General features: G+C 65.2%; 53 protein-coding genes and 4 tRNA genes (2 of these 57 running past the window's edge). 23 read left to right on the plus strand and 34 right to left on the minus strand.

The genetic code is table 11. The features are described from left to right. The 3 genes from AC3FNH_RS18970 to AC3FNH_RS18980 all read left to right on the plus strand — a co-directional run. Nucleotides 1–1,379: the 3' portion of a M3 family metallopeptidase gene (locus AC3FNH_RS18970; protein WP_488721176.1), read on the plus strand. It extends 700 nt beyond the left edge of the window; only the last 1,379 of its 2,079 coding nucleotides appear in the window; the start codon falls outside the window, past its left edge; it ends in the stop codon at nt 1,377–1,379. Beyond that, nucleotides 1,376–2,203, plus strand: coding sequence for an exodeoxyribonuclease III (gene xth / locus AC3FNH_RS18975; protein WP_488721177.1), 828 nt, complete (start codon nt 1,376–1,378; stop codon nt 2,201–2,203). Before AC3FNH_RS18970 ends, xth begins: the two co-directional genes overlap by 4 nt. 182 nt (nt 2,204–2,385) lie before the next feature. After that, nucleotides 2,386–4,185, plus strand: coding sequence for a SulP family inorganic anion transporter (locus AC3FNH_RS18980; protein ID WP_488721178.1), 1,800 nt, complete (start codon nt 2,386–2,388; stop codon nt 4,183–4,185). A 176-nt stretch (nt 4,186–4,361) separates the two neighbouring features. On the opposite strand, the gene AC3FNH_RS18985 is transcribed toward AC3FNH_RS18980, so the two are convergent. Beyond that, nucleotides 4,362–4,625, minus strand: a complete 264-nt coding sequence (locus AC3FNH_RS18985) for a DUF1488 family protein (RefSeq protein WP_224079910.1) — start codon at nt 4,623–4,625, stop codon at nt 4,362–4,364. A 236-nt stretch (nt 4,626–4,861) separates the two neighbouring features. On the opposite strand from AC3FNH_RS18985, the gene AC3FNH_RS18990 reads away from it, so the two are divergent. Next, nucleotides 4,862–4,937: transfer RNA gene (locus tag AC3FNH_RS18990), tRNA-Lys, on the plus strand. 101 nt (nt 4,938–5,038) lie between these two features. Here AC3FNH_RS18990 and AC3FNH_RS18995 read toward each other — a convergent pair. After that, nucleotides 5,039–6,430 (minus strand): 8-oxoguanine deaminase, encoded by a 1,392-nt coding sequence (locus tag AC3FNH_RS18995; RefSeq protein WP_488721179.1) that lies wholly within the window; start codon nt 6,428–6,430, stop codon nt 5,039–5,041. Nucleotides 6,431–6,558: 128 nt separating this feature from the next. Beyond that, a complete protein-coding gene (locus tag AC3FNH_RS19000) occupies nt 6,559–7,467 on the minus strand; it encodes a LysR family transcriptional regulator (protein ID WP_276097650.1) in 909 nt (302 codons plus the stop codon). Nucleotides 7,468–7,607: 140 nt separating this feature from the next. Here AC3FNH_RS19000 and AC3FNH_RS19005 point away from each other — a divergent pair. Beyond that, a tRNA-Lys gene (locus AC3FNH_RS19005) sits at nt 7,608–7,683 on the plus strand. On the opposite strand, the gene AC3FNH_RS19010 is transcribed toward AC3FNH_RS19005, so the two are convergent. Beyond that, on the minus strand, nt 7,671–7,991 hold the full coding sequence (locus tag AC3FNH_RS19010; RefSeq protein WP_488721180.1) for a hypothetical protein: 321 nt from the start codon (nt 7,989–7,991) through the stop codon (nt 7,671–7,673). The genes AC3FNH_RS19005 and AC3FNH_RS19010 overlap by 13 nt on opposite strands. A 60-nt stretch (nt 7,992–8,051) precedes the next feature. Between AC3FNH_RS19010 and AC3FNH_RS19015 the strand changes: the two genes are divergently transcribed. Next, nucleotides 8,052–9,029 (plus strand): tripartite tricarboxylate transporter substrate binding protein BugE, encoded by a 978-nt coding sequence (locus AC3FNH_RS19015; RefSeq protein WP_276097651.1) that lies wholly within the window; start codon nt 8,052–8,054, stop codon nt 9,027–9,029. 710 nt (nt 9,030–9,739) lie between these two features. Further along, complete coding sequence (locus AC3FNH_RS19020) at nt 9,740–10,126, plus strand: hypothetical protein (RefSeq protein WP_276097652.1); 387 nt, start codon at nt 9,740–9,742, stop codon at nt 10,124–10,126. 83 nt (nt 10,127–10,209) lie between these two features. Here AC3FNH_RS19020 and scpC read toward each other — a convergent pair whose 3' ends face one another. Next, entirely contained in the window at nt 10,210–11,727 is a 1,518-nt protein-coding gene (gene scpC, locus AC3FNH_RS19025) for a succinyl-CoA:acetate CoA-transferase ScpC (RefSeq protein WP_276097653.1), read from the minus strand. Nucleotides 11,728–12,101: 374 nt separating this feature from the next. On the opposite strand from scpC, the gene AC3FNH_RS19030 reads away from it, so the two are divergent. Both AC3FNH_RS19030 and AC3FNH_RS19035 read left to right on the plus strand, forming a co-directional pair. Further along, a complete protein-coding gene (locus AC3FNH_RS19030) occupies nt 12,102–12,647 on the plus strand; it encodes a MarR family winged helix-turn-helix transcriptional regulator (protein WP_488721181.1) in 546 nt (181 codons plus the stop codon). 179 nt (nt 12,648–12,826) lie between these two features. Further along, nucleotides 12,827–17,668, plus strand: coding sequence for an NAD-glutamate dehydrogenase (locus AC3FNH_RS19035; RefSeq protein WP_488721182.1), 4,842 nt, complete (start codon nt 12,827–12,829; stop codon nt 17,666–17,668). A gap of 20 nt (nt 17,669–17,688) precedes the next feature. Here AC3FNH_RS19035 and AC3FNH_RS19040 read toward each other — a convergent pair whose 3' ends face one another. Both AC3FNH_RS19040 and AC3FNH_RS19045 read right to left on the minus strand, forming a co-directional pair. Then, nucleotides 17,689–18,009, minus strand: a complete 321-nt coding sequence (locus AC3FNH_RS19040; protein WP_276097656.1) for a hypothetical protein — start codon at nt 18,007–18,009, stop codon at nt 17,689–17,691. Nucleotides 18,010–18,093: 84 nt separating this feature from the next. After that, nucleotides 18,094–18,447 (minus strand): hypothetical protein, encoded by a 354-nt coding sequence (locus tag AC3FNH_RS19045; RefSeq protein ID WP_276097657.1) that lies wholly within the window; start codon nt 18,445–18,447, stop codon nt 18,094–18,096. Between the two features lie 231 nt (nt 18,448–18,678). Here AC3FNH_RS19045 and AC3FNH_RS19050 point away from each other — a divergent pair, with 231 nt between their 5' ends. The 3 genes from AC3FNH_RS19050 (at nt 18,679) to AC3FNH_RS19060 (ending at nt 19,826) form a co-directional block, all read left to right on the plus strand. After that, nucleotides 18,679–18,939 carry a hypothetical protein gene (locus AC3FNH_RS19050; RefSeq protein WP_276097658.1) on the plus strand — a complete coding sequence of 87 codons (261 nt, stop codon included), beginning with the start codon at nt 18,679–18,681 and terminating at the stop codon, nt 18,937–18,939. Between the two features lie 41 nt (nt 18,940–18,980). Beyond that, nucleotides 18,981–19,493: a cupin domain-containing protein gene (locus tag AC3FNH_RS19055; protein ID WP_276097659.1), complete on the plus strand. Its 513-nt coding sequence runs from the start codon at nt 18,981–18,983 to the stop codon at nt 19,491–19,493. A 72-nt stretch (nt 19,494–19,565) separates the two neighbouring features. Beyond that, a complete protein-coding gene (locus AC3FNH_RS19060) occupies nt 19,566–19,826 on the plus strand; it encodes a hypothetical protein (protein ID WP_488721183.1) in 261 nt (86 codons plus the stop codon). Nucleotides 19,827–20,026: 200 nt separating this feature from the next. Here the strand turns inward: AC3FNH_RS19060 and AC3FNH_RS19065 are convergent. The 13 genes from AC3FNH_RS19065 to AC3FNH_RS19125 form a co-directional block, all read right to left on the minus strand. Then, nucleotides 20,027–20,103: transfer RNA gene (locus AC3FNH_RS19065), tRNA-Pro, on the minus strand. Between the two features lie 55 nt (nt 20,104–20,158). Then, nucleotides 20,159–20,590 carry a MerR family transcriptional regulator gene (locus AC3FNH_RS19070; protein WP_276097661.1) on the minus strand — a complete coding sequence of 144 codons (432 nt, stop codon included), beginning with the start codon at nt 20,588–20,590 and terminating at the stop codon, nt 20,159–20,161. 122 nt (nt 20,591–20,712) lie between these two features. Next, on the minus strand, nt 20,713–21,132 hold the full coding sequence (locus tag AC3FNH_RS19075; protein WP_276097662.1) for an integration host factor subunit alpha: 420 nt from the start codon (nt 21,130–21,132) through the stop codon (nt 20,713–20,715). An 87-nt stretch (nt 21,133–21,219) separates the two neighbouring features. Next, a complete protein-coding gene (gene pheT, locus AC3FNH_RS19080) occupies nt 21,220–23,667 on the minus strand; it encodes a phenylalanine--tRNA ligase subunit beta (protein WP_488721184.1) in 2,448 nt (815 codons plus the stop codon). Between the two features lie 63 nt (nt 23,668–23,730). Then, nucleotides 23,731–24,762, minus strand: coding sequence for a phenylalanine--tRNA ligase subunit alpha (gene pheS / locus AC3FNH_RS19085; RefSeq protein ID WP_276097664.1), 1,032 nt, complete (start codon nt 24,760–24,762; stop codon nt 23,731–23,733). Nucleotides 24,763–24,980: 218 nt separating this feature from the next. Further along, nucleotides 24,981–25,337 (minus strand): 50S ribosomal protein L20, encoded by a 357-nt coding sequence (rplT, locus tag AC3FNH_RS19090; protein WP_008650487.1) that lies wholly within the window; start codon nt 25,335–25,337, stop codon nt 24,981–24,983. A 28-nt stretch (nt 25,338–25,365) separates the two neighbouring features. Further along, a complete protein-coding gene (gene rpmI, locus AC3FNH_RS19095; protein ID WP_011297448.1) occupies nt 25,366–25,563 on the minus strand; it encodes a 50S ribosomal protein L35 in 198 nt (65 codons plus the stop codon). A 167-nt stretch (nt 25,564–25,730) separates the two neighbouring features. After that, entirely contained in the window at nt 25,731–26,252 is a 522-nt protein-coding gene (gene infC, locus AC3FNH_RS19100) for a translation initiation factor IF-3 (RefSeq protein ID WP_276100741.1), read from the minus strand. A 48-nt stretch (nt 26,253–26,300) separates the two neighbouring features. Further along, the gene (thrS, locus tag AC3FNH_RS19105) at nt 26,301–28,208 is read right to left on the minus strand and encodes a threonine--tRNA ligase (protein ID WP_488721185.1); all 1,908 of its coding nucleotides are present in this window, start codon (nt 28,206–28,208) and stop codon (nt 26,301–26,303) included. 369 nt (nt 28,209–28,577) lie between these two features. Continuing rightward, nucleotides 28,578–28,654: transfer RNA gene (locus AC3FNH_RS19110), tRNA-Val, on the minus strand. A gap of 21 nt (nt 28,655–28,675) precedes the next feature. Beyond that, nucleotides 28,676–30,895 (minus strand): RelA/SpoT family protein, encoded by a 2,220-nt coding sequence (locus AC3FNH_RS19115; protein WP_488721186.1) that lies wholly within the window; start codon nt 30,893–30,895, stop codon nt 28,676–28,678. A gap of 26 nt (nt 30,896–30,921) precedes the next feature. Further along, nucleotides 30,922–31,284, minus strand: coding sequence for a RidA family protein (locus AC3FNH_RS19120; RefSeq protein ID WP_488721187.1), 363 nt, complete (start codon nt 31,282–31,284; stop codon nt 30,922–30,924). A gap of 50 nt (nt 31,285–31,334) precedes the next feature. Further along, entirely contained in the window at nt 31,335–32,219 is an 885-nt protein-coding gene (locus AC3FNH_RS19125) for an alpha/beta fold hydrolase (RefSeq protein ID WP_488721188.1), read from the minus strand. Nucleotides 32,220–32,415: 196 nt separating this feature from the next. Between AC3FNH_RS19125 and AC3FNH_RS19130 the strand changes: the two genes are divergently transcribed. Then, on the plus strand, nt 32,416–33,192 hold the full coding sequence (locus tag AC3FNH_RS19130; protein ID WP_276097669.1) for a 3-hydroxybutyrate dehydrogenase: 777 nt from the start codon (nt 32,416–32,418) through the stop codon (nt 33,190–33,192). 65 nt (nt 33,193–33,257) lie between these two features. Here the strand turns inward: AC3FNH_RS19130 and AC3FNH_RS19135 are convergent, their stop codons facing one another. Further along, complete coding sequence (locus AC3FNH_RS19135; protein ID WP_276097670.1) at nt 33,258–33,896, minus strand: CoA transferase subunit B; 639 nt, start codon at nt 33,894–33,896, stop codon at nt 33,258–33,260. A 14-nt stretch (nt 33,897–33,910) separates the two neighbouring features. Beyond that, nucleotides 33,911–34,612, minus strand: a complete 702-nt coding sequence (locus tag AC3FNH_RS19140) for a CoA transferase subunit A (protein ID WP_276097671.1) — start codon at nt 34,610–34,612, stop codon at nt 33,911–33,913. Between the two features lie 172 nt (nt 34,613–34,784). Between AC3FNH_RS19140 and AC3FNH_RS19145 the strand changes: the two genes are divergently transcribed. Beyond that, on the plus strand, nt 34,785–35,330 hold the full coding sequence (locus AC3FNH_RS19145) for a PAS and helix-turn-helix domain-containing protein (RefSeq protein WP_211950260.1): 546 nt from the start codon (nt 34,785–34,787) through the stop codon (nt 35,328–35,330). A gap of 43 nt (nt 35,331–35,373) precedes the next feature. Here the strand turns inward: AC3FNH_RS19145 and AC3FNH_RS19150 are convergent, their stop codons facing one another. The 5 genes from AC3FNH_RS19150 to AC3FNH_RS19170 form a co-directional block, all read right to left on the minus strand. Further along, nucleotides 35,374–35,775 carry an acyl-CoA thioesterase gene (locus AC3FNH_RS19150; RefSeq protein ID WP_488721189.1) on the minus strand — a complete coding sequence of 134 codons (402 nt, stop codon included), beginning with the start codon at nt 35,773–35,775 and terminating at the stop codon, nt 35,374–35,376. Between the two features lie 52 nt (nt 35,776–35,827). Then, entirely contained in the window at nt 35,828–36,856 is a 1,029-nt protein-coding gene (locus tag AC3FNH_RS19155; RefSeq protein WP_488721190.1) for a DctP family TRAP transporter solute-binding subunit, read from the minus strand. Nucleotides 36,857–36,916: 60 nt separating this feature from the next. Beyond that, nucleotides 36,917–38,221 carry a TRAP transporter large permease gene (locus AC3FNH_RS19160; RefSeq protein ID WP_276097674.1) on the minus strand — a complete coding sequence of 435 codons (1,305 nt, stop codon included), beginning with the start codon at nt 38,219–38,221 and terminating at the stop codon, nt 36,917–36,919. Continuing rightward, on the minus strand, nt 38,218–38,820 hold the full coding sequence (locus tag AC3FNH_RS19165) for a TRAP transporter small permease (RefSeq protein WP_276097675.1): 603 nt from the start codon (nt 38,818–38,820) through the stop codon (nt 38,218–38,220). Before AC3FNH_RS19165 ends, AC3FNH_RS19160 begins: the two co-directional genes overlap by 4 nt. A 268-nt stretch (nt 38,821–39,088) precedes the next feature. Then, on the minus strand, nt 39,089–39,874 hold the full coding sequence (locus tag AC3FNH_RS19170; RefSeq protein ID WP_276097676.1) for an SDR family oxidoreductase: 786 nt from the start codon (nt 39,872–39,874) through the stop codon (nt 39,089–39,091). 301 nt (nt 39,875–40,175) lie between these two features. On the opposite strand from AC3FNH_RS19170, the gene AC3FNH_RS19175 reads away from it, so the two are divergent. Beyond that, nucleotides 40,176–41,864 carry an electron transfer flavoprotein-ubiquinone oxidoreductase gene (locus AC3FNH_RS19175; protein WP_276097678.1) on the plus strand — a complete coding sequence of 563 codons (1,689 nt, stop codon included), beginning with the start codon at nt 40,176–40,178 and terminating at the stop codon, nt 41,862–41,864. A 93-nt stretch (nt 41,865–41,957) separates the two neighbouring features. Here the strand turns inward: AC3FNH_RS19175 and AC3FNH_RS19180 are convergent, their stop codons facing one another. Further along, nucleotides 41,958–42,830, minus strand: a complete 873-nt coding sequence (locus AC3FNH_RS19180) for a flagellar brake protein (protein ID WP_488721191.1) — start codon at nt 42,828–42,830, stop codon at nt 41,958–41,960. 199 nt (nt 42,831–43,029) lie between these two features. On the opposite strand from AC3FNH_RS19180, the gene AC3FNH_RS19185 reads away from it, so the two are divergent. After that, nucleotides 43,030–43,737 (plus strand): FadR/GntR family transcriptional regulator, encoded by a 708-nt coding sequence (locus AC3FNH_RS19185; RefSeq protein ID WP_488721207.1) that lies wholly within the window; start codon nt 43,030–43,032, stop codon nt 43,735–43,737. A gap of 52 nt (nt 43,738–43,789) precedes the next feature. Continuing rightward, on the plus strand, nt 43,790–44,896 hold the full coding sequence (locus AC3FNH_RS19190; protein ID WP_276097681.1) for an NAD(P)/FAD-dependent oxidoreductase: 1,107 nt from the start codon (nt 43,790–43,792) through the stop codon (nt 44,894–44,896). Here the strand turns inward: AC3FNH_RS19190 and AC3FNH_RS19195 are convergent. From AC3FNH_RS19195 to AC3FNH_RS19215, 5 genes are all read right to left on the minus strand, one after another. After that, the gene (locus AC3FNH_RS19195; protein ID WP_488721192.1) at nt 44,818–46,095 is read right to left on the minus strand and encodes an MFS transporter; all 1,278 of its coding nucleotides are present in this window, start codon (nt 46,093–46,095) and stop codon (nt 44,818–44,820) included. The genes AC3FNH_RS19190 and AC3FNH_RS19195 overlap by 79 nt on opposite strands. Nucleotide 46,096: 1 nt before the next feature. Beyond that, nucleotides 46,097–47,209 (minus strand): chorismate synthase, encoded by a 1,113-nt coding sequence (gene aroC, locus AC3FNH_RS19200; RefSeq protein WP_488721193.1) that lies wholly within the window; start codon nt 47,207–47,209, stop codon nt 46,097–46,099. Nucleotides 47,210–47,285: 76 nt separating this feature from the next. Beyond that, a complete protein-coding gene (locus AC3FNH_RS19205; RefSeq protein ID WP_276097684.1) occupies nt 47,286–48,026 on the minus strand; it encodes a glutathione S-transferase C-terminal domain-containing protein in 741 nt (246 codons plus the stop codon). Nucleotides 48,027–48,056: 30 nt separating this feature from the next. After that, nucleotides 48,057–49,955 (minus strand): MFS transporter, encoded by a 1,899-nt coding sequence (locus AC3FNH_RS19210; protein ID WP_276097685.1) that lies wholly within the window; start codon nt 49,953–49,955, stop codon nt 48,057–48,059. Nucleotides 49,956–50,082: 127 nt separating this feature from the next. Beyond that, nucleotides 50,083–50,529 carry a CBS domain-containing protein gene (locus AC3FNH_RS19215; protein ID WP_276097686.1) on the minus strand — a complete coding sequence of 149 codons (447 nt, stop codon included), beginning with the start codon at nt 50,527–50,529 and terminating at the stop codon, nt 50,083–50,085. A gap of 223 nt (nt 50,530–50,752) precedes the next feature. On the opposite strand from AC3FNH_RS19215, the gene AC3FNH_RS19220 reads away from it, so the two are divergent. The 3 genes from AC3FNH_RS19220 to AC3FNH_RS19230 all read left to right on the plus strand — a co-directional run bounded on the left by AC3FNH_RS19220 (nt 50,753) and on the right by AC3FNH_RS19230 (nt 53,305). Then, entirely contained in the window at nt 50,753–52,063 is a 1,311-nt protein-coding gene (locus AC3FNH_RS19220; RefSeq protein WP_488721194.1) for an O-acetylhomoserine aminocarboxypropyltransferase, read from the plus strand. Then, nucleotides 52,063–52,887, plus strand: coding sequence for an alpha/beta fold hydrolase (locus tag AC3FNH_RS19225; RefSeq protein WP_488721195.1), 825 nt, complete (start codon nt 52,063–52,065; stop codon nt 52,885–52,887). The genes AC3FNH_RS19220 and AC3FNH_RS19225 overlap by 1 nt, the downstream gene beginning before the upstream one ends. 100 nt (nt 52,888–52,987) lie before the next feature. Further along, on the plus strand, nt 52,988–53,305 hold the full coding sequence (locus tag AC3FNH_RS19230) for an Mpo1-like protein (protein WP_276097689.1): 318 nt from the start codon (nt 52,988–52,990) through the stop codon (nt 53,303–53,305). 39 nt (nt 53,306–53,344) lie between these two features. On the opposite strand, the gene AC3FNH_RS19235 is transcribed toward AC3FNH_RS19230, so the two are convergent. Beyond that, nucleotides 53,345–54,679, minus strand: coding sequence for a YihY family inner membrane protein (locus tag AC3FNH_RS19235; RefSeq protein ID WP_276097690.1), 1,335 nt, complete (start codon nt 54,677–54,679; stop codon nt 53,345–53,347). Between the two features lie 145 nt (nt 54,680–54,824). Here AC3FNH_RS19235 and wrbA point away from each other — a divergent pair, with 145 nt between their 5' ends. The 3 genes in view from wrbA to AC3FNH_RS19250 are tightly spaced (at most 19 nt apart) and all read left to right on the plus strand, a layout consistent with a single transcriptional unit that may run on beyond the window. Then, on the plus strand, nt 54,825–55,427 hold the full coding sequence (gene wrbA / locus AC3FNH_RS19240) for an NAD(P)H:quinone oxidoreductase (RefSeq protein WP_276097691.1): 603 nt from the start codon (nt 54,825–54,827) through the stop codon (nt 55,425–55,427). Beyond that, nucleotides 55,424–55,849: a DUF2069 domain-containing protein gene (locus AC3FNH_RS19245; RefSeq protein WP_488721196.1), complete on the plus strand. Its 426-nt coding sequence runs from the start codon at nt 55,424–55,426 to the stop codon at nt 55,847–55,849. The genes wrbA and AC3FNH_RS19245 overlap by 4 nt, the downstream gene beginning before the upstream one ends. Nucleotides 55,850–55,868: 19 nt before the next feature. Next, nucleotides 55,869–56,140, plus strand: the start of a protein-coding gene (locus AC3FNH_RS19250) for an FAD-binding oxidoreductase (protein WP_276097693.1). The gene runs 1,147 nt beyond the window's last position; 272 of the gene's 1,419 nt are visible here — the first part of the coding sequence; it begins with the start codon at nt 55,869–55,871; the stop codon falls past the right edge of the window.

Here is a 56,140-nt window from a genome sequence, read left to right on the forward strand (position 1 = left end):
CGCTGCGCCAGACCCTGTACGAGGCCAACGTGACCCGTGCATCGGAACATGGCGCCCAGTACGGCAGCGGCCAGGCCGACTGGGACAACACGGCCAATATGCGTGAACAGCTCGCACTGCGCCGCGAGGAAGCGCAGATGCTCGGCTACCAGTGCTACGGCGAAGTGTCGCTGGTGCCGAAGATGGCCGAGTCGCCAGCCGAGGTGCTGAAGTTCCTCGACGAACTCGCGGTCAAGGCACGTCCGTATGCCGAGCAGGACTGGGCTGAACTCAAGGCCTATGCCGCGGCCGAGCTGGGGCTGGCCGAACTGGCGCCGTGGGACGTTGCCTATGCCTCCGAAAAGCTGCGGGAGCAACGCTATGCGTTCTCGGAGAACGAGGTGAAGCAATACTTCCCCGAGCCCAAGGTGCTGCAGGGTCTGTTCGGGGCCGTCGAGCGGCTGTTCTCGGTGAAGATCCAGTCCGATACATCGCAGACCTGGCACAAGGACGTGCGCTTCTTCCGCGTGAATGCGGCCGACGGCACGCTGCTGGCCCAGTTCTACATCGACCTCTATGCGCGCGAAGGCAAGCGCGGCGGCGCGTGGATGGATGATGCGCGCGGCCGCAAGATCCTGGCCAATGGCAAGGTGCAGACGCCGGTGGCCTACCTCACCTGCAATTTCTCGGCACCGGTCGGCGACAAGCCGGCACTGTTCACGCACGACGAAGTCATCACGCTGTTCCATGAATTCGGCCACGGCCTGCACCACATGCTGACGCAGGTGGGCGAGCTGGGCGTGTCCGGCATCAACGGCGTGGAATGGGATGCGGTGGAACTGCCGTCCCAGTTCATGGAGAACTTCTGCTGGGAATATGAGGTGCTGACCGGCATGACCCAGCACGTCGACAGCGGCGAGCCGCTGCCGCGCCCGCTGTTCGACCGCATGCTGGCGGCCAAGAATTTCCAGAACGGCATGATGACGCTGCGCCAGATCGTGTTCTCGTCGTTCGACATGCACCTGCACACCGACTTCGACCCGCAGGGCGCGAAGAGCGTGCTGGACCTGTCGCGCGAGATCAACGACCGCGTGCACGTGGTACCGCAGTACCCGCTGTCGCGCTGGCCCAATACCTTCAGCCACATCTTCGCGGGCGGCTATGCCGCGGGCTACTACAGCTACAAGTGGGCCGAAGTGCTGTCGGCCGACGTGTACGCCGCCTTCGAGGAAGCCGCGCAGTTGTCGGGCACCGTGCTCGACAGCGAAACCGGCGCGCGCTACCAGCGCGAGATCCTGTCGGTCGGCGGCAGCCGCCCCGCCATGGATTCCTTCGTCGCGTTCCGCGGCCGCGCGCCGCAGATCGACGCGCTGCTGCGTCACGGAGGCATGGCAGCATGAGCGCGGCGCTGCCTGTCTCCGGCCCGCTGCGCATCGCAAGCTGGAACGTCAACTCGCTCAAGGTGCGCCTGCCGCAGGTGCTGCAATGGCTGGCGGAACAGGAGCAGGCCGGCGCGCCGATCGACGCGCTGTGCCTGCAGGAACTGAAGCTGCCTGACGACAAGTACCCGCTCGCGGAACTGGAAAACGCCGGTTTCCACAGCGTCTACACGGGCCAGAAGACCTACAACGGCGTTGCCATCCTCGCGCGCGATGCCAGCATGCCGGGCCCGACCGATGTGGTGCGCAATATCCCGGGCTTTGAAGATGCGCAGCAACGCGTCGTGGCCGCGACCTATGGCGACGTCCGGCTGGTCTGCGCCTATTTCCCGAACGGGCAGGCGCTGGACTCGGACAAGTTCGTCTACAAGCTGAAGTGGCTCGAAGCCATGACGGCGTGGCTGCGCGAAGAGCTGGTGAAGTATCCGCGGCTCGCGCTGCTCGGCGACTTCAACATCGCGCCGGAAGACCGCGACGTGCACGACCCCGCCAAATGGGAAGGCCAGAACCTGGTCTCGCCCCAGGAGCGCGCGGCCTTTGCCGCGCTGGTCGAACTGGGACTGGCCGATGTCTTCCGCAAGTTCGAGCAGCCAGAGAAGGCCTTCTCCTGGTGGGATTACCGCATGTTCGCGTTCCGGCGCAATGCGGGCTTGCGCATCGACCACATCCTGCTGTCGCCAGCCCTGGCCAGCAATTGCTCCGCCTGTGTGATTGACCGCGTGCCGCGCACCTGGGAGCAGCCGTCCGACCACACGCCGGTCGTCGCCACGCTCAACTGCGGCTGACCCGCTCGCCACGCGCACGCAAGTCCGGGCAAGCCCGGCTCGCGGCGCATGGCGGGGGGCGGATACACTGCCGCCATGAACCTGGCACGCCCCCGCCATCCTCACCTTCCCTTCATGCCCTGGCCGACCAGCTCACGGCGCCGCACGCCCCCGCCGCCAGCAGGCAAACCCCAACCTGACCAATGACTGCCACCGCAACCAGCCCAGCCGACCGGCTGCAGCGCCTGCTTCCCTGGACTCAACGCGTGTCCCGTGCCACCTTGCGCGCGGACGTGGTCGCGGGACTGCTCGGCGCCGTGCTGGTGTTGCCGCAGGGCGTGGCCTTTGCCACGCTGGCGGGGCTGCCGCCGGAGTACGGCATCTACACGGCCGTGGTGCCATGCATCATCGCCGCGCTGTTCGGGTCGAGCTGGCACGTAATGTCCGGTCCGACCAATGCCAATTCGCTGGCGCTGTTCGCCATGCTGAGTCCCGTGGCCTTCGCGGGCAGCCCGGCTTATATCGGCCTGGCGCTGTCGGTCACCATCCTGGTCGGCTTGATGCAGTTTGCGGTCGGCACGCTGCGGCTGGGCACGCTGGCCAACTTCATCTCCCCTTCCGTGCTGCTCGGCTTCACCTGCGGCGCAGCCACGCTGATCGGCCTCTATGCGCTCAAGGACCTGCTCGGCCTGGCGGTGCCCACGGGCACCAGCGCATTCGGCGTGCTGCGCTTCCTGTTCGACAACCTGGACGCCATCAACTGGGGCGCAGCCACCGTGGGCGCTGTCACGCTCGGCGCGACGCTGGTGTTCAAGCGCCTGGGCAAGCGGCTGCCGTTCATGCTGCTTGGTCTCATGGCCGGCTACGGCGTGGCTTTGGTGCTGAACCGGACCGGATGGGGGGGCGAACACCATGTCAATGTGGTCGGACCGATCTCCTCGGCAATTCCGAGCTTCCGTGTGCCGGATGTTTCCTGGCGCAGCGTGCCGGACCTGTTCGGCATCGCCTCGGCGCTGACCATCGTCGCACTGGGCCAGTCGATCTCGATTGCCAAGGCGGTAGCGTTGCGTTCCGGCCAGCATATCGATGCCAACCGCGAATTCATTGGCCAGGGGCTGTCGAATATTGCCGGCGGCCTGTTCTCCGGCTACATCTCGTGCGGTTCGCTCAACCGCTCGGTGCCGAATTTGGAGGCCGGTGCGAAGACGCCGCTGGCCAGCGTGTTCTCGGCCCTGTGGCTAGTCCTGCTGGTGGCCGTCAGCGCGCCGCTGCTCGCGCAGATTCCGCTGGCCGCGATCGCGGCCATGCTGCTGCTCGTCGCCTGGGGCTTGTTCGACTTTGCCCGCCTGCGCCGCATTGCCGCCCTGAGCCGCACCGAGTTCGCTATCGCCGTGGGCACCTTCGCCGCCACCCTGGTGATCCGGCTGGAGATGGCGGTGCTGCTCGGTACCATTCTTTCGCTGGTCGCCTACCTGTACCGCACATCACGACCGGCGGTGCGCAGCCTCGTGCCCGACGCCGACGACCCGGGCCGCCGCTTCACGCCGCTGGACGAATTGCAGCGGCCGCAGCCGGAGTGCCCCCAACTCAAGCTGCTGCGCATGGAAGGCGCCATCTATTTCGGCGCCGTGCAGTACGTGACGGATCGGCTGCACTGGCTGCGCACGGTCAATGCCAGCCAGAAGCATCTGCTGGCCATGACCAAGAGCATGAACTTCATCGACCTGGCCGGCGCGGAGATGTGGGAAGCCGAACTGACCGAACGGCGCGCCGTCGGCGGCGACCTGTACTTCCACCGTCCGCGCACGCAAGTGCTGCAGACCTGGGAACAAACGGGGTTCACCACCAAGCTCCGCACGGACCACATCTTTTCCACCAAGCGTCAGGCGCTGCACACGATCATCGGGCAACTCTCTCCCGATATCTGCGCGCAGTGCCAAGTGCGCATCTTCGAAGAGTGCGCGCAGCGCCCCGGCGCGCAAACGCACGCGGAAGCGCTGTGACAGCCGCGTCAGAATGACAGGTCCGAATGATTGAAGCGGGAGACTGGCATCGGAGATAACCGGATGCCGCACGGTAAGACGGATTGGCAGCGGCGGAGTATTGCGCTACCGGAAAGAGGCTGATGCGAGATGGGCGCCCGCGGCTTGCCTGCGGCTGGCCGGGGCATCCATCCGGATCAGACCGGCGCCACGTGTGCGCGCTTGACGACGACCGGTTGCGGGACGCCTTGTTCAATCAGCACCACCGCTGCGCGCTCGATCGTGTCGCGCCCGGCGCGGAAGGCTTCTTCCAGCGACAGGACCTGGTCCGCGCTGAATCCTTCCCATAGTGCTTCGCGTGTCACGACGCACGTTACCTTTTCGCCATTGACGATGGCGTGGAACAGCAAGCCTTCGTTATTGATGTCGTAGCGCTCTTGCTCTTGGAACTTGATATCCATCGGTGCAGCCCTCCATATGCAAGTGGAGAAACATCCTAACATGGCCGGAGCAATATCGTATGCGCGGACCTTCGTTGATCCACTCAATCGAATGACCTCCGGACAGGCGCGCCGGTTCCCTCCACATTCGGAGCGATGCCAACGCCGCAGGCGCTGCGCGAGTTCGGCCCGAACTCGTTTGATGTACGCGGGTGTTTGACAAACTCCGAAATCATGTTAGAATCTTGTTCTTCGTTGGGGCGTTAGCTCAGTTGGTAGAGCAGCGGACTCTTAATCCGTAGGTCGAGTGTTCGAGTCACTCACGCCCCACCATCGAATACAAGGCAAAAGGCCGGAAGCATCTGCTTCCGGCTTTTTGCTTTTTGCTTTTTGCTTTTGGGCTGCGCCTGCAGGCGGCAGGCGCAGCAACACACTCAGGCGCCGCTGTCGCGTGCGCGCTCGAACAGCGTGCGCGCGAGCTGGCGGTGCCGCGACAACACGACCGGCAAGTCGGCCGTCAGCAGTTCACCGTCACGAACCACCACGCGTCCGTTGATCACGCTGGTGACCACATTGGCGGGCGCGCAGAACACCAGCGCGGCAACCGGGTCATGCCCGCCCCCGGCAAAGCCGACAGCCGACATATCGAAGGCCACGAAGTCGGCAGACATGCCGGGGGCCAACGCACCGATGTCATCCCGATTGAGCACGCGCGCACCGCCGAGCGTGGCAATCTCCAGTGCCTCGCGCGCGCTCATCGCCGCCGGCCCAAACCCGACGCGCTGCAGCAGCATGGCCTGGCGCGCCTCGCCAAGCATATGCGCGCCATCGTTCGAGGCACTGCCGTCCACGCCGAGGCCAACTTTGACGCCGGCATCGCGCATGGCGCGCACCGGGGCGATGCCTGACGCCAGCCGCATATTGGAGCACGGGCAATGCGCAACACCCGTACCCGTACGCGCAAACAGGGCGATCCCCTCCTCGTCGAGCTTCACGCAGTGGGCATGCCAGACATCGCGGCCGACCCAGCCGAGATCCTCGGCGTACTGTGCAGGCGTCAGCCCGAACTTCTCGCGCGAATAGGCGATGTCGTTGTCGTTCTCGGCCAGGTGCGTATGCAGCGACACGCCATAGTGGCGAGCCATGAGCGCCGATTCGCGCATCAGGTCGCGCGACACTGAAAACGGCGAACAGGGCGCCAGCACCATGCGCAGCATCGCGTGACGAGAACTATCGTGATACTGCTCGACCAGGCGCTGGCTGTCGCGCAGGATGGCGGCCTCCTCTTCCACCACTACATCCGGCGGCAGGCCACCCTTGCTGCGGCCGACGCTCATCGAGCCGCGCGCCGCGTGGAAGCGCATGCCCATTTCCTGCGCGGCGGCAATGGAGTCGTCGAGGCGCGATCCGTTTGGATAGAGATAGAGGTGATCGCTCGTGGTCGTGCAGCCCGACAGCATCAACTCGGCCATCGCGGTCTTCGTCGAGATGCCGATCATCTCCGGTGTCAGGTGCGACCACAGCATGTAGAGATTGGTCAGCCACGCAAACAGCTCGGCATCCTGTGCCGCGGGCACGGCGCGGGTCAGGCTCTGGTACATGTGATGGTGCGTATTGACCAGGCCGGGAATCACTACACGGCCGCGCATGTCGATGACCTGCGCCGTGCCATCGTCGATCATGCGGCGATACTGCGGCGGCAAATCCGCCGTCGCCCCGACCCATTGCACCGCGGGGCCGTCGGCAACCAGTGCGCCATCGGGTATTTCTCGCCGTTGCGCATCCATGGTGACAAGCACATCGGCGTTCAGGGCAATCAGGGTCATATCGGCAAGTCTCTGGCGGTTGGCATGACGCGAGTCTAAGACCCGCTCCGTCAATCCCAAAGCACAGAATTTCGCCAACCATGTCCACAAAATGTGGACACACAATAACGCCCGCAAAAACGCAGGCGTTAGCGCCCTTGCGCGAACAGCGCCGCCAGCGTTGCGCCGATACTCCCGGCCATCAGCTCAGCCGCCGGGCTTAGCGTGCCGTGCGCACGCGCCACCAGGGCGAGGGTCTGGCGCCGCAGGTAGCGGTCGCGCAGCGGCACCAGCACCAGCGCGCCGCGCGCGCGTTCCTCCATGATGTCGAGCGGATTGAGCAAGGCGACGCCGCTGCCCAGCATGACCAGGCGCTGGATCAGCGCCATCGAGGTCGACTCGGCGGCCGGCGTCACGTCGATGGCATTGCGCGCAAAGGCGTCATCGAGGATGGCTCGGATCGACAGCGATGGCGCCGGCAGGACCAGCGGATAGCCGACGCACTCGCTGAGCAGCACGGAGGGTTGCTCAGCGAGTGCGTGGTCTGGCGGCACCACGGCGCCAATCTGCCAGTCGCTGGTCGCGAGCACGCGCAGCGCTGGCGCGGCGGGCAGGTCGTAGCCGAGACCGAGGTCGGCCTCGCCCTGCTCCACGGCGGTGGCAATCTCCGCCACAGGCAGATCCACCACGCGCAGGATGATGCCCGGATACCGCTGGCGGAAATCATGCACCAGCGATGGCAGCAACGACCCCGCGAGCCCGGCGGTTGCAGCCACCGTGACCTCACCGCGCCGGGCGCCCTTGAAGTCCTCGATCCGCTCGCGCAATGCCTCGTGCTCGCGCAAGGTCTGCCGGACGTGAGCGAGGACCATCTCGCCAAGCGGTGTCAGGCGCAGGCGCCGGTTGATGCGCTCGAATACAGGAGCGCCGAGCTCGGCTTCCAGGTCCAGAATCTGCCGGTTGATCGCAGTCGGCGCCACATGGAGATGCTCCGCGGCCTTGCGGATCGAACCGCGGCGTACCACCTCGTCTAGATAGCGCAGGATCCGGGCATGCATGGAGTTGTCTGGTCGTCACGGCTTTCGGCGTGACTGACCGCATCAGGAAGCTCGGCATTGTAGCCGCGAGTGCCGGAAAAGAAAGTTCGCCTCACCTATTGCGTCTTACTAGATACCTTGCTACAATCTTTTTCTTCGTTGGGGCGTTAGCTCAGTTGGTAGAGCAGCGGACTCTTAATCCGTAGGTCGAGTGTTCGAGTCACTCACGCCCCACCAGCGAATTCCCAGAAAAGGCCAGCCGCAAGGTTGGCCTTTTTGCTTTGATGCGCTTCTGCTGTCTTTGCTGGGATGCCCTCTTGCCCGCGCACGGCAGCACCTGCCATTTCTTGATACGCGGGTTCTCCCTGATACCACTCACCGACCTTTCCCTGTTGAATGGCCACCGGCGCACAACGCGGAACGTAGTTCCGTATCGCGGAACCAAATTTCTGTGGGTTGTTGGCTGGTTTCGCACAACGAGGACCAGCCTGCCGAGTCAGGACCGGACGATTCACCGACAAGCGCAGGCGACCCAGAATCGCCATGAAGAACGCCCCAGGTATCCGGCCCGGCGACAATCAGTGAATGAAGAACGGAGGCACTCCTTGAAAGCAGTTCTCAAAGCAGGCGCTGCAGCCTGCATCGCGGCCCTCGGCCTGTTCCACGGCGGCGCCCAGGCGCAAAGCTACCCGACCAAGCCGATCCGCCTGATCGTGCCGTTCGCGGCCGGCGGCACCACCGACATCGTGGCACGCGCCGTTTCCGACGCGCTCGGCCGCGAACTGGGCCAGCCCGTCGTGGTGGAAAACCGCGGCGGCGGCGGCGGCGCCATCGGTGCCGATGCCCTGGCCAAGTCCACTCCGGACGGCTATACGCTGGGCATCGCTACCGTAAGCACGATGGCCACCAACCCGGCCACCAATGCCCGCAATCCGTATGACCCGATCAAGGATTTCGCGCCCATCACCAACCTGGTGAACGTGCCGAACGTGCTGACGGTCAACCCGAAGGTCCCGGCCAAGACGCTGAAGGAATTCGTCGCGCTGCTCAAGTCCAACCCGGGCAAGTACAGCTACGCGTCGGCTGGCAAGGGCAGCATTTCCCATCTGGATGGCGAGCTGTTCAAGGACATCACCAAGACCGATATGGTCCATATCCCGTACCGCGGATCGGGCCCGGCGCTGAATGACACGCTGGCCGGCCAGGTCAATGTCCAGTTCGACAACCTGCCGTCCTCGATGCCGTTCATCCAGGCCGGCAAGCTGCGCGCGCTGGCCGTGGCCGCGCCCAAGCGCGTGGAAGGTTTGCCCGACGTGCCGACCTTCGCCGAAGCCGGCATGAAGGATATGAACAACATGGCATGGTATGGCCTGGTCGCCCCGGCCAACACGCCGGCCGCCATCGTCGCGCGCGTGCACGATGCCGCCGTCAAGGCCCTGCAGGACCCGGCCGTGAAGCGCCGCCTGGCGGATAGCGGCGCCTACCCCGACGGCAATACGTCGGCCCAGTACGCGGCCCAGATCAAGCGTGAACTGGACCTGCGCAAGAAGATTGCGCACGACCAGAACATCACGCTCGAATAAGGGCATCTGCCCTGCAAGAAGAAAGCCGGCTGCATACCAGCCGGCTTTTTTTTGGCTCTTCGCCGGATTGCGGGGAATGGGCGAATAGGCGAAAAGGGAGAAGCACCGCGCCAGCGCCGTTGATGCCCTGCGCATACCGAATTGGACGCGCGCGCTGCGCAGCCATAGGCGTCCTACCACTGACGCTATTGGAACGCTGTACCCGAGCCCTACATGGGGATCGTACAAGAGCCGGTTATCGCAGGCACTGGTTCTGAATCACTATGCGTAGCAGGCTCGAACGGGCACCCAAGCATCGCGAGACCAAAGCCGCTTGAACACAAAAAGCGCATCGTTGATGGCCAGCCGCCAGGCGACGCGCTTTTCTGCTTACTCTTTTGTCGCTCGGACAAAAAGTGGCTCGCCGGCTACGCCGGCGAAACAGCGGCGCCTGCAAAGCACGACAACCCATCCCCGCATCCGGCGAAGAACCCTTTTTTGTGCCTGATCGCACACTATTGCGCACCACCAGGAGATGTCGATCCTTATTCTGCATCAACTTTGACTTTGCACAGGTCGTTGCCGGACAAGAAAGCGTTCAATGCAACTAGAAGAAAGTTTCACTATGCGGACCAGCGCCGACCTCGGTACAGTAGCCGGGGATGATCCGCCAAACTCGGCCCCAACCGGATCGCGCAGGCGCTGCGCGACCGCCACTCGCGAGGATGAAGATGCTCAAGAAGACCGTTCCGACCCTGATCGTTGCCGCACTGGCGGCCTTCGGTGCAACGCAGCTTGCGTATGCGCAGAAGAACTACACGGAGGGCGGCGACCTGTACGGCGGCAGCCACGCCAAGAAGAAGGCGAGTCCGAACCAGAACGCAGCCAAGTCGGGCAAATTCGATCCATACACGGACGGCGCAAAGCAGTCGACCAAGGCCGACCTCGCTGGCAAGAAGACCGATCCATACACCGACGGCGCCAAGGCCGGCAAGCCCGACCCGTACACCGACGGTGCCAAGGCCGGCAAGTTCGATCCGTACACCGACGGCGCCAAGTCCGGCAAGTACGACCCGTACACCGATGGCGCCAAGGCACCCGCGGCGAAGTCGCAGTAAGACTTCTGCGTCGCCTGCTCTGCGGAGCAGGCTGCAAACAAAACAGCCCGCATCTGCGGGCTGTTTGCTTTCGATGCCAGCGATCAGGCAGCCATCGCGTGCTGCGGCACGGAGGCGCGCATGGTGCCTAGGTCGCGGTAGCGCACATGCCAGGACAACGCTTCCTCCAGCAGGTGTGGCGTCTGCCCGCCAAGCCGGCTGGCGCGGCGGAAATAGTCGTTCAGCACGTCGCGATAGGCCGGATCCGCGCAGTTGTCGATGACCTGCCTGGCGCGTTCGCGTGGCGCCAGGCCGCGCAGGTCGGCCAGACCGTGCTCGGTCACGATGATGTCGACATCGTGCTCGGTGTGGTCCACATGCGCCACCATCGGCACGATGCTGGAAATATCGCCGCCCTTTGCCACGGACTTGGTCACGAATACCGACAGATGCGCATTGCGTGCGAAATCGCCCGAGCCGCCGATGCCGTTCATCATGTGCGTGCCTCCGACATGCGTCGAATTGACATTGCCGTAGATGTCGCACTCCAGCGCGGTATTGATGGTGATGAGCCCGAGCCGGCGCAGGATCTCCGGATGGTTGCTGATCTCCTGCGGCCGCAGCACCAGCCGCGACCGGTACCGCTCCAGGTTCGCGATGAAGTGCTGGTAGACCGGGCGCGACAGCGTCACCGACGACGCCGAGGCAAACGCGAGCCGCCCCGAGTCGAGCAACTCGATCGTGCTGTCCTGCAGGACCTCGGAGTACATCTTGAGATCGTGGAACGGCGAGTCGATCAGCCCATGCAGCACGGCATTTGAAATCGTGCCGATGCCGGCCTGCAGCGGCTGCAGCGACGGCGACAGCCGCCCGGCGCGGACTTCGCGCCCGAGAAACTCGCTCAAGTGCCCCGCGATCTGGCGCGTGCCTTCATCGGGCGGCAGCGCGTTGGATGGACTGTCGTCCTTGCCAGTGATGACAATCGCGGCAATCTTTTCCGGATCGATCGGGATATACGGCAAGCCGATGCGCTGCTCGGCGGAAATCAGGGGGATCGGCTGCCGGTATGGGCGCTGCACCGGGAAGTAAATGTCGTGGAAGCCCTCGAGCGCCAGCGGCATGTTCATGTTGATCTCGACGATCACCTTGCGCGCAAGCATGGCAAAGCTGGCCGAGTTGCCGACCGAAGTGCTCGGCACGATGCCGCCCTGCTCCGTGATCGCGACCGCTTCCACCACGGCCACGTCCACCGGCGCAATCTGGCCGGAGCGCAACTGCTCAACCGTCTCGGACAGATGCTGGTCGATGAACATGACTTCGCCGGCGTTGATCTTGCGCCGCAGGGTCTCATCGGACTGGAAAGGCAGGCGGCGCGCGATCACGTCGGCCTGCGCCAGCACCTTGTCGATATCGTTGCCGAGCGACGCGCCGGTCATCAGCGTGATGCGCAGCGGCTCAGTAGCGGCGCGGCGCGCCAGTGCGAATGGCACTTCCTTGCAGTCGCCCGCACGGGTAAAGCCGCTCATGCCCACCGTCATGCCGTCGCGGATGAGCTCGGCTGCCGTATCGGCCGAGACCACCTTGTCCAGCAGCCTCGGCAGGCGAATGCGTTCCTTGTACATCTTCATCTCCGGTTGCCGGGCGGTTCCGGTCCACCCGTGCGCCCCCGGAAGTCATGGCGTCGGGGGTTGGAAAGGCAGTGTAGTCACGTCGCCGCATTCCAACATGGATTTAAATTCATAAAAACAAGTCGCTTTTTTCATAAGCCTAAAACAAGGGCGAAGTGCCGGCCATGCCCCCTCCATTTGGGCAGAAAAGGGCCTTCCGGCGACGGCGGGACAAACCCTAGGAAACATACAAAAAGCCTTGGCTTCTGGTAGTGTCTGCCGCATCAGGAAAGACCGCCCCGATTTGACCCTGGAGTCGAGGCGCGGCGCCTGTGCCGCCCGGGCCGGCCAAGCTCCGGCCCAAGAGCGTTGCAATGTCGGCGACAGACATGAGGAGACGCCAAAACATGCATAGCAAACCACTCGAACCCAACGAGCCGGTTGTCCTTGCCCTGATGGACGCGGTCACCGCCTGGCAAGGTGCTTTGGAACAGACCCTTTCGGCCTCCGGGCTCAACTATGGCAAATGGCTCTTGCTGCGAGCCATCATGCAGAACGCATTCGTGCGCCACGAGCCGCTTGCGGGCGTCATGCCGATCGACGCCGCACGCGCCGAACACATGCTGGGTGAGTTACAGCGCGACGGCTGGATCGAGTATTCAGACTCCGGCGCACCGCGGATCAGCGCTGCGGCTGAGGGCCGCGTCGAACGCGTGTGGCAGGCGGTCAAAGCCCTGCACTCGGTCTCGGTATCGCCATTCAGTTCGCACGAGCGCGTGGCACTCGGCGCGCTGTTGCAGCGCATGAAGCTGACTTTGAGCGATCACTCCGCGCGCCGTAGCCGCAACCCGGCTAACGAGCCGGTGACGCTGCACACCGCGGCAGGGCGTGTGGCGGCTGGTGGCGCCGGCGCAGCGCAGCCGATGTCCGCCTGATTTACCCCCTCGAAGGCGCTGTCCGGCGCCGTGCTGGCGGGCAAGTTCGCCCCCCACGACTTTCCCCTCGCAACGTGCTGTTTTTTCCTAAAGTATGAGCATGCGCCGGCACATGCATCGTCTGAGTCCAGACGCGCTGCATGGGCCGCCCCCCGCGCCCCATACCGCAAGGAGGCACCATGCCGCAGGAGAACGAAGAAAAAGTCGCACACCTGCAGGAAGAAATGCTGGCGTTCGCGCGGGAGCGACTGCCCGCGGCGGGGTTCGAGCTGCTCGGACCGATTCTGCGGCATTACTACGACCAGACCGACGCCGATGACCTGATCCACCGGGACGTCGCGGACATGTATGGCGCCGTGATGGCGCATTGGCAGACGGCGCAGAAGTTCGTGCCTGGCACCGCGCGCATCCGCGTGTACAACCCGAACCTGGAAGAGCACGGCTGGCACTCCGACCATACCGTGGTCGAGATCGTCAACGACGACATGCCCTTCCTGGTCGACTCCGTGACCATGGAGATCAACCGCCTGGGACTGGTGCTGCACTCGGCGATTCACCCGGTATTCCGCGTATGGCGCGGTGTCAAAGGCAGCATCGAGAAGATCGAACTCGGCGGCGCCGGCAGCGACGCCGAATCGCACCTGGAATCCTTCATCCACTTCGAGGTGGACCGCACCGGAGAGCCGGCGCGGCTGGAGGCGCTGCGCAGCGGCATTGCACGCGTGCTCGGCGACTTGCGCGCCGCGGTCGAAGACTGGCAACGCATGCGCGAGATCACCGAGACCACCATTGGCACGATGGCGCAGGCCCCGGACGCCGCCAGCGCCGACAGCACGGAAGGCCGGGCCGTCCTGCAATGGATGCTCGACGACCACTTCACTTTCCTCGGCCAGCGCGACTATGAGCTCATCTCGCAGGACCAGCGCTATTTCCTGCGCGGCGTTCCGGGCACCGGGCTTGGCATCCTGCGCGAAAGCCTGCGTGCGCCCGAAGCCGAAGACCTGACGCCGCTGCCCGCCGCAGCCACGTCCATCATCCAGGGCAGTTCGCCGATTTTCCTGACCAAGGCCAATTCGCGCTCCACCGTGCACCGCCCCGGCTACCTGGATTACATCGGCGTCAAGCTGCTCGATGCCAACGGCAAGCTGTTCGGCGAACGCCGCTTCGTGGGCCTGTACACGTCCACGGCGTACACCTCGCCGATTGCCGAGATACCGCTGGTACGGCGCAAGTGCGCGAATATCCTGGCCCGTGCCGGGTTCCTGGCCAAGGGTCACCTGTACAAGTCGCTGGTGACCATCCTCGAGCAGTATCCGCGCGACGAACTGTTCCAGATCGACGAAGACGAGTTGTTCGACATTGCGATCGGCATCCTGCGGCTGCAGGAACACCAGCGCACGCGGCTGTTCGTGCGGCGCGACCGCTTCGACCGCTTCGTGTCCTGCCTGGTGTTCGTGCCACGCGACAAGTACAACACCGACCTGCGCCAGAAGATCCAGAAGATCCTGATGAGTGCCTTCCACGGCAACGCGTGCGAGTTCACGCCGCTGCTGTCGGAATCGCCGCTGGCGCGCATCCAGCTGACTGTGCGCGGCGAGCCCGGCAGCATGCCGCAAGTCGACACGCAGGAACTGGAAGCGCGCATCGTCCAGGCCAGCCGCCGCTGGCAGGACGACCTGGCCGAAGCGCTGCACGAGAGCCGCGGCGAGGAACAGGGCAACCGCATGCTGCGCCAGTACGGCGGCTCCTTCCCGGCCGGCTATCGCGAAGACTACCCGGCTCGCACCGCCGTGCGCGACATCGAACTGATGGAACATGCGCTGCGGGGCAACGGCATCGCCATGAACCTGTACCGCCCGATCGAGGCGGTACCGGGCGCTTTCCGCTTCAAGGTCTATCGTGCCGGCGAGCCGATCGCGCTGTCGCACAGCCTGCCGATGCTCGAACACCTTGGCGTGCGCGTCGACGAAGAGCGGCCCTACCTGATCGAGCCGGACAGCGGCGCGCCGTTCTGGATCCATGACTTCGGGCTGGAGATCGCGGACAGCGCCGGCGGTGCCGATTTCGATATCGAACGCATCAAGGCGCTGTTCGAAGACGCCTTCGCGCGCGCGTGGAACGGGGAGATCGAGAACGACGACCTCAACCGGCTGGTTTTGCGCGCCGAGCTGGCGGCGCGCGATGTGACGATCCTGCGCGCGTACGCGAAGTACCTGCGCCAGGTCGGCTCGACCTTCAGCGATGCGTACATCGAACGCGCACTAACCGGCAATCCCGCCATTGCAGCCAGGCTGGTGGCGCTGTTCGTCGCACGCTTCGACCCGGCCGCGGCCGCCACGCGCGATGCGCGTTGCCAGCAATTGCTGGCCGACATCGAGACCGCGCTGGACCAGGTTCCGAACCTCGATGAGGACCGCATCCTGCGCCTGTTCCTCGGGGTGGTCAACGCGACTGTACGCACCAACTACTTCCACCGCGATACCGGCGGACAGCCGCGCCCCTACGTTTCGTTCAAGTTCAATCCCTCCCAGGTTCCCGGCCTGCCCGAGCCGCGCCCGATGTTCGAGATCTGGGTCTACTCCCCGCGCGTGGAAGGCGTGCACCTGCGGGGCGGGCGCGTGGCCCGGGGCGGCCTGCGCTGGTCGGACCGGCGCGAAGATTTCCGTACGGAGGTGCTGGGCCTGATGAAGGCGCAGATGGTGAAGAACACCGTGATCGTGCCGGTCGGCTCCAAGGGCGGCTTCGTCGTCAAGCGGCCACCGCCGCCCACCGACCGCGATGCCTTCCTGCAGGAAGGCATCGCCTGCTACCAGACGTTCCTGCGCGGCCTGCTCGACCTGACCGACAACCTGGTTGCCGGTGCCCTCGTGCCCCCGCCGGACGTGGTCCGCCTCGATGACAACGATCCTTACCTCGTGGTTGCTGCCGACAAGGGCACCGCCACCTTCTCCGATTTTGCCAACGCGATCTCGGGCGAGTACGGGTTTTGGCTCGGCGATGCCTTCGCCTCGGGCGGCTCGGTCGGCTATGACCACAAGAAGATGGGCATCACCGCGCGTGGCGCATGGGAATCGGTCAAGCGGCATTTCCGCGAAATGGGCATCGACACGCAGACCACCGACTTCACCGTGGCCGGCGTCGGCGATATGTCGGGCGACGTGTTCGGCAACGGCATGCTGCTGTCACCCCATATCCGGCTGGTGGCTGCGTTCGACCACCGCCATATCTTCCTGGATCCGGATCCGGACCCCGTGTCCAGCCTGCAGGAACGCGTGCGCATGTTCGCGCTGCCACGCTCGAGCTGGGCCGACTACGACAGCAAGCTCATCTCCGCGGGGGGCGGCGTGTTCCCGCGCACGGCCAAGACCATCGCGCTGTCGCCGCAGGTGCAGGCCGTGCTCGGCGTCACCGCGAGCACGCTGTCGCCTGCCGAGCTGATCCACGCGATCCTGATGGCGCCTGTGGACCTGCTCTACAACGGCGGCATCGGCACCTATGTCAAGTCCAGCCAGGAAACCCACCAGCAGGCCGGCGACCGCACCAACGACGCCGTGCGCGTCAACGGCGCCGAGCTGCGCTGCAAGGTCGTCGGCGAAGGCGGCAATCTCGGCTTCACGCAGCTTGGCCGCATCGAGTTCGCGCGCCGTGGCGGACGCATCAATACCGATGCCATCGACAATTCGGCCGGCGTCGATTGCTCGGACCATGAGGTCAACATCAAGATCCTGCTCGGCCAGGTCGTGGCCGAAGGCGAGATGACCGAGAAACAGCGCAACAAGCTGCTGGCCGAGATGACCGATGAAGTCGGCCTGCTGGTGCTGCAGGACAACTACTACCAGACCCAGGCCTTGTCGGTGGCAGGCCGCAACAGCGCCGCACTGCTCGATGGCGAAGCGCGCCAGATCCGCTGGCTTGAACGCGCCGGCCGCCTCAACCGCGCGCTGGAATTCCTGCCCGGCGATGAAGAGATTGTCGAACGCAAGGCCGCCGGCGAAGGCCTGACTTCGCCCGAGCGCGCCGTATTGCTCGCGTACAGCAAGATGTGGCTCTACGACGAACTGCTCGCCTCGGATGTGCCCGAAGACAAGCTGGTGGCCGACCTGCTGGTCGACTACTTCCCGGTGCCGCTGCGCCAGCGCTATGGCGATGCCATGCAGCGGCACCCGCTGCGCCGCGAGATCCTGGCCACGCACCTGACCAACCTGCTCGTGAACCGGATCGGCGCGACGTTCGTGCATCGCATGATGGAGGAAACGGATGCCGGGCCTGCCGAAATCGTGCGCGCCTGCCTGCTCGCACGCGATGTATTCGGGCTGACGGCGCTGTGGCAGGAGATCGATGCACTGGACAACCGCTTGGCCGATGCCGAGCAGGCACGCATGTTCAGCGCCGTCGGCCAGTTGCTGGAGCGGGCCTGCCTCTGGTTCATCCGCTACCTGCGCACCGGTGGCACCGCCGAAGCGGGTATGGCGCGCTTCGCGCAATCGGCCCAGTGGCTTACGCCGCAGTTGCCGGCCCTGCTGCCGCAGGCCGATGCGGCGGCACTGGCCGAGCGTGCGCAGGCCCTGACGGAGGCTGGCGTAGAGCCCGCGCTGGCCCAGAAGGTCGCCAGCCGCGACATCGCCGCGGCTGCGCTCGATATCGCGGAAGTGGCAGCTTCCTGCAACCGTCCGCTGGAGCTGGTGGCGGGGGTCTACTTCGCACTCGATACGCAGCTCAGCTTCAACTGGCTGCGGGAGCGTGCGCAGGCGCTGCCCGCCGATACGCATTGGGACTTGCTGGCGCGCACCACCACGCTCGACGACCTCGGGCGCCTCAAGCGCGCCCTGATGACCAGCGTGCTGGCGCAGTCCGGCGACTATGACACGGCCGAAGCACTGATCGACGCCTGGCGCGCCAACCGGCAAGCCGCGCTCGAACGATTCACGCGCATGCTGACCGACCAGCGTGCATCGGGCGCCACGGGACTGTCGATGCTGTCGGTGGCCATCCGCGAGATCGGCATGCTGGAACGCAGCTGAGGCGCGCCGGGCCGGTCCGCTCAGTCCTCTTCCGCGTCCGGCTCGCGGGGGCGGAACTCGAGCCCGAGCAGGACCAGCAGCTCGAAGGCATCCGCGAGCAGGTGCGTCTGCCTTGGTAGCAGGCTGGCATACGGCATGTCATAGATCGACTGATGCGCCGCACGCTGGCCCTTCAGGCCACGGTCCCGGGCGATATCCGACAGCAGCGCCGCAAAGCCGGACAGATCCTGGGCGGACAACGCAGAATTCAGCACCCTGGCAATCACCTGGGGCGACGCGCCTGCCCAGCCGATCAGTTCGGCGTTTGAGGCTGAATTGGGAGGGAGATGGGAAATTTCCATGCGCTGTCTAACGGTCTGTACCGCAGCTCCTTAAGCCGGAAGTAACGTAGCAATTACCCTACATGCGAGGGGGTTCAACCCACATCAGCCATTGCGTTGCACCCACTGGCGCGCCCACGCGATGGCCGCCACGCGTGCTTCATCCGGGGTGGGATAAGTGGCCGGCGGCCCACCACCCTCCAGCACGACGGCTCCGGCCTCCCAGATATCGCACACGGCCTTGAAGCGATCGATACTCAGCGCGTGGCAGAACACGTGGACCATAAAGCCACGGTATTCGACGATGTCGGTGGCCGCTTCGGGCAATGGCTTCGGGTCTACCGCCTGCTCCGGTGCGGCGGGCATGGATTCGGTGGCGCCCGCCTCCGCATGCCGGCGCGCGCTTTTCGCCGCCCACGCGCAGAGGCACGCCAGCGCGACGCCGGTCAGCAAGCCCATCCCAAACCAGCACGCCCTGCTTTGACAATGCGCCATGGCAGCCCCCTCGGACACGTAGAGCGAAGCGCAGCGGCATTCCTGCCGGTATCTGGTTCAGGTTATACCAAGGGCGGTCATGCCGGCGGCGCGACTGCAGGGTCAGTCGCACCGGCACATGCCGTCTCGACAGATGACGCGGGCACGCCAGGCATTTATACTGTACATTCATACAGTACTTATACGCGCACTGCCATGCCGCTCTATCTGTCTGACTCCATCTTGCTGGAAGCACACTATTTCGGTGACGATGCGGAGTACGTGCGCCTGCCCTGCGCGCAGGTCAGCGTCGGCAGCGGCGCCATCGTCGTGCAGGGCATCGAGCTGCGGCACCTCCAAGCTCTACGCTGGACACCCGATTTCCTCTCTTTTGACGCCAGCGGCGATCATCACCGGTACCCCGTCGGCCGACCGGCCTTCATCGGCCCCGACCGCGCGCAGTTTGCCCTGCTCTGACCGCCCCTGACCGTCCCGACAAGCGCCAGCCACGCCAAGCCATGCAAGCCGACACCACCGCCGACCGACTGATTCACGAACTGGGCCTGCAGCCTCATCCCGAAGGCGGCCATTTCCGCGAGACCTACCGGAGCACCGAGAGCGTCCGATGCAGCGATGGCCGGATTCGCAGCGCATCGACCGCCATCTACTACCTGCTGCGCGGCGGGGATTACTCCGCCTGGCACCGCATTCGCTCGGACGAGCTGTGGCACTTCCATGCCGGCACGCCGCTCGATGTGCATGTACTGACTGATGACGGCAAGCTCGTCACGCATCGGCTTGGCAATCCGCTCGAATATCCGGACGCGGTATTCCAGGCCATGGTGCCCGCCAACCATTGGTTTGCCGCCGAACGCGTATCGTCAGGACCCGAGGCTTTCTCCCTGCTTGGCTGCACGGTTGCGCCCGGGTTCGAGTTCAGCGAATTCGAACTCGCGCAGGCCTCCGACCTTGCCAGCGCGTTTCCAGCGCATGCCGCGAAGATCCTGGGGTTCGCGCGCCGACCCGCATGAGCGCTCGCTGTGCGCTGGCTGGAAACCCCGTGCCCGCATGCTAGGATGGCTCAAAGAGTCCGGGAGACATCCATGGTCCAGAAGCGCTACCACGAACTGCCCACCGGGGAACGCGACGCATTCGAAGCCGCCTGTGCCCGGCACGGCTTTGTCCCCGAGGACTTCGAAGTCAGCGTGCAAGAGCATGCTGCCAATGCGCAAAGGACCATCAGCATCGGACGCGTCGTCGGTAGCCAGTTCGAGCAGTATGCGACAGCGGATGGAATCGACTGGGTGGCCTTGTTCGAGCGGGATCTGGCCGGCGACGTATTTGGGTTTCCCTTGGCGGATTGAGGCAAGCCCCGGGTGTCGAGCGCTTTAGATACCTTATCGATTTGCGAGGGTGCTGAGGAGCCTTGGCCCGCTGCGCTCTCCGACAAGGATTGCAGTGGCCGGCCGCGTGATATTGGAAGACTTCCAATATGAACCGCGCACGCGCTACCGTACGCTACAAATAAAAAACCCGCTTGGCCTTATACCAAGCGGGTTCTGTCTGGTCGGGGCGAGAGGATTTGAACCTCCGACCACCTGCACCCCATGCAGGTACGCTACCAGGCTGCGCTACGCCCCGAAGAAGAAGATTATAGCAGAGGCATTTCCCAGATGACCAGCGGTTCTACTGAAATTTATGCCCGCCGCGCGATCTGCTGAAGCTGGGCAAGCAGGTGCTGCACCTCCACGAGTTCGCCACGCAGATTGGCGATATCCACCGATGGTACCGAGGTTTCGGCCGCAGCTTGCGCAGGCGATTCTTCCGGCTCAGCCATCGCCTGGTGATGAGCCTGCCGACCTTCGTCGAGACGATTGCGCGCACCGTTGATAGTGAAGCCCTGCTCGTACAGCAACTCGCGAATACGCCGGATCAGCAGGACTTCGTGGTGCTGGTAATAGCGCCGGTTGCCCCGGCGCTTGACCGGCTTGAGCTGGGTGAATTCCTGCTCCCAGTAGCGCAGCACGTGCGGTTTCACCGCGCACAGTTCGCTGACTTCGCCAATGGTGAAGTAACGCTTGGCAGGAATGGGCGGCAGCGCAACGCGCTCGCTGGATTTGTCCGACATGAGAGGTGTAGACAGGCGTCAGGCCATGCCGGCCGGTTTGGGTTGGCGCTTCGATCAGCGCGCCCTGAAGCATACAGACGCCCGCTGCGGCAAGCAATCCGCCGTTCGGGTGGTCTCTGCGGTCAACCGGGAACACTCAGGCCGGCGCGCTCTTCCACCTGGCTCTTGAGCTTCTGGCTGGCATGGAACGTCACCACGCGGCGCGCGGTGATCGGAATCACCTCGCCGGTCTTCGGATTACGGCCCGGCCGCTGGGGCTTGTCACGCAACTGGAAGTTGCCGAAGCCGGACAGCTTGACACTGTCACCCTGCTCCAGGGCCTCACGAATAACGTCGAAGAAGGCTTCGACCATGTCCTTCGATTCGCGCTTGTTCAGGCCCACCTGGTCGAACAGCATCTCGGCAAGTTCCGCCTTGGTCAGTGTCGGCACTTCCGTGCCACGGATGTCCGGCATGGAGTCGTCGTCGCGGGAGGAAGCCTGCCGGTCGCTCATCTCGCCCAAAGCTGCTGCGGTCATGGAGTTCGCGTCTCGATCATTCATTTCGATCGCTCAAGGAATTCTGTCTGGCGATCCGCCCGGGTGCACTGCCCGGGCGCCCTGTCTAGTGTGCGTGCTGGGGGCTGGTGGTCAGCCGCGCAGGCGGGCCTGGAAGGCTTCGCCCAATGCGTCGACCATGCAGCGCACCGCGCTGTCGACGGTCTCGTCCTGCAGGGTCGACCCAGTATCTTGCAAGGTCACCCGGAACGCAAGGCTTTTCTCGTCGGCCCCAATGGAGGCCGATGCAGCCTTCGGACGGAACTCGTCGAACAGCACCAGGCTCTGGCAATAGCGGCCATAACCCTGCTTGTCGAGCGCTGCGTGCATGGCATCCAGCATGTCCTGCACGCGCACCGACTGCTTCACCACCACGGCCAGGTCGCGCACGGCGGCCGGGAACTTCGAGATCTCGGTGTAGGCCGGCAGACCCGTTTCACGCAGCGCATCGAGTTGCAGCTCGAACAGCACCGGAGCTTGCGTCAACTCATACTCCTGCAGCCAACGCGGATGCAGTTCGCCGACCACGCCGACCAGCTTGCCATCGACCAGCACGCGCGCAGCGCGGCCCGGATGCAAGGCCGGATGCGCAACCGGCTCGAAGCGCGCCACGCGCGGGTGGAACAGCGCTTCCACGTCGCCCTTGACATCGAAGAAATCGACATTGCGCGTGGCGATGCCCCACTGCTCTTCAAATGCGGGACCGTAGGCGATGCCGGCAGCCACCATGGGCTGATGATAGCCGGCCACGGTCAGGCCGCCGTCCTTCACATCGGCGTCTCGATGGAACACGCGGCCGACCTCGAACAGGCGCACGCGTGCGGCCTTGCGGTTCAGGTTGTAGCGAACCTTGTCGAGCAGACCGCCGATCAGCGAGGAACGCATCACCGCGAGCTGGCTGGCGATGGGATTGAGCAGTCGGATCGGATTGTCATTGGCGGCGAAGTCGCGCTCCCACTTCTCTTCGACGAAGGCGAAGTTGATGACTTCCTGGTAGTCGCGCGCAGCGAGCGCGTGGCGCACGACGTGCGTCGAGCGGCGGCCTTCGTTGGTCGGGCGCATTTCGCTTTCCGCGATGGGCGGGCGCGCAGGAATGCGCTCGAAGCCGTAGATGCGCGCGACTTCCTCGATCAGGTCTTCTTCGATCTCGATGTCGAATCGGTAGCTCGGCGGCGTCACCTCGAAGACTTCGCCCTCGGCGCCTTGCGTACGCGTGAACGGCAATTGCAGGCGCTGGAACACGTCGGCTACCACAGCCGACGACAGTTCGATGCCAAGCACGCGCTCGGCGCGCGCCAGGCGCAGGCTCACGGGCTTGCGCTGCGGCAGGTTGACGACGTGGTCGTCGACCGGACCGGCCTGTCCGCCGCAGATCTCGAGGATCAGCGCCGTGATGCGCTCGATATGCTCGACCGTCGTGGCATAGTCCACGCCGCGCTCGAAGCGGTGCGCGGCATCGGTCGAGAAGTTATAGCGGCGCGCACGGCCCTGGATGGCCGACGGCCACCAGAACGCGGCTTCCAGGTAGATATTGGTCGTGTCCAGCGTCACGGCGGTGCTGTCGCCACCCATGATGCCGGCCAGGCTCTCGATCTCCTTGTCGTCCGCGATCACGCCGACCTGCTCGTCGACCTCGACGGTGTTGCCGTTCAGCAGCTTGATCTGTTCGCCCTTGCGGCCCCAGCGCACGTCGAGCCCACCGTGGATCTTGTCCAGGTCGAACACGTGCGACGGGCGACCCAGCTCGAGCATGACGAAGTTGGAGATGTCCACCAGCGCCGAGATGCTGCGCTGGCCCGAGCGCTCCAGGCGCTGCACCATCCAGGCCGGCGTGGCGGCGTGGGCGTTCACGCCGCGGATCACGCGGCCCGAGAAGCGGCCACACAGGTCGGGCGCCGACACCTTCACCGGCAGCTTGTCATCGATGGTCACCGCGACCGGCTTCATGTCCGGCAGCGTCAGCGCGGCGCCCGTCAGCGCCGCGACTTCGCGCGCCACGCCGTGGATCGACAGGCAGTCGGCCTTGTTCGGGGTCAGCTTGATGACGAAGACCTGGTCGTCGAGGTCCAGGTATTCGCGGATGCTCTGGCCGACCGGTGCGTCTTCCGGCAGCACCAGCAGGCCGCCGTGTTCTTCCGACAGCTTCAGCTCGCGCGCCGAGCACAGCATGCCGTAGCTTTCCACACCACGCAGCTTGCCAACCTTGATTTCGAACGGCTTGCCGTCGGGCTCCGACGGCGGCAGGACGGCGCCGACCAGCGCGCACGGCACCTTGATGCCGGGCTTGACGTTGGGCGCGCCGCAGACGATCTGCAGCGTCTCGCCGGTGCCGGCGTCGACCTGGCACACGTTGAGGCGGTCTGCGTTGGGATGGCGCTCGGTCGACAGCACGTGCGCAACCACCACCTTGTCAAACGGCGGCGCGACCGGGCCGACCTCTTCCACTTCGAGCCCGGCCATGGTCAGGCTGTGCGACAGCGCGTCGGTGGAAATCTTTTCAGGGTTGGCGAAGGTGCGAAGCCAGGATTCCGAGAATTGCATGGCGCTTCTGATCCGGTAAGTATTCTGTGATGTCTGGGATGGGCTGGGCGCGGCCGCGCCGCATCAGGCGAACTGGCGCAGGAAGCGCACGTCGCCTTCGAAGAACAGGCGCAGGTCGTTGATGCCATAGCGCAGCATCGTCAGGCGCTCCAGGCCAGAGCCGAACGCGAAGCCGATGTAGCGCTCCGGATCCAGGCCCATATTGCGCAGCACGTTCGGGTGCACCTGGCCGGAGCCGGAGATCTCCAGCCACTTGCCATTGCCGAACGCCATGTCGATCTCGGCCGACGGCTCGGTGAACGGGAAGTACGACGGGCGGAAACGCACCTGGATATCGTCGCGCTCGAAGAACTTGCGCAGGAAGTCGGTGTACACGCCCTTCAGGTCCGCAAAGCTCACGTCCTCGCCGATCCACAGGCCCTCGACCTGGTTGAACATCGGCGAGTGCGTGGCATCGCTGTCGACGCGGTAGGTGCGGCCCGGGCAGATCACCTTGATTGGCGGCATCGGCTTGCCGGCATACTTCTCCACGTGCATCTTGGCGTAGCGCACCTGCATCGGGCTGGTGTGCGTGCGCAGCAGCAGGAGCTTGTCGTCGCTGTCGCGGCCGTCGATATAGAACGTGTCCTGCATCGAGCGCGCCGGATGGTTGTCCGGGTTGTTCAGCGCCGTGAAGTTCATCCAGTCGGTTTCGATCTCGGGGCCGTCGGCCACATCGAAGCCGATCGAGCCGAAGATCTGTTCCACGCGCTCCCACGTGCGCATGACCGGGTGCAGGCTGCCGCGGCTGACCGCACGGCCCGGCAAGGTCACGTCGATGGCTTCGGCGGACAGGCGCGCGTTCATCAGCGCATCGGCCAGCGCCTGGCGGCGCGCCGTCAGCGCGGCCTCGACCTGCTGCTTGACCTGGTTGATACGCGCGCCTTCGCTCTTGCGCGTTTCCGGGTCGAGCTTGCCGAGGCCCTTGAGCAGCTCGGTCAGCGCACCGGTCTTGCCGAGGAACCTGGCTTTCTCGTTTTCGAGCGTGGCGTTGTCGTTGGCGGCGGCGAAAGCGGCCTGGGCTTCGGCGACGATTTGATCCAGATCCTGGGACATGGCGGTCGTGGAAATAGCTTGGCGCCGTGACACGACATCTGCCGCGGCGAGGGTTGGGGTTCGTTTCGAATGGCGTTTCGGCACTGCCCGTGCGTAGTGGCGGGACAATCGCCGAAACGGCATTCGAAAATGAAAACGGGGCCCCGTGAGAGCCCCGTTTCAGCAGACCTTGCGGTCGGTGCTTGCCCGGCAACCTTTACAGGTTGCCGCAGCCGGCATCAGGCAACGGTGGCTTTCACCTGGTTGACGATGGCGGCAAAGGCAGGCTTGTCGTGAATAGCCATGTCCGACAGCACCTTGCGGTCCAGTTCAATCGAGGCCTTCTTCAGACCGTTCATGAACACGCTGTAGGTCATGCCATGCTCACGCGTCGCGGCATTGATACGCGCAATCCAGAGCGCACGGAACACGCGCTTCTTGTTGCGGCGATCGCGGTATGCGTACTGGCCAGCACGCATGACCGCCTGCTTGGCGATGCGATAGACATTATTGCGACGGCCGCGGTAACCCTTGGCAGCGTCGATGACTTTCTTGTGGCGGGCCCGTGCAGTAACCCCACGCTTAACTCGAGGCATTGAATACTCCTTTCGCTGTCGTTAGAGGTTATGCGTACGGCATCATTGCGCGCACCGACTTCAGGTTCGTCTCATGGACGTCCTGGGTACCACGCAGGTGACGCTTGTTCTTGGTGGTCTTCTTGGTCAGGATGTGACGCTTGAAGGCCTGGCCACGCTTGAACGAACCGTTCGGACGGGCAGTAAAGCGCTTGGAGGCGCTTTTCTTCGTCTTCATCTTCGGCATGAAAAACTCCAGCTCTATGACATGCATGCAGGTGGACGGCTGACGCCGACGCTTGCAAGACCCGCATCCACTTGTTGTTGCACGGTTCCCCGAAAGGGTTCCGCGCCACTTCCACGCGACACGATGCCGGAATGCCTTGGCATCCCGGCCGCCGCATCGCGCAAAAATTACTTCTTCTTCTTGGGGGCGAGCACCATCACCATCTGGCGCCCTTCCATCTTCGGCATCTGCTCGACCTGGCCGATTTCCTCCAGGTCCGCCTTCAGGCGTTCGAGCACGCGCGCGCCGATTTCCTGGTGCGCCATCTCACGGCCACGGAAGCGCAGCGTGATCTTGGTCTTGTCGCCGTCTTCCAGGAATCGCTTCAGGTTGCGCAGCTTGACGTTGTAGTCGCCGTCATCCGTGCCAGGGCGGAACTTCACTTCCTTGACCTGGATGATCTTCTGCTTCAGCTTCGCCTCGTGCGCGCGCTTGGCTTCTTCGTACTTGAACTTCCCGTAATCCATGATACGGGCGACGGGCGGAGTCGCGTTCGGGGCGATCTCCACCAAATCCAAGTCCTTATCCTCAGCCAGGCGAAGCGCGTCCATGAACTTGACGATGCCAAGCTGCTCGTTATCAACCCCTACCAGGCGCAGTTCGGGCGCACTGATCTCCCGGTTGATGCGGTGACCTTTGTCCGTAGCGATGTTCCGTTACCTCAAGAAGACAAAAAAACAAGCCGTGCTTCCGACCCATCAGGCTTTGCTGGCGACGTCCTGTTGCAGACGCTCCACAAACGCGGAGACGGGCATCACACCCAGATCCACATTGCCTCGGGCACGCACGGCCACTTGATTGGCATCCCGCTCCTTGTCGCCCACCACCAGCAGGTAGGGAATCTTCTGAAGCGAATGCTCGCGGATTTTATACGTAATTTTCTCGTTACGCAAATCGGCCTTCACCCTAAACCCTTGTTTTAGCAGCGATTGCACGACGTTTTCGGCATATTCAGCCTGCGATTCCGCGATATTCATGACCACCACCTGCTCTGGCGCCAGCCAGGCGGGCAGCGCACCTGCGTGATTCTCGAGCAAGATACCCAGGAAGCGCTCGAACGACCCGAGGATCGCCCGGTGCAGCATAACCGGACGTTTGCGCGAATTGTCCTCGGAGACGTATTCGGCATCCAGGCGCTCCGGCAGCACCAGATCAAGTTGCAGCGTGCCGCACTGCCATGAGCGGCCAATCGCATCCTTGATGTGGTACTCGACCTTCGGGCCATAAAAGGCACCCTCGCCCGGCAGCTCTTCCCATTCCACACCACATGCGCGCAGGGCCAGGCGCAGGCCTTCCTCCGCATGATCCCAGACTTCGTCCGAGCCGGCACGCTGGTCCGGTCGCAAGGACAGCTTGACCGCCACATCCTTGAAGCCGAAGTCGTCGTACACCGAGAACGCCAGTTCGTTGAACGCCTTGGCCTCGGCCACGATCTGCTCTTCCGTGCAGAAGATATGCGCATCATCCTGCACAAAACCGCGCACGCGCATCAGCCCATGCAGCGCGCCTGACGGCTCGTTGCGGTGGCAGGCACCGAACTCGGCCAGGCGCAACGGCAGGTCGCGGTAGGAGCGCAGACCGTGATTGAAGATCTGCACATGACCCGGGCAGTTCATCGGCTTGATCGCGTAGTCGCGCTTCTCCGACTCCGTGACAAACATGTTCTCCTTGTAGTTCTGCCAGTGGCCGGACTTTTCCCAAAGCGAACGGTCCATCACCTGCGGCGTACGCACTTCGTCGTAGCCAGCCTCCGTCAGGCGGCCGCGCATGTACTGCTCGACGGCCTGCCACACCAGCCAGCCCTTCGGATGCCAGAACACCATGCCGGGCGCCTCTTCCTGCAGATGGAACAGGTCAAGCGACTTGCCGAGCTTGCGATGGTCGCGCTTCTCGGCCTCTTCGAGCATATGCAGATAGGCTTCCTGGTCTTCCTTCTTGGCCCAGGCCGTGCCGTAGATGCGCTGGAGCATCTCGTTGTTGGCATCGCCGCGCCAGTAGGCGCCGGCCACCTTCATCAGCTTGAAGACCTTGAGCTTGCCCGTGGACGGCACGTGCGGGCCGCGGCACAGGTCGACAAACTTGCCTTCTCGGTACAGCCCGATCTCCTGGTCAGCCGGAATCGAGGCGATGATCTCGGCCTTGTACTTTTCGCCCATCGACTCGAACAGCGCCACCGCTTCGTCACGGTTCCACACCTCGCGCGTGACCTTCTCGTCCTTGCGTGACAGCTCCGTCATCTTCTTCTCGATGGCGGCGAGGTCTTCCGGCGTGAAGGGGCGCTTGTAGGCGAAGTCGTAGTAGAAGCCGTTCTCGATCACCGGCCCGATCGTCACCTGCGCTTCCGGGTAGAGTTCCTTGACCGCATAAGCCAGCAAGTGGGCCGTGGAGTGGCGGATGACATCAACGCCGTCGGCGTCCTTGTCCGTGATAATGGCCAGCGCCACATCGCGATCGATCGAGTAGCTCGTGTCGACGAGGTTGCCATCCACCTTGCCAGCCAGCGCGGCCTTGGCCAGGCCCGTGCCGATGCTTTGCGCCACTTCGGCAACCGTCACCGGGCCGGGAAACTCGCGACGGGACCCATCCGGCAGCGTGATTGCGATCATTTCGACTCTCCAGGATTCCACCCCGGCGCCTGGCGCTCGGCGGGCGGATCAAACTGCATCTTTTGTAGCACCGGCCCACCGCTAAAAAAGCGGCGCGCCGGCAACGTTCTTGGTGCTTGCGCACGGCAGGCGGCAAGCTTATCAGGCAGCTGGCAGGCGACAGACGAAAAAAAACGCGGCCAAGGCCGCGTTTCTCTTTGTCAAATCCGGACTCAACCGGGACGGAGGCGCACCTCGACTACTGTCGCATACCAGCGGTAGTAGTTCGCGGTGTCATGAACATGATGCCCTTCCGTTCCTTGTGAGATTGAATCGGACTTGCCGCACTGTGTTGTTGTACTGCTCTTGTACAGCTTTACTGCAATTCGTTGGTAGGCTCGATTGGACTCGAACCAACGACCCCCACCATGTCAAGGTGGTGCTCTAACCAGCTGAGCTACGAGCCTAGCGAAGCAGCAATTATAGCCTTACTTTCTCCGCGCTTGCAATACCCCCTGCACATCTTCGATCAGCGACAGCGCGCGCTGCAGTTGCGTGGCCTCCGACACCTCGGCCGTGAACTGCATGCGCGCCACGCCCTTGCTCGACAGCGTCTTCACGCCGGTGACGTTGATCTTCTCGCGCGACAGCACTTCGGAGATATCGCGCAGCAGCCCCTGGCGGTCGATGGCCTCGACGTGGATATCGACCGGATACACCGCATCACTCTTCTTGCCCCATTCGGTCTGGATCACGCGCTCGGGCGCACGCGCCGAAAGCTGCTGGAACGTGTGGCAGTTGCGCCGATGGATCGATACCCCGCGCCCGCGCGTGACGAAGCCCACGATCTCGTCGGGCGGCGCCGGCTTGCAGCAGCGCGACATCTGCGTCATCAGCGAGTCCACCCCGACCACGAGCACGCCGGTCTTGGCCCCGCGCGCCACGCTGGTGGCACGGCTCTTCTTGGTGACGGCATCCTCTTCGCTGACTGGCGCCTGCACCTCCCCTTCCGGGTGCCGCAGCGCGTGCTCCACATGGCGCAGGCTGAACTCTTCCTTCGCCACCGCGGCAAACAGCTCGTCCGGCGACTTGAAGCCGAGCCGCGTAGCCAGGTCTTCGAGCTTGACCGCGGTCTTGCCTTCGCGCTGAAGGGTCTTGTCGATCAGCACGCGCCCCTGCGCGATGGTCTCCTGCGAGTCCAGCGCGTTGAACCACGCGCGCACCTTGGCCCGCGCGCGGCTGCTGGCCAGGTAGCCCAGCTCCGGGTTGAGCCAGTCACGCGATGGCCCGCCCTGCTTCACCGCGATGATCTCGACCGTCTGGCCATTCTTCAGCGGCGTATTCAGCGGCACCATGGTGCCATCTACGCGCGCGCCGCGGCAGCGGTGGCCAAGGTCGCTGTGCAGGTAGTAGGCAAAGTCCAGCGGCGTGGCGCCCTGCGGCAGCGCGATGACGCGCGCCTGCGGCGTCAGCACATAGATGTGATCGTCGATCGCCGCATGCTTGAGCTGCTCCCACGGCGATTCATCGTGGGCCACGCTGTGGTCGGCGTCGTCTTTCCACGCCAGCAGCTGGCGCAGCCACGCGATCCTCTCGTCGTAGCTGTCGCTTGCGGCGAACTGTCCGCTATAGCCCTTGCTGCCCGCTTCCTTGTAGCGCCAGTGCGCCGCCACGCCGTACTCGGCGAAGTGGTGCATTTCATGCGTGCGGATCTGAACCTCGAACGCCCGGCCGTCGTCGCCGATCACCACCGTGTGCAGCGACTTGTAGCCATTCGACTTGGGCCGCGAGATGTAGTCGTCGAACTCGCGCGGGATCGGCTGCCAGATGTGGTGGACGATACCAAGCACCGTATAGCAGTCCTTGATGTCGTCCACGATTACGCGAAAGGCCCGCACATCGTACAGGTCAGCAAAGTCCAGCTCCTTGCCGCGCATCTTCTTCCAGATGCTGTAGATATGCTTGGGCCGCCCGCTCACCTCGGCGCGGATGCCGGCCTCGGCCAGCTCCGACTGCAGGCGCGCGATGGCGCTGGCGATATAGCCTTCGCGTTCGATGCGCTTTTCGTCGAGCAGCTTCGCGATGCGCTTGTAGGTATCGGGCTGTTCGAAGCGGAACGCCAGGTCTTCCAGCTCCCACTTCATCTGCCAGATGCCCAGGCGGTTGGCGAGCGGCGCGTAGATGTCGAGCGTCTCGCGCGCGAGACCGGGCAGCGGCTCGCGCTTGTGCTGCGCCATCCAGCGCAGCGACTGCAGCCGCGACGCCAGGCGCACCAGCACCACGCGGATATCCTGCGCGAATGCCAGCAGCATCTTGCGCAGCGCCTCCACCTGTTCGTGCCGGGCCTGCGCCACGTTGCGCGAATCCTCCTGCACGTCGTGTCCGCCCGCGATGGCGCCGATGCGCAGCAGCTGCCGCACGCCCTTCACCATCCTGCAGACATCCTCACCGAAGCGCGCCTCGATGTCCGCCTCGGTCGCGGGCGCGAACTCGGCCAGCGGAAACAGGCAGCAGGCGGCGCGTGCGGCATCGTCGACGCGCAGGCCGTCGAGGATGCGCAGCATCCCTTCCGCATGCGAGAGCACCGGCTCGCCGGTTGGCAGCAGCGCATCGCCCGCATGATCGCGCACGTACGCCAGCGCACGCTCGACCATGTCGGCGTCCGGTACACCGGCAACCTGGCCTGCCAGGTCGGTGGACGTCACCATAGAGTCACCATGTCACCACGCCGTGTTCAGTTGAGCGCAGCGGTCACCACCACTTCGATCAGGTAATCGGGATTGGCCAGCTTCGCTTCGACGGTGGCACGCGGCGGCGTGTTGCCCTGCGCCACCCACGCGTCCCATACCTCGTTCATCGCGCCGATCAGGGCGATGTCGGTCAGGAAGATCTGGCACGACAGGATGCGCGTCTTGTCGCTGCCGGCCTCTGCCAGCAGGCGATCGATGTGGCCCAGCACTTCGCGGGTCTGGCCATGGATGTCGGCCTTCGGGTCGACTTCGGGCACCTGCCCGGCCAGGTAGACCACGCCGTTGTACACCGCGTATTCGGACAGGCGCTTGCCCACGTGGGCGCGCTTCAGTTCGTTGCTGCTCATGACATTTAAAACGAGTTCTGGTTGATACGAACGATCCGGCCCCGCGCCGCTCAGGCACCGCCCAGGAAAAACTGGCGCGCCACGGCAATCTGCGCCGGATCGACAAAAGTCGGTGCATGCCCCACATCCGGGATTTCCACCGAACTGACATGCTTGCCGCGGGCCACCATGTCCGCCACGGTGTCGCGCAGCAGCAGGTCCGATTGCGCACCACGCACGACCAGCACCGGCGCCGTGATGGCTTCAAACATCTGCCACATGGCGGCCTCGCCCGCGGCGAGCTGCTCCGGCGTGGCACCGCGGAACGGCACGGCCAGCGCCGGATCGTAATGCAAGCCCCATTCCAGGCCCTGCGCTCCCTGCACGGGCTTGAGGATCGCGGCATTGAGCTCGCGCCACTGTTCCGGCGTATGGCGTCCGAACGAGGCGCTGATGGTCTGCAAGTAGGCCAGCCCTTCCTCAAAGGTCTTGAAGCGCACCGGCAGCCCGACGTAGGAACCGATCCGCTCCACGGCCGAGGCCGTGATGCGCGGACCCACGTCGTTGAGCAGCAGCTTGCGCACCGGCGAATTGGGCAGCCCCGCCAGGCCCATGCCGATCAGCCCGCCCATCGAGGTGCCGAACCAGTCGACCTTCTCCACGTTCAGCCTGGCGATCAGCGTGACCATGTCCGCCATGTACTTCGGCACTACATATCCGTTCGGATCGCCCAGCCAGTCGGAACGCCCGCGGCCCGCCACGTCGGGGCACACCACGCGGTAATCGCCGCACAGCGACTGGGCCAGCGCGTCAAAGTCACGGCCCGTGCGCGTCAGGCCGTGCACGCACATCAGCACGCGCGGATTGGCCGGATCGCCCCATTCGTGGTAAGCCATGCGGTGCAGGCCCGCCGGACTGATGCACTGAACAAAGCCGAGGCGCGGACTGACAGACATCTGAACTCCCTGACGAACCGGCCGCCGCACGGGCGTTGCCGGAGGTTGAGCAAAGCAGGATTGTACGCCGCAGCGGTTACAATGCCACTGCACAAGTCCACTGCGTCGGCCGCAGCACTGCGGCGATCGCGACGCGATTCGGCCGGACGCATCCGGCCACCCATTCTCTCGACTCTCGATCTCGACGGAGGCTTACATGCTCAAAGGCAAGACGGCACTGGTAACTGGCTCGACCAGCGGCATCGGACTCGGCATCGCGCAGGCACTCGCGGCACAAGGCGCCAACATTATCGCCAACGGCTTTGGTGACGTGGAGGACGCAAAGCGCGAGATCGCGCAGGCCGGCGCCGGCATCAAGGTGGGCTACCACGGCGCGGACATGAGCAAGTCGTCCGAGATCGAGGACATGATGCGCTATGCCGAGACCGAGTTCGGCGGCGCCGATATCCTCGTCAATAACGCGGGGATCCAGTTCGTGGCGAATATCGAGGACTTCCCGACCGACCGCTGGGACGCGATCATCGCCATTAACCTGACCTCGGCCTTTCACACCACGCGCCTGGCATTGCCCGGCATGAAGCAGAAGAACTGGGGCCGCATCATCAATGTCGCTTCGACCCACGGGCTGGTGGCGTCGGCGCAGAAATCCGCCTATGTGGCGGCCAAGCACGGCATCGTCGGCCTGACCAAGGTCACCGCGTTGGAAACCGCGCAGACCGGTGTCACGGCCAATGCCATCTGCCCGGGCTGGGTGCTGACGCCGCTGGTACAGAAGCAGGTCGATGCGCGCGCGCAGAAGGAAGGCATCCCGGTCGAGCAGGCCAAGCGCGAGCTGGTGATCGAGAAGCAGCCGTCGGGCCAGTTCGTCACGCCCGAGGAACTCGGCGCGCTGGCGGTGTTCCTGTCTTCGGAGGCGGCACGCCAGGTGCGCGGCGCAATCTGGAACATGGACGGCGGCTGGGTCGCGCAGTAGCCTGACACCGCGCAACGCAAAAAGCCCCGCTTCGCAGCGGGGCTTTTTGCATCCGGCTGAGGCGCTTACAGCAGCGGCGCGCCGGTCTTGCTCTGGATTTCCTCGCGGCTCACGCCCGGGGCGGTTTCCACCAGCTTCAGGCCGTCGGCCGTCACATCGATGACGCCCAGGTCGGTGATGATGCGGTTGACCACGCCCACGCCGGTCAGCGGCAGGTTGCATTCCTTCAGGATCTTGATGTCCTCGGTGCCGTCCTTCTTCTTGGCGGTGTGTTCCATCAGCACCACCACGCGGCCGACGCCGGCGACCAGGTCCATCGCGCCGCCCATGCCCTTGACCATCTTGCCCGGGATCATCCAGTTGGCCAGGTCGCCCTTCTCGCTGACCTGCATCGCGCCCAGGATGGCCAGGTTGATATGGCCGCCGCGGATCATCGCGAAGGAATCGGCCGACGAGAAGATCGACGAGCCCGGCAGCGTCGTCACGGTCTGCTTGCCGGCGTTGATCATGTCGGCGTCGACTTCGTCCTCGGTCGGGAACGGGCCGATGCCAAGCAGGCCATTTTCCGACTGCAGCCACACCTCCATGCCTTCCGGGACCCAGTTGGCCACCAGGGTCGGCAGGCCGATACCCAGGTTGACGTAGAAACCGTCCTGCAGCTCGCTCGCCGCGCGAGCGGCCATTTCGTCACGTGTCCATGCCATGATGTCTCTCCCTCTTACTTGGCGGCACGCACGGTGCGCTGCTCGATGCGTTTCTCGGGGGTGGTGTTCAGCACCAGGCGCTTGACGAAGATACCAGCCAGATGGATCTCGTCCGGGTCCAGTTCGCCGGTTTCGACGATGTGCTCGACCTCGGCAATGGTGAATTTGCCAGCCATGGCGCACATCGGGTTGAAGTTGCGCGCGGTGCGGCGGAACACCAGGTTGCCGGCCTTGTCGGCCTTGTACGCCTTGACCAGCGCCACGTCGGCGGTCAGCGAACGCTCCATCACGTACTTTTCGCCGTCGAATTCGCGGATTTCCTTGCCTTCGGCCACGACCGTGCCCACGCCGGTCTTGGTGAAGAAGGCCGGGATGCCCGAGCCGCCGGCGCGCAGCTTCTCGGCCAGCGTGCCCTGCGGCGTGAATTCGAGCTCGAGTTCGCCGGCCAGGTACTGGCGCTCGAACTCCTTGTTCTCGCCCACGTAGGACGAAATCATCTTCTTGATCTGGCGCGTGGCCAGCAGCTGGCCCAGGCCGAAGCCGTCCACGCCGGCGTTGTTGGAGATGCAGGTCAGCTGTTTGACACCGGTGTCGCGCAGCGCGGCGATCAGTGCCTCGGGAATGCCGCACAGGCCGAAACCGCCCACGGCGATCGTCTGGCCGTCGCGGACGACGCCTGCAAGCGCCTCCGCGGCGCTGGCGTAGACCTTGTTCATGCTTCGCTCCTTCCTCGGTAGTCCCCTGTCGCCTGACCCGCCGCCGGGTTGTGCGGCGGACGACGCAAGGAAATTGTAACGGTACAATCGGCGGCGGGCGCCGCGTTCTCGTCCGACCGAAAGGATACGCAAGCCGCGCCACCTACGCCATTACGTAAAAATACATAAGTAGATGCCCGCCATCGATTACCAGACCGCTTTCCAGCTCGCCCCCGTGGGCCTGGTGCTGTCCCGCGAGCGCATGATCGAGGACTGCAACGACGAAGTCTGCCGCATCTTCGGCACCACGCGGCAGGCGCTGATCGGCGAATCATTCCAGGTGCTCTACCCTACGGCCGACGAATTCGAGCGCACCGGCGCGCGCATCGTGCCGATCATGAACAAGCGCGGCATGTATTCGGACGAACGGATCATGAAGCGCGCCGGCGGCGAGCTGTTCTGGTGCCACGTCACCGGCCGCTCGCTGGACCGCTCGCAGCCGCTCGGCGCCGGCATCTGGACGTTCGAGGACCTGTCGCAGAAGCGCCAGGTCACGGCCGAGCTGACCGCGCGCGAGCGCGATATTGCAGCGCAACTCGTGGAAGGCAAGACCAGCAAGCAAATAGGCAAGCTGCTGGCAATCAGCCCGCGTACGGTCGATATTTATCGGGCGCGGCTGATGAAGAAATATGGGGCCAGTACGTCGGTCGATCTGGTGCAGCGGTTGGTGAACCACTGAGACCGGATTCGGGGAGGGTCTCTCCCCGGCAAACTTCAGCACATCATGCTTCGATGATCGCCCGGATCTCCGCAGGCACCGGCACTGACTTCTCCGCCGCATAGTCGCACCACACCACCTTGGCGCCACCTTCGGCCCATATGACATCGGGCATGTCGGTACGCACGATCTCCATGCGCGTCTCGAAGCTCGTGCGCCCAAGCTGCCCCGCATAAACGCGGCATTCGATCGTGCCCGGATAGCGCAACTGCTTCAGGAACGTCATGTGGGCATTGATGATGACCGGCCCCTGCCCGGTCGCATCCTTGCCGCCGCGACCGAGTGATGCAAACCACTCGATGCGCGCCTGCTCCATGTACTGGAAATACACGGTGTTGTTGACATGGCCCATCGCGTCCATGTCGCCCCAGCGGATCGGCATGACCGCCTTATAGACGTGCTTCATCACGGTCTCCAAAGCAACAGGCCCGCCGTTGCCGGCGGGCCTGTCCGTTGATTTAGCGCTTGGCGATCGAGGCTTCCGCCTTGGTCACCAGGTCCGCGCCAATCTGCTTTTTCCACTTGTCGTAGACCTTGGCGGTCGCCTTGCGGAAGGCATCGTGCTCGGCCGGGGTCAGGTGCGTGACCTTGACGCCATGACCTTCCATGTCCTTCCACGCCGGCGCGCCCGGCTCGGCCAGGCCCTTGCGGGCCAGCGCGATTTCCTGCTTGCCGGCGTCGATGGCGGCTTGCCTGACGATCTCGCGGTCAGCCGGCGTCCAGCTTTCCCAGATCTGCTTGTTGACCACGAAGATCAGCGGGTCGGCCACATAGCCCCAGGTGGTCACGAACTTCTGGCCCACCGTGTACAGCTTGGCCGCCGCGAACACCGACTGCGGGTTTTCCTGGCCATCCACGGCGCCCGAGGCCATGGCCGGCTGCGCATCGGCCCAGCTCATCTGGGTCGGGTTGGCGCCCAGCGCGTTGAAGGTCTCGATGTACAGCGGCGAACCTACCACGCGCAGCTTCATGCCCTTGAGGTCGTCCGGCTTGCGGATTTCCTTCTTGGAATTGGAGACCTCGCGGAAACCGTTCTCGCCCCAGGCCAGCGGCACCACGCCGGCCTTTTCCAGCGTCGTGAAGATCTGCTTGCCGACTTCGCCCTGGGTCAGGGCATCGAGCGCCTTGTAGTCGGGCATCAGGAATGGCAGCGAGAACAGGTTCAGTTCCTTGACCTGCGGCGACCAGTTGATGGTCGAGCCCACGGCCATGTCGATCACGCCCTGGCGGATCGCCGAGAACTCGCGCGTCTGGTCGCCGGCCACCAGCGAGGTGCCAGGGTACAGCTTGATGTTGATGCGGCCGTTGGTGCGCTGCTTGACCAGGTCAGCCCAGATCTCGCCGCCCTTGCCCCACGGGAAGGCCGGGCCGAGCACCAGCGACATCTTGTACTCCGGCTTGTAGGTCTGGGCCATGGTGGCGGCGGGCGCAAAGGCGGAGGCAGCGATCGTGGCTGCGATCGACAGAATCAGGGCACGGCGTTTCATCAGGTCTCTCCTCTTGGGAATCGTTGCTTGTTATTTGTCGCAGGTTTGTCGTAGCAAAAATCAGTAGCCAAGGTAGTCCGGCAGCCAGGTGGCCAGCGGCGGGTAGGCCAGCACCATCAGCATGGCGATGAACATCGCCAGCAGCATCCAGATCACCCAGGGCACGGTCTCTTCCATGCGCACGCGGGCAATCCGGCACGACACCATCAGGTTCACGGCCAGTGGCGGCGTGAACTGGCCCAGCGCCACCTTCAGCGTCAGCACCACGCCGAACCATACCGGGTTCCAGTGGAAGGCGTTGGCGATCGGCAGCAGCAGCGGCACGAAGATCAGGAAGATCGAGATGCCATCGAGGAACATGCCCACCGTCATCAGCAGCAGCACGATCAGCGCCAGCACGCCGTACTCGCCCAGCCCGGAGTTGGCGATGGCGTTCGCGAGCGGATCGATCACCCCCAGTGTGGAGAGCGCATAAGCGAAGATGCCCGCCAGCGCGACCACCAGCAGGATCACAGCCGAGGTCTCGGCCGCCTCCTGGAAGATCACGAACAGGTCCTTCATGCCGATGCTGCGGTAGATCACCATGCCCACGAACAGGCCGTAGACCACCGCCACCACCGCGGCCTCGGTCGGCGTGAACCAGCCGGCGCGCATGCCGCCCAGGATCAGGAACGGCGCCACCAGGCCCCAGGCCGCCTCGCGCAGGCTCTTCCAGAACGGCGGGCGCGGCAGCGCGGCTTCGATCGCGCCCATATTGTGCTTGCGTGCGAGCCACACCGCCGGCACGATCAGCGCCACGCCGGCCAGCACGCCAGGGACCATGCCGGCCGCGAACAGCGCCGGCACCGAGGCGCCCGGCACCAGCACGCTGTAGATGATGAAGGCCACCGAGGGCGGTATCAGGATATCGGTCGCCGCGGCAGCGCCAACCACCGCCGCGCTGTATGAGCCCGGGTAGCCGGCCCGCGACATCGCCGCGATCATCACGCCGCCGACCGCCGCCGCGTTGGCGGGACCAGAGCCCGAAATGCCACCCAGAAACATCGCCACCAGGATCGCCACCAGCGGCAGCATGCCCGGACCGCGGCCGACGATGGCGATGGCGAACGTCACCAGCCGCTGCGCCACGCCGGAGCGATCGAAAATCGAGCCGACCAGCACGAACATGGGGATGGCCAGCAGCGGATACTTGGCCAGGCCCGCGTAGAAGTTCTGCGGCACGGCCAGAAGGCCGAACATCTGGGTATCGAGATTGGACAGGCCGATGGCAACCAGGCCGCCCAGCCCCAGCGACACGCCGATGGGCACGCCCAGCAGCATCAGGCCGATAAAGACCACGAACAGGATGATGGCGATCAGCGTCATTGCACTTGCCCCACCTGTTCGTTGCGGGCGGCATGCAGCGCCTTGAGCGCGCGCACATTGCGCGCCATCAGCCCGAACGCGCGCAGCGCGATCCCCGCCGACAGCACGGGCAGCCAGACCGAATACCACCAGCTCGGCACGCCGATGCCCGGCGAGGTTTCGCCGAAGGTGTACTCATCCCACGTAATGCGGGCGCCCAATATGGCCAGCGCGATGAACATCACGGCGACGGCCAGCGCCGACAGGATGGCCAGCCGCTTCTGCCGCGCCTGGCTGCCGCGCTCGAAGAAGAATTCGATGCGGATATTGCGGTCGCGCGCCACGGCCGCGCTGCCGGCGACGAGCGCCAGCACGATCATCAGGAAAACCGAAAATTCCTCGGTCCAGGCAAAGGACTCGTCGGTGAAGTAGCGGACCACCACGTTGGCGAAGGTGATGCAGACCAGCAGCACCATCACGATCACGCCGATCCAGTCCTCGACGCGGGGCGAAACCCGGAATTCGGCGTCCTGCGCCTCGTCTGCCGCCTGCGGGATGACCGCGGAATCGACGACGTGTTGCGGCACGGCGTCGCGCCGTGCCTGCTCTTGTTGCTCCATCTCCCCGGCCTCCGGTCCGGGCTGCTCGGGCCAGACGGCCACCGCAGCTTATTTGTATGTAAAGACTTAATCAGAAAACATGGCGGATTATGCCAAGACTGGCCCGCGCTTTGTCGGGTTTTATTGCCACGGGTATGGAAGCCGCGCTCGAATATCGCCCAAGGGGACCGGATAAGCCCTGGATAATCGAAACCCTTTCACTGCCCTTCGGCTTTTGGCCGAGGGCAGCGCAGCCGCAGTGCAGCGGCAGTGCGGCGCCTGGGCGCGCTCAGACCATGCCGTCGTCGGCGGTGATCACGGCGCCGTTGATGAACTGCGACTGGTCCGAAGACAGCAGCAACAGCAGGCCGTCGAGATCTTCGGGCTTGCCCAGGCGCTTGCGCGGCAGCATCTGGATCAGTTTCTGGCCGGCATCGGTGTCCCAGTGGTGGTGGTTGATGTCGGTATCGATATAGCCGGGGCAGATCGCGTTGACATTGATGCCATGGCGCGCCCATTCGAGCGCCATGGCCTTGGTCATATGCACCACCGCCGCCTTGCTCATGCAGTAGATGCCGATCTGCGACAACACCTTCAGGCCCGCCACCGAGGCGACATTGATGATGCGCGCCTGCGGCAGCGGGTTGCCGTTCTTCTCGGCACCCTTGGCACGCGCCATCATGCGCTTGGCCACTTCCTGCGCGACGAAGAAAGCGCCGCGGGTGTTGGTGTTGAAGACGAAATCGAAGTCTTCGGCGGTGACATCCGTCAGCTTCTGCGTCGTGGAGACACCGGAATTATTGACGAGGATATCGATGGCGCCCGCTTCGGTTTCCGCATGTGCCACGGCCGCCCGGATGCTGGCCGGATCGGTCACGTCCAGGCGCACCACATGGGCGCTGCCGCCATCGGCCTCGATCGATGCGCGCAGCTCCTTCAGGCGTTCCGTGCGGCGCGAAGCCAGCACCACCTTGGCGCCGGCAGCGGCAAGAACGGTTGCAAAACGCGAGCCCAGCCCGCTCGAGGCACCGGTCACGAGCGCGACCTTGCCTTCCAGATTGATCGACAAACCCATATCTACCCCGCGTGCTGGCCTGACCGTAGACCGTGGTGACCGTGTGGCGTACCCTGCCTAATGAGGACCGGAAGGCAGAATACCAAAAAAAAGAACGACCGTTCCAAAAAAATCCTTGCCTGAGGGTGACGAGTCCCGGACAATGCCGGAGATTCTAAGAACTTGGCCCGTAAAGGGAAAGAGGGAAAACGCGCGGAACTGCGTGTCCTGGCGTCCTTTGCAAGCAGCCGGTTCCATACGAACAGACAAGGCAGTTTCCACAATTGCAGGCAAGGCGCCAAGAAACAGAGGGTTAGAGACAATGGATCAGCAGCAACTCCTGGAGCAGTTCGGGCCACGCGAGGCCATGGAATACGATGTGGTCATCGTCGGCGGCGGCCCCGCCGGCCTGGCCACGGCCATCCGCCTGAAGCAACTTGCGCAGGAGAAAGGCAACGACGTCAACGTGTGCGTGCTCGAGAAGGGCTCCGAGCCTGGCGCGCACATCCTGTCGGGCGCCATCATGGACCCGCGCGCGCTCAATGAACTGTTCCCGGACTGGAAGGAACTGGGCGCGCCGCTGAACCAGCCTGTCACCGAGGACAAGTTCCTGTTCCTCAACGAATCGGGCTCCAAGGGCACCCCGAACGCGCTGTTGCCGGAATGCTTCCACAACCACGGCAACTACATTGTCAGCCTGTCCAACGTCACGCGCTGGCTCGGCCAGCAGGCCGAAGCGCTCGGCGTGGAAATCTTCCCCGGCTTCCCGGCCGCCGAAGTGCTCTACAACGAAGACGGCTCGGTCAAGGGCGTGGCGACCGGCAATATGGGCATCGGCAAGGACGGCGAGCCCACCGATAACTTCCAGCTCGGCATGGAACTGCATGCCAAGTACACCATCTTCGCCGAAGGCGCGCGCGGCCACCTCGGCAAGCAGCTGATCGCGAAGTACAAGCTCGACACCGGCAAGGATCCGCAGAGCTACGGCATCGGCATCAAGGAACTGTGGGAGATCGACCCGGCCAAGCACCAGCCCGGCCTGGTGGTCCACACGGCCGGCTGGCCGCTGGATCCGGCGACCTACGGCGGCTCCTTCCTGTACCACATGGAAGACAACAAGGTCGCGGTCGGCTTCGTCGTCGGCCTGGACTACACCAATCCGTGGCTGTCCCCGTTCGAGGAATTCCAGCGCTTCAAGACGCATCCGGAGATCCGCAAGTACTTCGAAGGCGGCAAGCGCCTCAGCTACGGCGCGCGCGCCATCACCGCCGGCGGCCTGCTGTCGCTGCCCAAGACCGTGTTCCCGGGCGGCGCGCTGGTCGGCTGCGACGCCGGCTACCTGAACGCCTCGCGCATCAAGGGCAGCCACGCCGCCATCAAGACCGGCATGCTGGCCGCCGAAGCCGCCTATGACGCGCTGCAGGCCGGCCGCCAGGGCGACGAGCTGAGCGCCTACCCGGCTGCCTTCGAACAGAGCTGGCTGTACAAGGAATTGCTGCAGGCCAAGAACTTCAAGCAGTGGTTCAAGAAGGGCCGCACCACGGCCACGCTGATGACCGGCATCGAGCAGTGGCTGCTGCCGAAGCTCGGCATCCGCAACCCGCCCTGGACCATCCACCGCACCAAGCCCGACCACGTCTACCTGAAGCCGGCGGCCGAGTGCGAGAAGATCGTCTACCCGAAGCCGGATGGCAAGCTGACCTTCGACCGCCTGAGCTCGGTGTTCATCAGCAACACCAACCACGAAGAGAACCAGCCGGCCCACCTGACGCTGAAGGACGCCAGCGTGCCGGTCAACGTCAACTGGGAAAAGTTCGCCGGCCCCGAAAGCCGCTACTGCCCGGCCGGCGTGTACGAGTTCGTGCAGGACGAGACCTCGGGCAAGGAACGCCTGCAGATCAATGCGCAGAACTGCGTGCACTGCAAGACCTGCGACATCAAGGACCCGACGCAGAATATCGTGTGGGTCACGCCGGAAGGCGGCGGCGGTCCGAACTACGTGAACATGTAAGAGACCTGCCCGGCCATGCGCCGGGCCGCCATGCAAAAGAGGCACCTTCGGGTGCCTCTTTTGTTTGGTTTGAAGCGGAAAAGCAGCGCCGCCCTAGACCGACAGGCCGCTGCCAAGCAGCAGTTGCTCGTAGATGAAGCACTGCAGCAGCGTCATCTCGCGCTCGCCGAGGACGTCGAAGGCAATGCCGAACGCCGGGTAGTCGGCATCCCCATGACCTTCGGCCACGACCAGGGCATCCGCAAGGATTTCGCTGTCGATCGACGCGGTGCGCAAGCGAAAGCGCAGCTGGACCCGGCTGCCGACGGCGGGTGCCGGCCCGGATGCCTGTACCAGCGCCCCGCCCGTACTGAGATCCGACACCATCACCAGGCGCGCGGCGCCGTTCGCGAGATCCACGGAAAACGTGTCGTGATCGCCGTCCTGCGACTGCGTCATGTAGGCGGCGAGCCGGGTTGGCACGCGCGCAGCCTTGCGCACCGGCATCTGGTCGAGCTGCGCCGGTGCCGACAGCACCAGGTAGCGGAACGGACTGCGGCACACCGCCGTGATGGTCGACGTAAAGCTATGGATGACACGCCCCGAGAAGCCGCGCAGCAGCAGCGTGTCGCCGGCCTGCACCACCAAGTCACGGCCACCCAGCTGCGGCCACGTCACAAACAGGCCCTGGTCGACGAAGCCGATCAGGCGGCTGGCCGCAGCGCGGCCGCTGTCCCCCGGCTGCTTGACGTGCAGCAGCGTCCCGACCTGCAGGCCCAGCGGCCCCGGCGGCGGCAGATCGGCCGGGGGATGCTCGCCCGAATCGGCCTCCTGGCGGCACAGCAGGCCATGGCGGAACACCAGTGCCAGGTCCCGGACATCGGGGATGACGTTGCCGCTGCCCAGCACGAGATTGCCTTCGCCATCCAGCAGCGACCAGGGCAACGGCGCCCCCACGGGAAGATCGTTGGGAGAGAGATCGATCATGATTGTTCCGGCATGCAATGTGGCCAGGGACTGGCCAGGGATCTGACGCCCGCCCATTGAGCAGCGTTCGTCACCCGATTCATATCGACCGATATCCGGAAAGATTGAGTCGATTTTTCAGATGGCCCACCCCTTGACGGCGGCACCGGTGATCGGCAATATTCGCCATAATCTGTCTGACAGCCTGACATCTATCATGGTGGACATCCTTCAACGCCCGGCCTCGCTGGCCAACCGCATCGCCCAGTCGCTGCGCGAAGAGATTGCCGCGGGCCGGTTCTCCGCCGGTGCGCGGCTGCCTGCCGAGTCCGCGCTCGCCACCACGTTTGGCGTCAGCCGCCCGATCGTGCGCGAGGCCATCGCCCTGCTGAAGGCGGACGGGATCCTGGTGACGCGCAAAGGCGCCGGCGCCTACGTCTCGGACACGCCGGGCGGGCAGGCGTGGCGTGTCGCGAGCGCCCCGGACGGCGGCCCCAGCCTGCCCCAGTTGTTCGAACTGCGCATGGTGGTGGAAACCGCCTGTGCCGAAATGGCGGCGGCGCGCCGTACCGACGCCGACCTGCGGCAGATTCGCGCGGCCCTTGCCGCCATGCAGGATCACGCCGGGGACTTCGCTGCCGCGGCCGCCGCCGATATCGCTTTCCACCACGCGATTGCCCAGGCCGCGCACAACCCCTGCTTCACCGGGCTTACCGATTTCGTGAGCCAGCAGATGCTGGCCGCGCGCCAGCGCGCCTGGGAAAACACGGCCCGGTTGCGGGCAGAAAGCGGCGTCGCGCGGGACGCGGATCTGGAGCATGCCGCACTGGCGGAAGCGATCGCCAGCGGCAGCCCGGCCGCCGCGCGGGAAGCAGCGCTTCAGCACCTGAGCGCCGCCGCGCAGCGGCTGGGCCTGCCCCTGGCCTGAACGTGGCCAAGCGGCAATCGGAAACGGCATCAAACTGAACTGAGGAACGAAGATGGATAACGTGGATTGCGTCGTGATCGGCGCGGGCGTCGTGGGGCTGGCGGTGGCCAGGGCGCTGGCGATGAACGGGCGCGAAGTCATCATCCTGGAGGCCGAGAACGCCTTTGGCACGATCACCAGCGCGCGCAACAGCGAGGTCATCCACGCCGGGATCTATTACCCGGCCGGCTCGCTCAAGGCCGAACTGTGCGTGCGCGGCAAGGAAATGCTGTACGAATACTGCGCGTCCCACCATGTCGCGCACCAGCGCTGCGGCAAGCTGATCGTGGCCACGAGCGAAACGCAGGTGGCCACGCTGGAAGGCATCCGCGCCAAGGCCGCGGCCAATGGCGTGCATGACCTGCGCTTCCTGACGCGCGCCGAAGCGCAGGCACTGGAACCGCAACTGCAGTGCCACGCCGCCCTGCTCTCACCTTCCACCGGCATCATCGACAGTCACGGGCTGATGACCGCCCTGCTCGGCGACGCCGAGAACGCAGGCGCGATGCTGGCGGTGCAATCACCGGTGCTGCGCGGTGCGATCACTTCCGCAGGCATCGAACTCGAGGTTGGGAATGAGGATGGCGGCAGCACCACGCTGCTGGCGAGGACGGTCGTCAACGCTGCCGGGCTGACCGCGCCAGAGCTGGCGCGACGTCTCGACGGCATGCCGGACGCCTTGATTCCACCGCAGTACTACGCCAAGGGCTGCTATTTCACGCTGGCCGGCCGCGCGCCGTTCTCGCGGCTGATCTATCCGGTGCCCGAAGCCGCAGGGCTGGGCGTCCACCTGACGCTGGACATGGGTGGCCAGGCGCGCTTTGGTCCGAACGTGCGCTGGATCGACGAGATCGAATACAGCGTCGACCCCGCCGACGCGGACAGCTTCTACGATGAGGTCCGCCGCTATTGGCCGGGCCTTGCCGACAGTGCGCTGCAGCCGGGCTATGCCGGTATCCGGCCAAAGATCAGCGGCCCGCACGAGGTCGCGGCCGACTTCCGCATCGACGGCCCGGCCGCGCACGGCGTGCCGGGACTGGTTCACCTGTTCGGCATCGAGTCGCCGGGGCTGACCTCGTCGCTGGCCATCGCGGAACGCGTGGCTGCCGAATTGGCCTGAATCGCGGCCGGCACGGCCGGACCACCGCGGAAACTCATCAAAGCGCACACCGCGCCGGCAGCTGCCGCGGCCGCCGCCAGGCCAAACGTGTGCGCGGGCGCCAGTACCTTCCAGGTCCAGCCCATCACCAGCCCGCCGAGCGTGCCGCCGACGCCATAGGAAATCCCCGTGTACAGCGCCTGCCCACGGCCTTGCAGCGGCCCGGCGAACCAGTGCTGCAAGCGTTTGAGGCTGGCGCTGTGGTGCGCGGCAAAGGTCGCTGCGTGCAGCACCTGCACAGCCGCCATCAGCCACAGGGCTTCAGGGAAGTAGCCGGTCAGGCCGAACCGCACCGTGGCCAGCACGAACGTACCGGCCAGGATCGTCCCCAGCGGCACGCGCGCGAACAGCCGCCCCTGGAAGTAGAAGAAGACGATCTCCGCCACTACGCCGATGGTCCACATCACGCCGATCGCGAACTTGCTGTAGCCCAGCCGCTCCAGGTAGAGCGAATAGAACACGTACAGCGCCGCGTGCGCGAACATCATCAGAAAGGCGGACGCGAAGAACCAGGCCACATCGGGCCGGCGCAGCAGCGGCAACGCGGGTGGCGGACGCACGCGCGGGCCTTCGTCGGGCGCATCGCGCATGCCGAACACCATCGCCATCAGGATCGCCAGCATGGTGCTGGCCACCCATGGGAAGGCCTGCATGCCGAGTTGCTGGAACAGCGCGCCGCCCGCCAGCACGGCGGCAATGAAGCCCACCGAGCCGAACATGCGGATGCGGCCGTAACGGTGGTCGAAGGCACCGTAGCGGCGCAGCGTGGAAATGGTCAGCGCATCGCCAAGCGGCGACATCGCGCTCGAGATGAAACTGATGGCGACCATCATCGCCATCATGCCGCCATAGCTGTGTACGGCCGGCAGCGCCAGAAAAGCGACCAGTGAACCGACCGCCGTCAGCCGCAGGATGCGCACGCGCGTGTGCATCATGTCCGACAGCCAGCCCCACGCGTAGGGCCCAAGAATGCGGCTGAACTGGAACGAGGCCATCAGCACGCCGATCTGCACCGGCGTAAAGCCGCGCGCGGCGAAGAACAGGCTGACGAACGGCGAGATCACGCCGACGTAGCCGTAGTACCCCAGGTAGAAGAGACCGAAGCGGCCGTAGTCAGGCCGCGCCGGAATGCCGGCGACGGTCTTGGGCGCCGCGCCCAACTCAGCCCGGCTGGCCGGGTGCCTGCGCGGGAATGCGCGGCGTGTCCACCTTGACGTCACCGCACTGGGCACGATGGCGCAGCGCGTGATCGACCAGCACCAGCGCCAGCAGCGCCTCGGCGATCGGCGTGGCGCGGATGCCCACGCACGGGTCGTGGCGGCCGAAGGTCTCGACGGTCGCCGCATTGCCGGCCTTGTCGATGGACTCGCGCGGCGTGCGGATGCTGGAAGTCGGCTTGATCGCGAGCGACACGGTGATGTCCTGGCCCGTGGAAATGCCGCCCAGAATGCCGCCCGCGTTGTTGCTGCGGAAGCCCTGTGCGGTCAGTTCGTCGCCATGCTCGCTGCCGCGCTGGGCCACGCTGCCGAAGCCGGCACCGATCTCTACGCCCTTGACCGCGTTGAGGCCCATCATGGCATGCGCGATATCGGCGTCGAGCCGGTCGAACAGCGGCTCGCCCAGGCCCACCGGCACATTGCTGGCGACCACCTCGATGCGCGCGCCGACCGAATCGCCGTCGCGGCGCAGCGCGTCCATATACGTTTCGAGTTCCGGCACGATGTCCGCATTGGCGGCGAAGAACGGGTTCTCCGGCACATGCGACCAGTCGCTGAACGGCACCTCGATCTCGCCGAGCTGCGACATATAACCGCGGATCTCCGTGCCGAAATGTTCGCGCAGCCACTTCTTGGCCACGGCCCCCGCCGCCACCACCGGCGCGGTCAGGCGCGCCGACGAGCGGCCGCCGCCGCGGTAGTCGCGGATGCCGTACTTCTGCCAGTAGGTGTAGTCGGCATGTCCCGGACGGAAGGTCTCGACGATGTTGCCGTAGTCCTTGCTGCGCTGGTCGGTGTTGCGGATCAGCAGGCAGATCGGCGTGCCGGTGGTCTTGCCTTCGAACACGCCCGAGAGGATCTCGACCTGGTCCGGTTCCTTGCGCTGCGTGACATGCCGCGACGTGCCCGGCTTGCGGCGGTCCAGGTCGCCCTGGATATCGGCCTCGGTCAGCGCCATGCCCGGCGGGCAGCCATCCACCACCGCGCCGATTGCGGGCCCGTGCGATTCGCCGAACGTGGTGACAGTGAAGAGCAGGCCAAGGGAATTGCCGGACATGATGGAAACCGCACAGGAATTGGGGACGGCCTACATTGTAAGGCCAATGCCTCCCCTTCTGCGCCCCGCCTGCCGCTCAGCGGCGCGACAGCTCGCCCTGCTGCACGGCGTCCGGTTCGAAATCCGGATAGAACTCCTCGCGCATGCGCGCCACGTAGGCGACCAGGTTGGCATGCCCCTCCGCGGCGGTGCGGATCGGCGTGTCGAACACCGGGCACAGCAGGCTGGCGGCAAACGCGAACAGCGTTGCATCGGCGCCGCACGGACGCTCGCCCATCAGGTACGGCCGATTGCCGAGGATATCCGCGATCGATGTGACCCCCTTGTTGGCCAGCGCCACCAGTTCCTCTTCGCTATGCCGGCCCAGCCCCTGGTTCCAGAGCGTGCGGCGCACCTTGTGACGCACCAGCCGCTCGACCAGCCCGCGCGCCGGTGCCGGCACGCCGCGGAAGAACTGCGCCGGGCCACGCTCGAAGTTGGCTTCGTCGAGCCAGCGTACGCGCGCCACCGCCCAGTACAGGTTGTCTTCCATCAGCTTTTCCGCCGCCCAGGCGACGCCGCATTCTGCGGGTGTCAGACCGGCGTCGAAGTCGATGTGGTACGTCTTCTCGATGTGCCAGCGGATCAGCGTCGAATCGGCCACGATGCGGCCCATGTCGTCCAGGTAGGGCAGCTTGCCCTTGGGCGCGCGCCGCAGGCTGCCGCGCCGGGTCTGGTAAGGCAGCCCGGCCAGCTTGAGCAGCATTTCGGCCTTGGTGACGAAAGGGCTGGCGTCGGGCAGGCCGAAGGCCGGGCCAAAGGTATAGAGCGTGAGCATGGCGGTGATTGCGACGGGACGGGGCGCCGGCTAGCGCCATTCGCCGCGCAGGGCGGTGACCATCTGTTGCAGGCTTTCCGGCGTGGCGAGTTCCGGCGCTACCGGTTCGCCCACGACAAGCTCCAGGCGGCTCAGGATGCCGCGCCGGAACGGCTTGGTCATGGCCGCCCCGCCCTTGCGCGAGAAGAAGCTGCCCCACAGGCCGCGCAACGCCATCGGCACCACGGGCACCGGCGTACGCTGAATGATCTGCTGCACGCCCTGCTTGAAGGCGTTGATCTCGCCCGAAGCGGTAATCTTGCCTTCCGGGAAGATGCAGACCAGGTCGCCATCCTGCAAGGCTGCAGCCACGTCATCGTAGGCCTTGGCCAGCAGCGCCGGATCTTCGTGCGCGGGCGCGATCGGAATCGCCCGGGCCTGGCGGAAGAACCACGACATCAGCGGCACCTTGAAGATGTGATGGTCCATCACGAACCGCACCGGGCGCGGACTGGCCGCCATCAGCACCACCGCGTCCGCAAAACTGACGTGGTTGCAGACCAGCACGGCCGGGCCGTCGGCCGGAATGCGCTCGGCATTCACGCGCCGCAGCCGGTACACCGTATGCACCAGGATCCAGGCCACGAAGCGCAGCAGGAACTCGGGCACCAGCGAATAGATGTAGATCGCCACCAGCGCATTGAGCAGGCCCACGACCAGGAACAGCTCGGGAATGCTGAAGCCAGCCTGGGTCAGCGCCACGCCAAGCAGCGATGCGCCGATCATGAAGAAACTATTCAGGATGTTGTTGGCGGCAATGATGCGCGCACGGTGCGTCGGCGCGCTGCGGCTCTGGATCAGCGCATACAGCGGCACGCTGTAGAAGCCGCCGAACATCGCCAGCAGCAGCAGGTCGGCCAGCACGCGCCAGTGGCGCGGATCCGCAAGGAAGCCGCCAATGCCTGTCAGCGTGCCGCTTGCCTGCCCGTGGCTGGCGAAGTACAGGTCCACCGCGAACACGGTCATGCCGATCGAGCCGAACGGCACCAGGCCGATCTCGACATGCCGGCCCGACAGCCGCTCGCACAGCAGCGAACCGATGCCGATGCCCACCGAGAACACCGCCAGCAGCAGGGTCACCACGTTCTGGTCGCCGCCCAGCACGTCCTTGGCAAAGCTGAAGAACGAGGTCAGGAAAGTCGCGCCCAGGAACCACAGCCACGAAATGCCCAGGAGGCTCAGGAAGACCGTGCGGTTCTCGCGCGCCAGCATCAGGTTGCGCCAGGTCTCCGTGAACGGGTTCCAGTTGATGCGCAGTTCAGGCTGCGGCGCGGGCGACACCGGCACGCCGCCGGACACGACGCGCCCGGCCACGGCCAGGCCGACGCAGGCCACGCCTACGTAGAGCGGCCCGATCAGCTTGCCGCCCTGCTCCAGCCCCGCCAGTTCGCCGCCGAGCAGCGTGCCGAGCAGGATGGCGACAAACGTACCCATCTCGACCAGGCCATTGCCGCCGACCAGTTCGGATTCATCGAGGTGCTGCGGCAGGTAGGCGAACTTGACCGGCCCGAACAGCGTGGAATGCAGGCCCATCAGGAACGTGCCCGTATAGAGCAGCGTGGCGCTGTGCCAGGCAAAGCCGGCGCAGCCCAGCGCCATGATGGCGATCTCGAGCGACTTCACCAGCCGGATCAGGCGCGACTTCTCGATCTTGTCGGCGATCTGCCCGCTGGTCGCGGAAAACAGCACGAACGGCGCGATGAAGATCGCCGAGATCAGGAACGCGGCGCTGCGGGCATCGACGCCCTCGAACAGCGCCGTATGATAGGTCACCAGCGAGGTGAAGGCGACCTTGAAGACGTTGTCATTCATCGCCCCCAGGAACTGGGTCCAGAAGAACGGGGCGAAACGGCGCGCGCCGAGCAAGCGGAACTGGCTGTGTTGGCTCATGTTGGCAGGCCCGCGGGCCCGGATGGGTTGGCCCCGGGATTCTGCCGGGGCGGCGTTCCGGCCGCCATCATGCCATCACCGCATGGCCGGACTGCACCTGGCCGGGGCGCGCCCGGCCAGGTGTTGCTCAGTCTGCGCGCTCTTCGGGCCAGTCGCGGATATAGGCCTTGAGCATCTTGTTTTCGAAGCTCTGGTCTTCCACCACCGCCTTGGCCACGTCGTAGAACGAAATCACGCCCATCAGCGTGCGGTTGTCGAGCACCGGCAGGTAGCGGGTGTGACGTTCCAGCATCATGCGGCGCACCTCGTTGACGTCGGTTTCCATGGTGCAGGTGAGCGGCGCGTCATCCATCACCTTGCGGATGCTGGTGGTACCGACGCTGCCGCCGTTCCTGGCCAGCGTCTCGATGATCTCGCGGAAGGTCAGCATGCCGACCAGGTCGCCGTACTCCATGACCACCAGCGAACCGATGTCGTGCTCGGCCATGGTGTTGACGGCTACCAGCAAGGCGGTGTCAGGCGTCACGGTGTAGAGCGTATTGCCCTTGATCTGGAGGATGTCGCTGACTTTCATGGTTGTCTCCGCTACCGGTGTGCCTGCGGCATGGCGCCCGACTGGGGGCCGAATGCCTGATCTTGTCTGTTCATGGGATGTCCGGGCAGGGGGCGCCCGTGCGCCGATGCTAGCCCAAATCGCCCGGATAAGTAAAGCACAGGCCGGTTTCCGGGCGGATGACCCCATCGCCGCACGCGCGGTGCTACGATGCAGCCCGGAGACAACTCTCGCCCGAATCCTCATGTCCGGTACCCGTTTCGACACGCTGGCGCTGCACGCCGGCGCCGCGCCCGACCCCGCCACCGGGGCCAGGGCCACGCCCATCCACCTGACCACCTCGTTCGTGTTCAAGGACAGCGAGCACGCGGCTTCGCTGTTCAATATGGAACGCGCCGGCCATGTGTACTCGCGCATCTCCAACCCCACCGTGGCGGTGCTGGAAGAGCGCATCGCCGCGCTGGAGAACGGCGCGGGCGCCGTCGCCACCGCCTCGGGCCAGGCCGCGCTGCACCTGGCCGTGGCCACGCTGATGGGCGCCGGCTCGCATATCGTCGCCTCCACCGCGCTGTACGGCGGCTCGCACAACCTGCTGCACTACACGCTGCGCCGCTTCGGCATCGAGACCACCTTCGTCAAGCCGCGCGATATCGACGCCTGGCGCGCCGCGATCCGCCCCAACACGCGCCTGCTGTTCGGCGAGTCGCTCGGCAACCCGGGCCTGGACGTGCTGGACATCCCGACCCTGGCGCAGCTCGGCCAGGACAACGGCATTCCGCTGCTGGTCGATTCGACCTTCACCACGCCGTACCTGCTGCGTCCGTTCGACCACGGCGCCGGCCTGCTCTACCACTCGGCCACCAAGTTCCTGGGCGGCCATGGCACCACCATCGGCGGCGTGCTGGCGGAAGGCGGCACCTTCGATTTCGAGGCCTCCGGACGCTTCCCGGAACTGTCGGAGCCGTATGAAGGCTTCCACAACATGGTCTTCACCGAGGAAAGCACGGTTGCCCCGTTCCTGCTGCGCGCGCGCCGCGAAGGCCTGCGCGACTTCGGCGCGTGCATGAACCCGATGGCCGCGTGGCAGCTGCTGCAGGGCGTGGAAACGCTGCCGCTGCGCATGGCGCGCCATGTCGACAATACCCGGCGCGTGGTGCAGTTCCTGGCCTCGAACCCGATGGTCGAGTCCGTCGCCTACCCGGAACTGGAATCGCACCCCGACTACGAACTCGCCAAGCGCCTGCTGCCGCGCGGCTGCGGCGCCGTGTTCAGCTTCAACCTGAAGGGCAACCGCGAGGCCGGCAAGCGCTTCATCGAAAGCCTGTCGCTGTTCTCGCACCTAGCCAACGTCGGCGATGCGCGCTCGCTGGTGATCCACCCGGCCTCGACCACGCACTTCCGCATGGACGCGGCGGCGCTGCAATCGGCCGGCATCACGGAAGGCACGATCCGCCTGTCGATCGGCCTGGAAGATGCCGACGACCTGATCGACGACCTCAAGCGCGGCCTGAAGTCCGCCGAAAAGGCCATGAGCGGCAAGGGAGGGCAAGCCTGATGGAACTGAAGCTCGCAGGCCAGCCGGCCTACGCCTACACCGGCGGCAAGCCGTTCGATCCCGCCCTGCCCTGCGCCGTGTTCGTGCATGGCGCGCAGAACGACCACAGCGTCTGGGCGCTGCAGACGCGCTGGTTCGCCAACCACGGCTTCTCCGTGCTGGCGGTGGACCTGCCCGGCCACAACCGCAGCAAGGGCGCACCGCTGGCCACCGTCGAAGCGATGGCCGACTGGGTCATGTCGCTGGTGGCTGCCGCTGGCGTGACGGCGCCGGTACTGGTGTTCGGCCACAGCATGGGGTCGCTGATCGCACTGGAATGCGCGGCGCGCCACCCGCAGTCCGTGCGCGGCATTGCCATGCTGGCCACGGCCTATCCGATGAAGGTATCGGATGCGCTGCTGGACGCCGCGCTCAACCGCGAAGACCAGGCCATCGCCATGGTCAATGCGTGGTCGCACTCGAGCCTCGCCAACAAGCCGTCATCGCCGGGGCCCGGCGCCTGGATGCAGGGCGGAAGCCAGCGGCTGATGGAGCGCGTCTCGCGCAACAACCCGTCGGTCCATGTCTTCCATAACGACTTCACCGCGTGCAACACCTACGCGCATGGCGAGGAAGCCGCGGCGGCACTGGCTTGCCCGGCGCTCTTCATCACCGGCAGCAAGGACATGATGACCTCGCCCAAGGCCGCGCAGGCGCTGGCCGCGAAGATGGCCAATGCCAGCATGGTCTCGGTGCCGTGCGGCCACGCCATGATGGGCGAACGACCGGACGAAGTCCTCGACGCCCTGGCCGGTTTCGCCCGCAAGTTGGCGGCGGCGCGCTGAGCGGCCGCACCGGCGGACGGCCCGCGTGGCGCCGTCCGCACCTTCCTCGCGCCTGGCGGGCTACACTGAGGCTTACCGGAACAAAGATTCGGAGACAACCATGGCCCGGGCGCACGCGCGCGAATTCGAGAGTTTTGCGGCTTTCTATCCCTTCTACCTGAACGAGCATCGTGACCGCACCTGCAGGCGGCTGCATTTTGCCGGCTCGACGCTAGCGTTGATCTGCCTGCTGATGATGGTGGTGACCGGCAATGCGTGGTGGCTGGCCGGTGCGGTGGTTTCCGGCTACGCCTTCGCGTGGGTAGGACATTTCGCGTTCGAGAAAAACCGGCCCGCCACCTTCCGCCATCCGCTCTACAGCCTGATGGGCGATTGGGTCATGTACGCGGATATCCTGCGCGGGCGGATCCCGTTCTGAATGATGGGGTCCGGCGGCTCGCGGTAAATCCGCCTGCGCCTACCCCAGCCTTCCCGGCGGCACCATCTCCAGCGTCGGCCTTGGCGCGTCCGTCGCCTCGCCGGTCTGCGGCTCGCCGGCCCCCTGCTCCCTGAACACCGCCTCCAGCGGCAGGTCCAGCTGCGGATTGAGCAGGATCGATTTGAGCGACTCCGCTCCCTGCAACTGCTGCGCCAGCGCCGTGCGCGGCAAGCGCGGCAGGTTCAGCACCAGCCGGTCATACAGCGTGCGCAGCGTCACCTGCGACGGATCGCACAGCAGCGCCCAGTGCGCCTGCCCGCGCTCCTGCTGCAGCTTGCCGATCAGGTGCATGGCCTTGAGCTTGCCGAGCAGCACGGCAAGGTAGTCGGCTTCGACACGAAGCTTGCGTCCCAGGTCCAGTTCTCCCACGCTGCGCGGCACCTCGTCGCGCGCCTTGTACAGCAGCAGCAGCACGCCCAGTGCATCGAAGAACTCGCTGCCGGCAAACGTGCGCCGGCGCCAGTGCCCCTGCCGCATCACCGGCAGGTTGGCGGCGATGGTGGCGCCAAGCAGCGTCACCAGCCAGCTCAGGTAGATCCACAGCAGGAAGATCGGCAGCGCCGCGAAGGTCCCGTAGACCGCCGTGTAGGTCGGAATATGCGTGATGAAATACCCGAAGCCGCGCTTGGCGAATTCGAATGCGATCGCCGCGACCAGTCCCGCGGCTATCGCATCGCGCCACTCGACATAGGCGTTTGGCACCGCGGTATAAAGAAACGCGAAGGCCAGCGCCGACAGTACGATCGGCGTCGCGCTAACCAGCAGCCCCACGCCGATCGGCATATTGCCGACATAGCCCGCCGAGATAGAAATCAGGTAGGAACTGATCGACAGGCTGGCCCCGATCAGCACCGGCCCGAACGTCAGCACGGCCCAGAACACCAGCACGCGCTGCGCCAGCGGACGTCGCTGCCTGACGCGCCAGATCGCATTGAGCGCGTCTTCGACCGTCAGCATGGTCAGCACCGACGTCAGCATCAGCCCGCCCAGGCCCATCGCCGTCAATCCGCGCGCGCTCTTTGAAAACTGGCCGAGATAGCGCGAGATCGATTCGCTGACGTTGCCGGGAATCAGGTTCTGGAACAGGAAGGTCTCGATGTCCGCGCGGAACTCCCGGAACACCGGGAACGCGGCCAGCAGCGCGAACGCCACCGTCAGTACCGGCACGACCGACAGGACCGTGGTGAAGGTCAGGCTGGCAGCGACCTGGGGCAGGCGGCCTTCGCCGGCGCGGCGCAGTGCATAGCGCGCGAGCGCGCGCAGTTTCTGCAGATTCCATTCCCTGCGCAGGCGGGCAACGCGGGTTCCATACATGCTGCGGCGGACTCCTGTGTGATGACGTGGCAATCGACGTGGCAATCGGACGAGTCCCGCTGAGGTGGCGGGGGCACAACTATAATACGCGGATTGCTCCGGACCTCATGCCGACCGTTTCCGGCACGGCCCGCCATCCCGCCCCATGACCGATATCCTCGTCCTGTACTACAGCCGCCACGGCAGCACCCGCAAGCTGGCGGAACTGATCGCCACCGGCATCAATAGCGTCCCCGGCGCCCAGGCGCGCCTGCGCACGGTACCGCCGGTCTCTGCCGTGTGCGAGGCCACCGCGCCCGATATCCCGGCCGACGGCCCGCCCTATGCCGAACTGCGCGACCTGGAGGAATGCGCCGGCCTCGCGCTCGGCAGCCCCACGCGCTTCGGCAATATGGCCGCGCCGGTGAAGTACTTCCTCGATGGCACGATCGCCCAGTGGCTGTCGGGTGCGCTCACCGGCAAGCCGGCCTGCGTGTTCACCGCCACCGGCAGCCTGCATGGCGGCCAGGAGACCACGCTGCTGTCGATGATGCTGCCGCTGCTCCACCACGGCATGCTGGTCATGGGCCTGCCCTATTCCGAGAAGGCGCTGATGACGACCAGGGCCGGCGGCACGCCCTACGGCCCCAGCCACCACGCGCACGGCGACAACCGCGGCCCGGTCACCGATGACGAGTCCGCCCTGGCCCTGGCCATGGGCAAGCGCCTGGCCGAGACCGCGTTGCGCCTGGCGGGAGCGCGCGCATGACCGCCGCGCCGGCCGACAGCGGCAGCGACAGCGACCTGCACAACGCCGCGCTGTACCGCCTGAGCGTGGGCAGCCTGATCGCGCTGATGCTGCTGTGCATCGCGTGGGAATGGCTCCTGGCTCCGCTGCGGCCCGGCGGGTCGTGGCTCGTGATCAAGTTCCTGCCCCTGCTGCTGCCGCTGCGCGGCGTGCTCACGCGCAACCGCTACACCATGCAGTGGTCATCGATGCTGATCCTGCTGTTCTTCACCGAAGGCATCGTGCGCGCCACCAGCGACCGCGCGCCGTCATCGACGCTGGCCTGGATCGAGGTCGCGCTGACCCTGCTGTACTTCTTCGGCACCATCTTTTACCTGCGCCCGTACAAGCGCCGCGCCAAGGCGGCCAAGAGCGCTGCGTCCGGCAAACCCGCCGGCAAGTAGCCGCATTCCAGGACACGACATGCCCGCTTCGCACCACGACTCCTTCCTCGATCTCTGCCGCGCGGCACTCGGCCCCCAGCATGTCCTGACCGACGCCGCCGACAAGGCGCCCTACCTGACGGACTGGCGCAAGCGCTACACCGGCGACGCCATCGCCGTGCTGCGCCCGGGCAATACCGAGGAAGTGGCGGCCGCTGTCCACGCCTGCCATGCGCACCAGGTCGCCGTGGTGCCGCAAGGCGGCAATACCAGCCTGTGCGGCGGCGCGACGCCGGCTACCGCGGATTGCGT

The organism is Cupriavidus sp. 22TCCZM01-5 (assembly GCF_057798915.1).

Bases quoted from the DNA above. Each gene is read 5' to 3' on its own strand.
- xth (WP_488721177.1), top strand. From the start codon at position 1,376: ATGAGCGCGGCGCTGCCTGTCTCCGGCCCGCTGCGCATCGCAAGCTGG.
- AC3FNH_RS18980 (WP_488721178.1), top strand. From the start codon at position 2,386: ATGACTGCCACCGCAACCAGCCCAGCCGACCGGCTGCAGCGCCTGCTT.
- AC3FNH_RS18985 (WP_224079910.1), bottom strand. From the start codon at position 4,625: ATGGATATCAAGTTCCAAGAGCAAGAGCGCTACGACATCAATAACGAA.
- AC3FNH_RS18995 (WP_488721179.1), bottom strand. From the start codon at position 6,430: ATGACCCTGATTGCCCTGAACGCCGATGTGCTTGTCACCATGGATGCG.
- AC3FNH_RS19000 (WP_276097650.1), bottom strand. From the start codon at position 7,467: ATGCATGCCCGGATCCTGCGCTATCTAGACGAGGTGGTACGCCGCGGT.
- AC3FNH_RS19010 (WP_488721180.1), bottom strand. From the start codon at position 7,991: ATGGCGATTCTGGGTCGCCTGCGCTTGTCGGTGAATCGTCCGGTCCTG.
- AC3FNH_RS19020 (WP_276097652.1), top strand. From the start codon at position 9,740: ATGCTCAAGAAGACCGTTCCGACCCTGATCGTTGCCGCACTGGCGGCC.
- scpC (WP_276097653.1), bottom strand. From the start codon at position 11,727: ATGTACAAGGAACGCATTCGCCTGCCGAGGCTGCTGGACAAGGTGGTC.
- AC3FNH_RS19030 (WP_488721181.1), top strand. From the start codon at position 12,102: ATGAGGAGACGCCAAAACATGCATAGCAAACCACTCGAACCCAACGAG.
- AC3FNH_RS19035 (WP_488721182.1), top strand. From the start codon at position 12,827: ATGCCGCAGGAGAACGAAGAAAAAGTCGCACACCTGCAGGAAGAAATG.
- AC3FNH_RS19040 (WP_276097656.1), bottom strand. From the start codon at position 18,009: ATGGAAATTTCCCATCTCCCTCCCAATTCAGCCTCAAACGCCGAACTG.
- AC3FNH_RS19045 (WP_276097657.1), bottom strand. From the start codon at position 18,447: ATGGGCTTGCTGACCGGCGTCGCGCTGGCGTGCCTCTGCGCGTGGGCG.
- AC3FNH_RS19050 (WP_276097658.1), top strand. From the start codon at position 18,679: ATGCCGCTCTATCTGTCTGACTCCATCTTGCTGGAAGCACACTATTTC.
- AC3FNH_RS19055 (WP_276097659.1), top strand. From the start codon at position 18,981: ATGCAAGCCGACACCACCGCCGACCGACTGATTCACGAACTGGGCCTG.
- AC3FNH_RS19060 (WP_488721183.1), top strand. From the start codon at position 19,566: ATGGTCCAGAAGCGCTACCACGAACTGCCCACCGGGGAACGCGACGCA.
- AC3FNH_RS19070 (WP_276097661.1), bottom strand. From the start codon at position 20,590: ATGTCGGACAAATCCAGCGAGCGCGTTGCGCTGCCGCCCATTCCTGCC.
- AC3FNH_RS19075 (WP_276097662.1), bottom strand. From the start codon at position 21,132: ATGAATGATCGAGACGCGAACTCCATGACCGCAGCAGCTTTGGGCGAG.
- pheT (WP_488721184.1), bottom strand. From the start codon at position 23,667: ATGCAATTCTCGGAATCCTGGCTTCGCACCTTCGCCAACCCTGAAAAG.
- pheS (WP_276097664.1), bottom strand. From the start codon at position 24,762: ATGTCCCAGGATCTGGATCAAATCGTCGCCGAAGCCCAGGCCGCTTTC.
- rplT (WP_008650487.1), bottom strand. From the start codon at position 25,337: ATGCCTCGAGTTAAGCGTGGGGTTACTGCACGGGCCCGCCACAAGAAA.
- rpmI (WP_011297448.1), bottom strand. From the start codon at position 25,563: ATGCCGAAGATGAAGACGAAGAAAAGCGCCTCCAAGCGCTTTACTGCC.
- thrS (WP_488721185.1), bottom strand. From the start codon at position 28,208: ATGATCGCAATCACGCTGCCGGATGGGTCCCGTCGCGAGTTTCCCGGC.
- AC3FNH_RS19115 (WP_488721186.1), bottom strand. From the start codon at position 30,895: ATGGTGACGTCCACCGACCTGGCAGGCCAGGTTGCCGGTGTACCGGAC.
- AC3FNH_RS19120 (WP_488721187.1), bottom strand. From the start codon at position 31,284: ATGAGCAGCAACGAACTGAAGCGCGCCCACGTGGGCAAGCGCCTGTCC.
- AC3FNH_RS19125 (WP_488721188.1), bottom strand. From the start codon at position 32,219: ATGTCTGTCAGTCCGCGCCTCGGCTTTGTTCAGTGCATCAGTCCGGCG.
- AC3FNH_RS19130 (WP_276097669.1), top strand. From the start codon at position 32,416: ATGCTCAAAGGCAAGACGGCACTGGTAACTGGCTCGACCAGCGGCATC.
- AC3FNH_RS19135 (WP_276097670.1), bottom strand. From the start codon at position 33,896: ATGGCATGGACACGTGACGAAATGGCCGCTCGCGCGGCGAGCGAGCTG.
- AC3FNH_RS19140 (WP_276097671.1), bottom strand. From the start codon at position 34,612: ATGAACAAGGTCTACGCCAGCGCCGCGGAGGCGCTTGCAGGCGTCGTC.
- AC3FNH_RS19145 (WP_211950260.1), top strand. From the start codon at position 34,785: ATGCCCGCCATCGATTACCAGACCGCTTTCCAGCTCGCCCCCGTGGGC.
- AC3FNH_RS19150 (WP_488721189.1), bottom strand. From the start codon at position 35,775: ATGAAGCACGTCTATAAGGCGGTCATGCCGATCCGCTGGGGCGACATG.
- AC3FNH_RS19155 (WP_488721190.1), bottom strand. From the start codon at position 36,856: ATGAAACGCCGTGCCCTGATTCTGTCGATCGCAGCCACGATCGCTGCC.
- AC3FNH_RS19160 (WP_276097674.1), bottom strand. From the start codon at position 38,221: ATGACGCTGATCGCCATCATCCTGTTCGTGGTCTTTATCGGCCTGATG.
- AC3FNH_RS19165 (WP_276097675.1), bottom strand. From the start codon at position 38,820: ATGGAGCAACAAGAGCAGGCACGGCGCGACGCCGTGCCGCAACACGTC.
- AC3FNH_RS19170 (WP_276097676.1), bottom strand. From the start codon at position 39,874: ATGGGTTTGTCGATCAATCTGGAAGGCAAGGTCGCGCTCGTGACCGGT.
- AC3FNH_RS19175 (WP_276097678.1), top strand. From the start codon at position 40,176: ATGGATCAGCAGCAACTCCTGGAGCAGTTCGGGCCACGCGAGGCCATG.
- AC3FNH_RS19180 (WP_488721191.1), bottom strand. From the start codon at position 42,830: ATGATCGATCTCTCTCCCAACGATCTTCCCGTGGGGGCGCCGTTGCCC.
- AC3FNH_RS19190 (WP_276097681.1), top strand. From the start codon at position 43,790: ATGGATAACGTGGATTGCGTCGTGATCGGCGCGGGCGTCGTGGGGCTG.
- aroC (WP_488721193.1), bottom strand. From the start codon at position 47,209: ATGTCCGGCAATTCCCTTGGCCTGCTCTTCACTGTCACCACGTTCGGC.
- AC3FNH_RS19205 (WP_276097684.1), bottom strand. From the start codon at position 48,026: ATGCTCACGCTCTATACCTTTGGCCCGGCCTTCGGCCTGCCCGACGCC.
- AC3FNH_RS19210 (WP_276097685.1), bottom strand. From the start codon at position 49,955: ATGAGCCAACACAGCCAGTTCCGCTTGCTCGGCGCGCGCCGTTTCGCC.
- AC3FNH_RS19215 (WP_276097686.1), bottom strand. From the start codon at position 50,529: ATGAAAGTCAGCGACATCCTCCAGATCAAGGGCAATACGCTCTACACC.
- AC3FNH_RS19220 (WP_488721194.1), top strand. From the start codon at position 50,753: ATGTCCGGTACCCGTTTCGACACGCTGGCGCTGCACGCCGGCGCCGCG.
- AC3FNH_RS19225 (WP_488721195.1), top strand. From the start codon at position 52,063: ATGGAACTGAAGCTCGCAGGCCAGCCGGCCTACGCCTACACCGGCGGC.
- AC3FNH_RS19230 (WP_276097689.1), top strand. From the start codon at position 52,988: ATGGCCCGGGCGCACGCGCGCGAATTCGAGAGTTTTGCGGCTTTCTAT.
- AC3FNH_RS19235 (WP_276097690.1), bottom strand. From the start codon at position 54,679: ATGTATGGAACCCGCGTTGCCCGCCTGCGCAGGGAATGGAATCTGCAG.
- wrbA (WP_276097691.1), top strand. From the start codon at position 54,825: ATGACCGATATCCTCGTCCTGTACTACAGCCGCCACGGCAGCACCCGC.
- AC3FNH_RS19245 (WP_488721196.1), top strand. From the start codon at position 55,424: ATGACCGCCGCGCCGGCCGACAGCGGCAGCGACAGCGACCTGCACAAC.